The organism is Acinetobacter sp. WCHA55 (genome assembly GCF_002165305.2).
GTDB lineage: Bacteria > Pseudomonadota > Gammaproteobacteria > Pseudomonadales > Moraxellaceae > Acinetobacter.
Genome location: NZ_CP032285.1, coordinates 227,188 through 284,858 on the forward strand (window position 1 = coordinate 227,188; position 57,671 = coordinate 284,858).

General features: G+C 38.6%; 57 protein-coding genes and 1 pseudogene (2 of these 58 only partly in view). 40 read left to right on the top strand and 18 right to left on the bottom strand.

Features of this window, described 5'->3' with window-relative positions:
* Together CDG62_RS02105 and CDG62_RS02110 are read left to right on the top strand one after the other, a co-directional pair.
* On the top strand, nucleotides 1–1,145 hold the 3' portion of the coding sequence (locus CDG62_RS02105; protein WP_005006110.1) for a DEAD/DEAH box helicase. Its footprint begins 523 nt before the window's first position; only the last 1,145 of its 1,668 coding nucleotides appear in the window; the start codon falls outside the window, past its left edge; its stop codon occupies nucleotides 1,143–1,145.
* A gap of 213 nt (nucleotides 1,146–1,358) precedes the next feature.
* The gene (locus tag CDG62_RS02110) at nucleotides 1,359–1,619 is read left to right on the top strand and encodes a hypothetical protein (protein WP_010591040.1); all 261 of its coding nucleotides are present in this window, start codon (nucleotides 1,359–1,361) and stop codon (nucleotides 1,617–1,619) included.
* Here CDG62_RS02110 and CDG62_RS02115 read toward each other — a convergent pair.
* Nucleotides 1,614–2,453: a hypothetical protein gene (locus CDG62_RS02115; protein WP_228141107.1), complete on the bottom strand. Its 840-nt coding sequence runs from the start codon at nucleotides 2,451–2,453 to the stop codon at nucleotides 1,614–1,616. The two genes, CDG62_RS02110 and CDG62_RS02115, sit on opposite strands and share 6 nt — an antisense overlap.
* 201 nt (nucleotides 2,454–2,654) lie before the next feature.
* Between CDG62_RS02115 and CDG62_RS02120 the strand changes: the two genes are divergently transcribed.
* Both CDG62_RS02120 and CDG62_RS02125 read left to right on the top strand, forming a co-directional pair.
* Entirely contained in the window at nucleotides 2,655–3,305 is a 651-nt protein-coding gene (locus CDG62_RS02120) for a hypothetical protein (protein WP_005028512.1), read from the top strand.
* Nucleotides 3,281–4,072 (top strand): TraX family protein, encoded by a 792-nt coding sequence (locus tag CDG62_RS02125; protein WP_032056299.1) that lies wholly within the window; start codon nucleotides 3,281–3,283, stop codon nucleotides 4,070–4,072. Before CDG62_RS02120 ends, CDG62_RS02125 begins: the two co-directional genes overlap by 25 nt.
* A 68-nt stretch (nucleotides 4,073–4,140) precedes the next feature.
* On the opposite strand, the gene CDG62_RS02130 is transcribed toward CDG62_RS02125, so the two are convergent.
* From CDG62_RS02130 to CDG62_RS02145, 4 genes are all read right to left on the bottom strand, one after another.
* Nucleotides 4,141–4,887, bottom strand: coding sequence for a hypothetical protein (locus CDG62_RS02130; protein WP_005028508.1), 747 nt, complete (start codon nucleotides 4,885–4,887; stop codon nucleotides 4,141–4,143).
* Nucleotides 4,888–5,005: 118 nt separating this feature from the next.
* A complete protein-coding gene (locus CDG62_RS02135) occupies nucleotides 5,006–5,746 on the bottom strand; it encodes a hypothetical protein (protein WP_005006125.1) in 741 nt (246 codons plus the stop codon).
* A gap of 34 nt (nucleotides 5,747–5,780) precedes the next feature.
* Nucleotides 5,781–6,320 carry a hypothetical protein gene (locus tag CDG62_RS02140; protein ID WP_010591043.1) on the bottom strand — a complete coding sequence of 180 codons (540 nt, stop codon included), beginning with the start codon at nucleotides 6,318–6,320 and terminating at the stop codon, nucleotides 5,781–5,783.
* Nucleotides 6,321–6,400: 80 nt separating this feature from the next.
* Nucleotides 6,401–6,823 carry a hypothetical protein gene (locus tag CDG62_RS02145; RefSeq protein WP_005028504.1) on the bottom strand — a complete coding sequence of 141 codons (423 nt, stop codon included), beginning with the start codon at nucleotides 6,821–6,823 and terminating at the stop codon, nucleotides 6,401–6,403.
* Between the two features lie 59 nt (nucleotides 6,824–6,882).
* Here CDG62_RS02145 and CDG62_RS02150 point away from each other — a divergent pair, with 59 nt between their 5' ends.
* The 8 genes and pseudogenes from CDG62_RS02150 to CDG62_RS02190 form a co-directional block, all read left to right on the top strand.
* A complete protein-coding gene (locus CDG62_RS02150; RefSeq protein ID WP_005028502.1) occupies nucleotides 6,883–7,689 on the top strand; it encodes a hypothetical protein in 807 nt (268 codons plus the stop codon).
* Nucleotide 7,690: 1 nt separating this feature from the next.
* Nucleotides 7,691–8,554, top strand: coding sequence for a lytic transglycosylase domain-containing protein (locus CDG62_RS02155; protein ID WP_005028500.1), 864 nt, complete (start codon nucleotides 7,691–7,693; stop codon nucleotides 8,552–8,554).
* Between the two features lie 85 nt (nucleotides 8,555–8,639).
* Entirely contained in the window at nucleotides 8,640–9,146 is a 507-nt protein-coding gene (locus tag CDG62_RS02160; RefSeq protein WP_058952583.1) for a thermonuclease family protein, read from the top strand.
* A 5-nt stretch (nucleotides 9,147–9,151) separates the two neighbouring features.
* A complete protein-coding gene (locus tag CDG62_RS02165; RefSeq protein WP_005006143.1) occupies nucleotides 9,152–9,460 on the top strand; it encodes a hypothetical protein in 309 nt (102 codons plus the stop codon).
* A 692-nt stretch (nucleotides 9,461–10,152) separates the two neighbouring features.
* Nucleotides 10,153–10,596 carry a hypothetical protein gene (locus CDG62_RS19530; RefSeq protein WP_228141108.1) on the top strand — a complete coding sequence of 148 codons (444 nt, stop codon included), beginning with the start codon at nucleotides 10,153–10,155 and terminating at the stop codon, nucleotides 10,594–10,596.
* Nucleotides 10,597–10,716: 120 nt separating this feature from the next.
* On the top strand, nucleotides 10,717–11,340 hold the full coding sequence (locus CDG62_RS02180) for a hypothetical protein (protein ID WP_087528569.1): 624 nt from the start codon (nucleotides 10,717–10,719) through the stop codon (nucleotides 11,338–11,340).
* 53 nt (nucleotides 11,341–11,393) lie between these two features.
* Nucleotides 11,394–12,559 (top strand): IS3-like element ISAba21 family transposase gene (locus CDG62_RS02185; RefSeq protein ID WP_085940850.1). Its coding sequence is split into 2 segments (ribosomal slippage): nucleotides 11,394–11,652 and nucleotides 11,652–12,559, totalling 1,167 coding nucleotides; the frame shifts between segments, so codons are not numbered across the junction.
* A gap of 38 nt (nucleotides 12,560–12,597) precedes the next feature.
* Nucleotides 12,598–12,777 (top strand): annotated as a pseudogene (locus tag CDG62_RS02190) (ATP-binding protein); the annotation flags it as partial.
* A 523-nt stretch (nucleotides 12,778–13,300) separates the two neighbouring features.
* Here the strand turns inward: CDG62_RS02190 and CDG62_RS02200 are convergent.
* Both CDG62_RS02200 and CDG62_RS02205 read right to left on the bottom strand, forming a co-directional pair.
* Nucleotides 13,301–14,041 carry a hypothetical protein gene (locus CDG62_RS02200; RefSeq protein ID WP_087528568.1) on the bottom strand — a complete coding sequence of 247 codons (741 nt, stop codon included), beginning with the start codon at nucleotides 14,039–14,041 and terminating at the stop codon, nucleotides 13,301–13,303.
* A 2-nt stretch (nucleotides 14,042–14,043) separates the two neighbouring features.
* Nucleotides 14,044–14,979 (bottom strand): AraC family transcriptional regulator, encoded by a 936-nt coding sequence (locus CDG62_RS02205; RefSeq protein ID WP_087528567.1) that lies wholly within the window; start codon nucleotides 14,977–14,979, stop codon nucleotides 14,044–14,046.
* A 122-nt stretch (nucleotides 14,980–15,101) separates the two neighbouring features.
* Here CDG62_RS02205 and msrA point away from each other — a divergent pair, with 122 nt between their 5' ends.
* Nucleotides 15,102–15,590, top strand: a complete 489-nt coding sequence (msrA, locus tag CDG62_RS02210; RefSeq protein ID WP_087528566.1) for a peptide-methionine (S)-S-oxide reductase MsrA — start codon at nucleotides 15,102–15,104, stop codon at nucleotides 15,588–15,590.
* A gap of 39 nt (nucleotides 15,591–15,629) precedes the next feature.
* Here msrA and CDG62_RS02215 read toward each other — a convergent pair.
* Nucleotides 15,630–16,720 (bottom strand): IS4 family transposase gene (locus CDG62_RS02215; protein WP_103800267.1). Its coding sequence is split into 2 segments (ribosomal slippage): nucleotides 15,630–16,180 and nucleotides 16,180–16,720, totalling 1,092 coding nucleotides; the frame shifts between segments, so codons are not numbered across the junction.
* 86 nt (nucleotides 16,721–16,806) lie between these two features.
* Here CDG62_RS02215 and CDG62_RS02220 point away from each other — a divergent pair.
* Genes CDG62_RS02220 through CDG62_RS02245 form a run of 6 tightly spaced genes read left to right on the top strand, consistent with a single transcriptional unit; the run spans nucleotide 16,807 to nucleotide 20,084 of the window.
* Complete coding sequence (locus CDG62_RS02220; protein WP_009499586.1) at nucleotides 16,807–17,043, top strand: glutaredoxin; 237 nt, start codon at nucleotides 16,807–16,809, stop codon at nucleotides 17,041–17,043.
* A 31-nt stretch (nucleotides 17,044–17,074) separates the two neighbouring features.
* The gene (gene msrB, locus CDG62_RS02225; protein ID WP_000483554.1) at nucleotides 17,075–17,515 is read left to right on the top strand and encodes a peptide-methionine (R)-S-oxide reductase MsrB; all 441 of its coding nucleotides are present in this window, start codon (nucleotides 17,075–17,077) and stop codon (nucleotides 17,513–17,515) included.
* A gap of 21 nt (nucleotides 17,516–17,536) precedes the next feature.
* Nucleotides 17,537–17,782 carry a glutaredoxin family protein gene (locus CDG62_RS02230; RefSeq protein WP_025467194.1) on the top strand — a complete coding sequence of 82 codons (246 nt, stop codon included), beginning with the start codon at nucleotides 17,537–17,539 and terminating at the stop codon, nucleotides 17,780–17,782.
* 50 nt (nucleotides 17,783–17,832) lie between these two features.
* Nucleotides 17,833–18,141 (top strand): antibiotic biosynthesis monooxygenase family protein, encoded by a 309-nt coding sequence (locus tag CDG62_RS02235; RefSeq protein WP_002122973.1) that lies wholly within the window; start codon nucleotides 17,833–17,835, stop codon nucleotides 18,139–18,141.
* Nucleotides 18,138–19,412: an acetyl-CoA C-acetyltransferase gene (locus CDG62_RS02240; protein ID WP_000857678.1), complete on the top strand. Its 1,275-nt coding sequence runs from the start codon at nucleotides 18,138–18,140 to the stop codon at nucleotides 19,410–19,412. Before CDG62_RS02235 ends, CDG62_RS02240 begins: the two co-directional genes overlap by 4 nt.
* A gap of 9 nt (nucleotides 19,413–19,421) precedes the next feature.
* A complete protein-coding gene (locus CDG62_RS02245; protein WP_001281573.1) occupies nucleotides 19,422–20,084 on the top strand; it encodes a peptide-methionine (S)-S-oxide reductase MsrA in 663 nt (220 codons plus the stop codon).
* A gap of 219 nt (nucleotides 20,085–20,303) precedes the next feature.
* On the opposite strand, the gene CDG62_RS02250 is transcribed toward CDG62_RS02245, so the two are convergent.
* Complete coding sequence (locus CDG62_RS02250) at nucleotides 20,304–21,281, bottom strand: sensor domain-containing diguanylate cyclase (RefSeq protein WP_002119794.1); 978 nt, start codon at nucleotides 21,279–21,281, stop codon at nucleotides 20,304–20,306.
* Between the two features lie 371 nt (nucleotides 21,282–21,652).
* Here CDG62_RS02250 and CDG62_RS19810 point away from each other — a divergent pair, with 371 nt between their 5' ends.
* Nucleotides 21,653–21,829 (top strand): hypothetical protein, encoded by a 177-nt coding sequence (locus CDG62_RS19810; RefSeq protein WP_153310265.1) that lies wholly within the window; start codon nucleotides 21,653–21,655, stop codon nucleotides 21,827–21,829.
* A gap of 69 nt (nucleotides 21,830–21,898) precedes the next feature.
* Here CDG62_RS19810 and CDG62_RS02255 read toward each other — a convergent pair whose 3' ends face one another.
* Nucleotides 21,899–23,185 (bottom strand): GAF domain-containing protein, encoded by a 1,287-nt coding sequence (locus CDG62_RS02255; protein WP_000257537.1) that lies wholly within the window; start codon nucleotides 23,183–23,185, stop codon nucleotides 21,899–21,901.
* 868 nt (nucleotides 23,186–24,053) lie between these two features.
* Here CDG62_RS02255 and CDG62_RS19540 point away from each other — a divergent pair.
* The 13 genes from CDG62_RS19540 to CDG62_RS02320 all read left to right on the top strand — a co-directional run bounded on the left by CDG62_RS19540 (nucleotide 24,054) and on the right by CDG62_RS02320 (nucleotide 36,675).
* A complete protein-coding gene (locus CDG62_RS19540; RefSeq protein ID WP_223290059.1) occupies nucleotides 24,054–24,215 on the top strand; it encodes a peptide-methionine (S)-S-oxide reductase in 162 nt (53 codons plus the stop codon).
* A 58-nt stretch (nucleotides 24,216–24,273) separates the two neighbouring features.
* Nucleotides 24,274–24,828 carry a carboxymuconolactone decarboxylase family protein gene (locus CDG62_RS02265; protein ID WP_000088799.1) on the top strand — a complete coding sequence of 185 codons (555 nt, stop codon included), beginning with the start codon at nucleotides 24,274–24,276 and terminating at the stop codon, nucleotides 24,826–24,828.
* Between the two features lie 137 nt (nucleotides 24,829–24,965).
* On the top strand, nucleotides 24,966–25,481 hold the full coding sequence (locus tag CDG62_RS02270; RefSeq protein ID WP_004911234.1) for a YkgB family protein: 516 nt from the start codon (nucleotides 24,966–24,968) through the stop codon (nucleotides 25,479–25,481).
* A gap of 239 nt (nucleotides 25,482–25,720) precedes the next feature.
* Nucleotides 25,721–26,371, top strand: a complete 651-nt coding sequence (locus CDG62_RS19545; RefSeq protein ID WP_198114842.1) for an IS5 family transposase — start codon at nucleotides 25,721–25,723, stop codon at nucleotides 26,369–26,371.
* A 48-nt stretch (nucleotides 26,372–26,419) separates the two neighbouring features.
* A complete protein-coding gene (locus tag CDG62_RS02280) occupies nucleotides 26,420–26,632 on the top strand; it encodes a helix-turn-helix domain-containing protein (protein ID WP_057081898.1) in 213 nt (70 codons plus the stop codon).
* A 210-nt stretch (nucleotides 26,633–26,842) separates the two neighbouring features.
* Nucleotides 26,843–27,133, top strand: coding sequence for a hypothetical protein (locus tag CDG62_RS02285; protein ID WP_057081899.1), 291 nt, complete (start codon nucleotides 26,843–26,845; stop codon nucleotides 27,131–27,133).
* 45 nt (nucleotides 27,134–27,178) lie between these two features.
* Nucleotides 27,179–27,799 carry a restriction endonuclease subunit S gene (locus CDG62_RS02290; protein WP_057104322.1) on the top strand — a complete coding sequence of 207 codons (621 nt, stop codon included), beginning with the start codon at nucleotides 27,179–27,181 and terminating at the stop codon, nucleotides 27,797–27,799.
* The gene (locus CDG62_RS02295; RefSeq protein WP_058952589.1) at nucleotides 27,799–29,322 is read left to right on the top strand and encodes a type I restriction-modification system subunit M; all 1,524 of its coding nucleotides are present in this window, start codon (nucleotides 27,799–27,801) and stop codon (nucleotides 29,320–29,322) included. The genes CDG62_RS02290 and CDG62_RS02295 overlap by 1 nt, the downstream gene beginning before the upstream one ends.
* Entirely contained in the window at nucleotides 29,312–30,484 is a 1,173-nt protein-coding gene (locus CDG62_RS02300; protein WP_081316859.1) for a restriction endonuclease subunit S, read from the top strand. Before CDG62_RS02295 ends, CDG62_RS02300 begins: the two co-directional genes overlap by 11 nt.
* Nucleotides 30,484–31,419 (top strand): endonuclease NucS domain-containing protein, encoded by a 936-nt coding sequence (locus CDG62_RS02305; RefSeq protein ID WP_058952590.1) that lies wholly within the window; start codon nucleotides 30,484–30,486, stop codon nucleotides 31,417–31,419. The genes CDG62_RS02300 and CDG62_RS02305 overlap by 1 nt, the downstream gene beginning before the upstream one ends.
* A 221-nt stretch (nucleotides 31,420–31,640) precedes the next feature.
* Nucleotides 31,641–32,576 carry an Abi family protein gene (locus CDG62_RS02310; protein WP_081316860.1) on the top strand — a complete coding sequence of 312 codons (936 nt, stop codon included), beginning with the start codon at nucleotides 31,641–31,643 and terminating at the stop codon, nucleotides 32,574–32,576.
* A 69-nt stretch (nucleotides 32,577–32,645) separates the two neighbouring features.
* Nucleotides 32,646–35,927, top strand: a complete 3,282-nt coding sequence (locus CDG62_RS02315) for a type I restriction endonuclease subunit R (RefSeq protein WP_058952591.1) — start codon at nucleotides 32,646–32,648, stop codon at nucleotides 35,925–35,927.
* A 1-nt stretch (nucleotide 35,928) separates the two neighbouring features.
* The gene (locus tag CDG62_RS02320) at nucleotides 35,929–36,675 is read left to right on the top strand and encodes a M48 family metallopeptidase (RefSeq protein ID WP_057081905.1); all 747 of its coding nucleotides are present in this window, start codon (nucleotides 35,929–35,931) and stop codon (nucleotides 36,673–36,675) included.
* 237 nt (nucleotides 36,676–36,912) lie between these two features.
* On the opposite strand, the gene CDG62_RS02325 is transcribed toward CDG62_RS02320, so the two are convergent.
* Nucleotides 36,913–38,057 (bottom strand): IS3-like element ISAba14 family transposase gene (locus CDG62_RS02325; RefSeq protein WP_099046175.1). Its coding sequence is split into 2 segments (ribosomal slippage): nucleotides 36,913–37,793 and nucleotides 37,793–38,057, totalling 1,146 coding nucleotides; the frame shifts between segments, so codons are not numbered across the junction.
* Nucleotides 38,058–38,180: 123 nt separating this feature from the next.
* Entirely contained in the window at nucleotides 38,181–38,363 is a 183-nt protein-coding gene (locus CDG62_RS02330; protein WP_057081906.1) for a hypothetical protein, read from the bottom strand.
* 310 nt (nucleotides 38,364–38,673) lie between these two features.
* On the opposite strand from CDG62_RS02330, the gene CDG62_RS02335 reads away from it, so the two are divergent.
* The 3 genes from CDG62_RS02335 to CDG62_RS02345 all read left to right on the top strand — a co-directional run bounded on the left by CDG62_RS02335 (nucleotide 38,674) and on the right by CDG62_RS02345 (nucleotide 43,482).
* Nucleotides 38,674–38,907 carry a hypothetical protein gene (locus tag CDG62_RS02335; protein ID WP_057081907.1) on the top strand — a complete coding sequence of 78 codons (234 nt, stop codon included), beginning with the start codon at nucleotides 38,674–38,676 and terminating at the stop codon, nucleotides 38,905–38,907.
* A gap of 293 nt (nucleotides 38,908–39,200) precedes the next feature.
* On the top strand, nucleotides 39,201–40,646 hold the full coding sequence (locus tag CDG62_RS02340; RefSeq protein WP_087528766.1) for a site-specific DNA-methyltransferase: 1,446 nt from the start codon (nucleotides 39,201–39,203) through the stop codon (nucleotides 40,644–40,646).
* Complete coding sequence (locus CDG62_RS02345) at nucleotides 40,639–43,482, top strand: DEAD/DEAH box helicase family protein (RefSeq protein ID WP_058952593.1); 2,844 nt, start codon at nucleotides 40,639–40,641, stop codon at nucleotides 43,480–43,482. Before CDG62_RS02340 ends, CDG62_RS02345 begins: the two co-directional genes overlap by 8 nt.
* Before the next feature lie 59 nt (nucleotides 43,483–43,541).
* On the opposite strand, the gene CDG62_RS02350 is transcribed toward CDG62_RS02345, so the two are convergent.
* Nucleotides 43,542–46,385, bottom strand: a complete 2,844-nt coding sequence (locus CDG62_RS02350) for a hypothetical protein (protein ID WP_087528767.1) — start codon at nucleotides 46,383–46,385, stop codon at nucleotides 43,542–43,544.
* Nucleotides 46,386–46,680: 295 nt separating this feature from the next.
* Here CDG62_RS02350 and CDG62_RS02355 point away from each other — a divergent pair, with 295 nt between their 5' ends.
* Nucleotides 46,681–47,343 (top strand): head GIN domain-containing protein, encoded by a 663-nt coding sequence (locus tag CDG62_RS02355; protein ID WP_087528768.1) that lies wholly within the window; start codon nucleotides 46,681–46,683, stop codon nucleotides 47,341–47,343.
* A gap of 81 nt (nucleotides 47,344–47,424) precedes the next feature.
* Here CDG62_RS02355 and CDG62_RS02360 read toward each other — a convergent pair whose 3' ends face one another.
* The 4 genes from CDG62_RS02360 to CDG62_RS02380 form a co-directional block, all read right to left on the bottom strand.
* Entirely contained in the window at nucleotides 47,425–49,092 is a 1,668-nt protein-coding gene (locus tag CDG62_RS02360; protein WP_227504919.1) for a virulence-associated e family protein, read from the bottom strand.
* 28 nt (nucleotides 49,093–49,120) lie between these two features.
* Nucleotides 49,121–50,029, bottom strand: coding sequence for a hypothetical protein (locus CDG62_RS02365; RefSeq protein WP_087528769.1), 909 nt, complete (start codon nucleotides 50,027–50,029; stop codon nucleotides 49,121–49,123).
* 68 nt (nucleotides 50,030–50,097) lie between these two features.
* On the bottom strand, nucleotides 50,098–51,297 hold the full coding sequence (locus CDG62_RS02370; protein ID WP_005028487.1) for a hypothetical protein: 1,200 nt from the start codon (nucleotides 51,295–51,297) through the stop codon (nucleotides 50,098–50,100).
* 1,096 nt (nucleotides 51,298–52,393) lie between these two features.
* Complete coding sequence (locus CDG62_RS02380) at nucleotides 52,394–52,915, bottom strand: hypothetical protein (protein WP_005028478.1); 522 nt, start codon at nucleotides 52,913–52,915, stop codon at nucleotides 52,394–52,396.
* A gap of 355 nt (nucleotides 52,916–53,270) precedes the next feature.
* On the opposite strand from CDG62_RS02380, the gene CDG62_RS02385 reads away from it, so the two are divergent.
* The 3 genes from CDG62_RS02385 to CDG62_RS02395 all read left to right on the top strand — a co-directional run bounded on the left by CDG62_RS02385 (nucleotide 53,271) and on the right by CDG62_RS02395 (nucleotide 57,378).
* Nucleotides 53,271–55,934 (top strand): type IA DNA topoisomerase, encoded by a 2,664-nt coding sequence (locus tag CDG62_RS02385; RefSeq protein WP_087528770.1) that lies wholly within the window; start codon nucleotides 53,271–53,273, stop codon nucleotides 55,932–55,934.
* Nucleotides 55,935–55,950: 16 nt separating this feature from the next.
* Nucleotides 55,951–56,949, top strand: a complete 999-nt coding sequence (locus CDG62_RS02390) for a hypothetical protein (RefSeq protein ID WP_043041428.1) — start codon at nucleotides 55,951–55,953, stop codon at nucleotides 56,947–56,949.
* A gap of 195 nt (nucleotides 56,950–57,144) precedes the next feature.
* A complete protein-coding gene (locus CDG62_RS02395) occupies nucleotides 57,145–57,378 on the top strand; it encodes a hypothetical protein (RefSeq protein WP_005028471.1) in 234 nt (77 codons plus the stop codon).
* Between the two features lie 79 nt (nucleotides 57,379–57,457).
* Here the strand turns inward: CDG62_RS02395 and CDG62_RS02400 are convergent, their stop codons facing one another.
* A protein-coding gene (locus CDG62_RS02400; protein ID WP_024160893.1) for a zinc ribbon domain-containing protein crosses the window boundary here: on the bottom strand, nucleotides 57,458–57,671 show its 3' portion. The gene runs 1,595 nt beyond the window's last position; only the last 214 of its 1,809 coding nucleotides appear in the window; the start codon falls outside the window, past its right edge; its stop codon occupies nucleotides 57,458–57,460.

Consider the following 57,671-nt stretch of genomic DNA (forward strand, 5'->3'; position numbering starts at 1 on the left):
TAAAGAAAGCATCGCCTTATCCATTGCACAAAGAGGGTGAAGCAGCACCCGATGTCATTATCACCAGTTATTCAAAGTTGAACGGTTGGGCTGAATATCTTGCCGGAAAGATTAAGTACGTAGTGTTTGACGAGATCCAAGAGTTACGGACTGGCTATACATCGCAAAAGTATTCCGCTGCTAAACTCATTAGTGACCAAGCTGAATTACGCCTCGGTCTATCAGCTACACCGATTTATAACTACGGTGATGAATTCTACAACATCATTGAAATATTGCGTCCAGATAGCTTAGGTACCGCTACTGAATTCGCTCGTGAGTGGTGTTCACAAGAAAAACGTATTAATGATCCTAAAGCGTTTGGGATGTTTTTACGTGATGAAGGTCTAATGTTGCGCCGTACTCGAGCAGATGTAAATCGAGAGTTACCGCCAGTACAAATCATCCCTCAATATGTCGAAAGCGATCCTAAAGTACTGGATCAAATTAAGGGCAAGGCAATGGAACTGGCAAAAGTAATTTTAAGCTCTACTCAGGAATTCCAAGGGCAAAAGCTTCGTGCGACAGAAGAATTCAATATTATGATGCGCCAAGCAACAGGTATCGCCAAAGCGCCGTATGTCGCTGAGTTCGTGCGTATGCTTGTTGAGTCTGGTGAATCAGTCATGCTTTATGGTTGGCATCGAGATGTGTACAACATTTGGCTAGAACGCTTGGCTGAATTCAATCCTGTTATGTATACAGGCACGGAAGGACCTGCAGCTAAGGAACGTTCTAAACAAGCATTCTTGAATGATGAAAGCAAAGTCTTCATTAGTTCATTACGTTCATCTGCCGGGCTTGATGGCTTGCAGTACCACTCAAAATGCAAAACATTTGTGTTTGGTGAGTTGGATTGGTCGCCTGGTGTTCATGATCAATGTATTGGTCGCTTAGACCGTGACGGTCAAATCAAACAGATCTCGGCATATTACTTGTTGGCTGATTCGGGTTCAGATCCAATTATTTCTGATGTCTTAGGCATCAAAAAAGGCCAGTTGGAAGGAGTTAAAAACCCGAATGGCGAATTATTTGAACATTTAATTACGGACGGTGGCGGTATCAAGCGCTTAGCCGAACACATACTGAATAAGAAAGTTGCTTAAGAGAAACCTTATGACTGAACTTTACCTAGCTTGTTTTAGAGATAATGTCGGCTCAAATATTGGGTGGCCTGGTTTTAACGGAAAGGGCTATACAACGAATGTTGTCAAGCGCACGTATATACTTTAGAGCAAGCTCAGGTAGCATGGGATAACGCACGGTCCATAGATCAACCGATCGCCGTGCACCACGTTCGCAAACATATTGTATGAAAGGTGGACTATCAATATATTCCCTCGATCTCACAAATAGATGATCCTTATATCAAGTATGTGGCGCTTGAAAAGGATAATTTAGGTTTATTCTGCGATGGAAATGACGTCTTTTGGTTAGACTTTGCCACGGGCAAAACCAGTACAGATTTTTCTTCTGCTACAAAACTTCGGTATGGCCAGGCCCTTTCGTTAAAAGATCGCTATATTCTTCTTCCTTTTGATATAGCCGATGCACATAAACGACCATGGTGCTATTTATGAATATTGAAATGCTTTTGTGTATGTCCAACTTAAATTGACCAACAAATTAGGTTCTTTATCCAAAGCGAATAGATCTGAATAAACATTAAAGTTTTTACCCAAAAATGCATTGTGTAAGAAGTGAATAAGGTCTAGATCCACGTAGTTAACCGTAGACACAATCTTTAAGTATTCAGACAAAGCTTTAAACATCGGTGTTAGCTCTGCGATGGCACGGCTAAACCGCTGTTCTGATTTATGCTCTCTATATTTTTCAAAGCCATTTTTCAAAATCCTTTTGAGCTCTGCATCATCAAATGGAATATTTGAATAAAACTCACCAGTACTAAGATCTCCAAAATTAGACATAAAGTTATCAATCACGGGGAATTTACGTTCTAGAGATAAGCGCTGCGTTGATCTGATCAATTTAATGAATGAATAGAAAAACGGTAAGAAGCGTCTGTAGTAATCATAAATAACCTCTGCAAGCTTACGATCGCGAACATCAGCATTGATGGCTACACATTTAGGATATTGCGTAACAAAAATGGGTTTCTGCAGATAAATGGCAAGGTCCTTAAACACCTCAACACCATTTAGGCGATTAGATTTAAGAAATGACCAATCTACCAAGTCATAATCAACTGCACGAATCTCTCTTAGATTTAATTCATCAAACTTAAAGTTGAGTAGGCGTAGGTAATCTACAAAATTAGCCAAGTACCATGGCTGAGTTTTATTGATGTTGTATTCAGGATGACTATCAATGTCCAAGTGATTTAATAAATTGGTCCACGACTTGTCAATTCCAGCCAAATTAACTTTTTTGTCTATTCGATCAGGGGTAAGCATAGTAATCCCAATTGTATATACTAATTCGTAAGAAATTAGATACATTGTATCAATAATTCCTAGAATAAATATTCTTTTAAATTTTTTATCAATTCTAATTCGCCACACAACAAAAATGCTTATTTACTGAGCTAAAAACTTATATCTAATTAATTAAAACCCTATATAATTATTTTAATACTCTAATTCGAGTGAGTTGTTATGATTAGTGATCCAATCGAAATCGCAAAATTAAAACAAAGCATCTTAGATTTAAGAAACAATATTTTTCCTCCACAAAACCTTTTAACGGTTGATGGATTACCAATTTATTATGGTGAGAAAAAGTTTGTTGATGAATATCTTGCACAATGGATGGACTTTTATCAAAAAGCATTAGAACTTTCTAGTCCTTTTGGTGATCCTATTGATTTGTCCGAAATAAATGAAATTCATTTGCCTGTGCATTTTAATTTGCCCGTGTTTGCTCGTAATGTCACTCGCATGATTTTAAATAAAACACTGGCCAAGGAATCTATTACTTTTCGTTCAAGTGCAGATCTGTTTGAGAAGTGCGGATACTTCAATCGTGAATATACGGATTTAATTTATGAGTACTTTGATCGTGATGAAGATAACGTATTGGTCGGGCATCGACCGTATAACGATATTCGTGCGTACTTGTTTTATGCCGGCGATGAAGAGCGTCATCGCACGAGATTTTATAACTCTGGACTGGTGCTCGGTTATCCCGAAGGTTGGAATAGCATTGAGATCTTAGATAATCGTAACAACACCCGAAAACAGCGTAGTGATGCTTATACAAACCCTTTAGCGAAAAATAACACATGGTTCATCTACAAGAAGCTGTAATTAGCCAAAGCGCCGTGCGAGATCGCAATAGAGCCTTGGATCTATTGAAGTGGATTGCGATTGTGACCATGGTTATTGACCACGCATCAATATTATTTCCTCAATATAATCTGTTGTTGAGGACGATTGGCCGTTGTGCTTTTCCTATTTTTTGTATCATGCTTGCATTCAATTTGAACCAAGCTATTCCTAAAAAGAAAACCCATACATTAAAAAACTATTTTAAAAATTTGGCGTTGTTTTGTGTGCTATCAGAAGTACCGTATCAACTATTCAACCAAGAGCCATTTACAACACTGAACGTCATGCCTACGTTGCTTTTAGGATTTTTGCTTGTTGTATTGGGGGAATCTAAACATAAATATGCAACGCTGCAGTTTGTCTCTCTGTTAGTCGTGACCACATTGCTATCTAATTTTATTATGTATAGCGTGTGGGGCGTTTTATTAATTGTATTCCTGTATTTATTCTTTAAAACAACCAACGTTCGTTCTAAGAAATACTTTTTAATGATCAGCGTCTTGCTCACTTCATTGGCCAACATTTTCAACTGGTTGATTGGTGGCTACTATACGGATATGACTACATATTCTTTGGCATTCTCATTTGCTGTCAGTAGCGCCATTGCAACGTATATTGGTGCACAATTCCTACTGAAAGGACAGCACATGAATATACCTTTTGAAGTACCGCCAGTGGGCAAGTGGGCGTACTGGTTCTATCCAGTACATCTCGTCATCATTTGGATTCTTTTTAAATTTGCATAATAAATTTAGGCTCAAAAAAAGCACCAAAGTATTTATGACTAAGGTGCTTTTTTATTGCTTAATCAGCGTTATTCGCTAGATCCAGCATCTAAACCGAATGAGCTAATTTCTTGCTGTCTTTCTTGCTCAGCTGCTTGTTCTGGTAATGCTTGTGGAGTAGGTGCACCAGCTTGGTTATTTTGTTGATCATATTGATTCAGCAATTGCTTTAATGCTTCAGGATCTTGAGCAATTTGATTCGCAATTTCTAATGTTGGGTCCTGTTGTTTTTTACCAGCAACATAACCAAAAATAGCCAAACCAATGAAAGCAGCGAAGAAAGTGGCAAGTACGATCAGTACAAACTTACCAATAATGCTACCTTTGAAGCGTTCAAACCAAGTTTCATCTTCATAGTGGTAAGGTTGGTTAATGTTTTGGCAACCATCACTAAATGCATCCATCCACGCATTACGAACCAATTGTTTAATTTGTTCTGTTTGCGGTAAATGACCTTTTTTAACCACGTTTACTTTGATTTTTGGCTCTGCTAATACAAAACGTTTTTCTTCACCATTACCTAGTGTATTAACGAGCTCTACGGTACCAGAACAAGTGAAATAACGACCAACATCATTGTTTTCTAAAGTATCAAAACCACTGATTTGTATTGTTAACTCTTTAAGATCGGCATTCGGGATTTTTATATTTTTAGGTTGACGATTCAAATCTTCAGAATCCGTATCAACTGAGATTGTTAAAAGGTCATTGTTACTAAAAATTGAAACAAGAGGGTCGTGAGATAGAATGTCTTTTTGCTTCTTAATTAAACTCACAATGTATCACCAGTTAAAATAGAAATTAAAAGTATTATATTTTAAAAAAGGGTTTTAGTGATAGTTTATTTTATGTTTAACGTAAAAAAAGCCACTTTTAAGAAAGTGGCTTTTAGGTTTAAGGGAGATAGTTATTATTTATAAAATATTCCTTTTTAATTCTCTTAATCTCCATGCCTTTGTCTAAAAGCAATTTAAACTCATTAAAATCATCACGCATAAGCTTATGAACCTTTAATGATTTTTGACTCTTAGCTTTGATGGCACTGTTGTATTGTACTGCAGCAACCAGATCGTAATGCTTATTTAGATCCAAACCATAAAGTGATGTTAATTTTTCAGAAATATAATCAAATATAACGGTCAAACAGATGACCTTATTGTTAGTGTTAGTCAGTATCTCTTCTGGAAATTCATTATTTCCCGAAGCTGCACTGGCTAAACGTGCCCATTCTGTCATGGGTAGGGAACCATCTTCACCAATCACGTTGATTAAGTTGTTTAAAAAGATAAAGCGGTGATTAAAAAACTTCACTTTGCTTTTTTGCAAAATTCTAAATGTATAAACGTTTGCCCAATACACAACATAGTTTTTAATCTTTAGACCATTGATTGAGTCTTGCGTTAATAAATCTTCATTGGTGATGCCATGATATTGAGTTGCTTCTTCAGTGACTTGTTTTTTTGGCTTCCAGTAGCTCTCTTCAGCATTATAAAGATACTGAACCTGTTCTATTGATGATGTGCGGCACTTTTTAATACGCGTCAAAATAGACGACTTAATAATGTCAGGCACATCAACTGGATTCTTGACTTTGGCGGTAAATTCCAGTGTGAGAAAACATAATGGTGCTGGCATAGCTTGGCCTTTCTAATATCCCTTAATTTATAACTTAAAACGTTCTATTTTCTGAATTGATATTCGCGAAATAAGGAACTAATTGCTTTTCTCGGTCATGAATGTATGCAGTTGATGACATATCCAATACCGCACCTGGTACATAAGTTAGGTTTAGATTGATATTTTCACCGTTACCATCGATCAAGACGCCATTAAACCGCGCTTTGTCTGAATCTCCTTTTACAAATAGCTGTTGGCCAACATAACCGGACAAGCTATTGATATAGAGGTTTTTCATTTTTTCCGAAGATTGCAAAGCATTTATATAGAGAAGATCCATAATTTTTTCTTCTCCATTTTGATTTCTAATTTTTACTGTTTTTGGACCAACAACATCCACAATTGTAGCAATCCATAAGTCATGATGTTCAACTTCCCAACCATTGTAGCGACTTTCAATCCAATCGGGGCTTAAGAGTCTTGGCTTAAAGGGGTAGGAGTAGATTTTGAATATTAAGATCGAAACCACAATTATGATTGGCAAGCCAAAACATATTTTTATTTTATGTTTTTTAAAAGCACTGTTAAACATAACCGTATATACCAAAAAATTTAAAATCATTTTAACTTAAAATAATAAGTTTGTATTGGTTAAAACCATTGATATATCAATTATTCATCACTGTTATAGGTATAGCCATCATCACTACTGCGATCTTTACCTACTAATAATGCTTCAATACGCTTAGCTTCAGCTATTGTTCTGAGTGCATTTTCCTTTTTTTCTTGTCGTTCTGTATGTTTACGAATCGCTTCAAGAACCTCAGGAGATAAGGCGTTTTCAGGTTGTTGTTCTTGGGCTTCAGGCTCGGAAGCACTTGCTTCTTCAGCCTTTATAGGTTGGTCTTTTTTCTTAGGATCTACCAAGTCATAAAACACAAGTTCTTTTGATTCACTCGTTGCCGATTCGTCTAAAAACTTCTGTTCTTGACCTTTTAATGGATCTTGTTCATTTGGAGTATTAGAGTTATTACAGGCACTTAAAAGGGTGGAAATTAAAATAACCGTTGCGAAAATAAAAAGGGTTTTAGACACGTTGAAAATCCTTTAATATAATAACGTATTCTACATAATAAAAGTCCGTAGGTAAAAGTATGTCTTCAGATAAAAATAGTTCTGATAGTGCTACACAAAAGGTAAATATTACCAATGAGGTTTTAGATGAAGCTGCCATTAAACAGGCAATTGAAGCTAGTCAACCCCGTAAATCAGGTATTTTAAAGCGAGTCTTTTTTGATTTCGGGCGTAAAACCCACTGGAGTTCAGCTAGAAAAGGGTTTTTACCGCATTTATCTAATATTAGATCAATGCTGTCTCCAACATGCCCCGAATGCGGTAAATCGATTTTAATGCATGACAACAGGATTCCACGTTCTTATAAAGGCAACGTGAATTGGGTATGTGCACACCCTTTATGTGAATATGAAATTGTCGCACCTAACAATTTTAAACAACTGAAAAGACTCATTGCTAATACTCACTACCCAAGAGGGCAAGAACGTTTAGCTTCAATGAGTAATGATGAAATAGACAAGCTTGTTAAAAACCATCAGTTTTCGTCTTATTTGTATTTAGCATTATCTATGTTTACAGGCTTGTACGTAGTTTATATGTTCTTTAAAGCGCTATATCCAATGCTTGTTGTACCAGGTGTATTATTGGTGTTTTATCTATACATGGTTAGCATCAATTCAGCTTATCGTGCGTGGCAAGTCCGTACTGGTCTTTTATTTTTACCGAATGCGCCATTCTTGGCATGGTTCCGCTATGCGCCAAAAAAATATAGCTTATCGTGGTATGACGGCAAAAACCCATTGCCAGTTGAAACACTGAATAAGTTAGCTGACCGTAAACAGCACCTAATCGACAATTTCAACAACAACGATAAAGGTGCTGATTAATATGCTGTTAAAACCAACGCTATTTGCGACTCTATTAGGATCAAGCGTTGCTTATGCTCAATTGCCTCAAAGTTCTGAGGCTCTAGGTGCATATGCAAACCATGTCAATTCTAATGGATCAAGTACACCATATCGACCATTTCAGGTCATGACCAACACTCAGCAAGAAACGGCGCCAGCAAAGCCAAGAGGATTTACGAGTCGTTACTTGGGCGTGAAGTACACACCGCAAAAAACTGAAGAAACTCCGACTAGCACTGAGCGCACGGCAGTTGCACAAAATGGACCACAACCTAGTGGCCAGCAAGCACCAGCACCACAACAACAACCCGTTCGCCAGAATATCCGTCCTGTTTCTTATACCTATCCAACTACGCAATACAATCAATACAACCAAGCGAGTGTATCTTACGATCAAACCGTACCGGGTAGAGTCGCTACTTTGAGTTGTGTTATTCATGCTGCGCGGTCAGAAGGTGTTCCGCTGTATGTTTTATTGGGTATACATAGCAAAGAGCGTGGTACCAATGGACAAACAGCGCAAAACAAAAACCGTTCATTGGATATGGGGCAATTCCAAATCAATTCCATGCACTTTAAACGTGGCGGTATGTTTGAAAATTATAACAGCCATTATGTGCGTACTGATGGATGTCTGAATGCGCGACTTGCAGCCAAGATCTTGCGAAATCGATTAACCACAAAACCGTCAACCGATTTTTGGGTTAGAGCAGCTGCTTACCACTCATGGACGCCATCTTTTAATGCGATATATCGCAATGGCACGGCGAAACAACCTGGTTTAGTTGCGTATGCACTTCAATGGAAAAAATGGCTTGAGAGAAAGGGGATAAATCCTAACTAATCAGCTGAATATATTTTTTAAGAAAAAAATTGCAGTTACGTAATGCGATACAATTTACCTATTCTTTACCCACTAAGGATTCAAAATGAACCTTAATACAACTTTAAAAAGTTTAGCTTTAACCTTACCCATGTCTGTTGTTGCTACTGCAGCTCAAGCCGATTTTGTTGGCAAAGTTGTACGTATTTCTGACGGCGACACTATCACCGTTTTAAACAACAACAATGAGCAGATCCGTGTTCGCTTCAACCAGATTGATGCACCAGAAAAAAGTCAAGCTTTTGGTCAGAAATCGCGTCAGAACATCAGTTTCTTGCATGAAACGATTGTGTATGTGCAAGAAAATAGTAAGGACCGCTACGGTCGTACTCTTGGTACCATTTTTCAGATGCGTACAAACCAAGTGCCCAACTTAAACATCGTGAATAGTGTTAACTATAAGCAAGTTAAAGATGGCTATGCATGGGCTTATCGTGAATATCTCAAAGATAAAATTATTTTGAGTGCTGAAAGCAACGCACGTTCTCAACGCCTTGGTTTATGGGCTGATCCAAACCCTGTTTATCCAAGCCAGTACCGTCACAATAAGTAATATTGATGAACGGTGAATTAAATACCGCTAAAGCCGTAGCGGTATTAAATAAATATCTACTGCAACAACAATGTGGTAATCGTATGGAACTGCAGTTTTTCAGTGAAGAACTGCAAGCTCAGATTGAAGCTCTCAGCTTGGCTTCTGTACGAAATGAGTTGGTTACTCAGTTGGCAAATTTGGGAAAATGTCTTTGTGATGAAAAGTTGGTGAATTGTTCAGCCAACGCAAATTACTCAGAAGTGGCAATAGATTTCCTTGAAATGCACTTAGAGTCGCTGGAAGGGCGACAGTTCAAAGAAGGTTTTATATGACATCTATTGTCATATCCACGGAATCCAATTAATCACCAGATCAGAACGAACCACTAAGCAATTAGTGGTTTTTTTCCTAAGGGAACTAGATCAATTGTAGATTTTTAAAAGGTAATGTTATGCCGAACAAAGATGATGAACATGCAACTAAATAAAGCTTTCTACCTTTACCTTACTTTTGTAGCGATTCTTTGGGCTATTATCTGGTGGTGTTTACTGATTAATATGCACCAGTACTTTAGTGCGGTTTTTTATGTTTTAACGGGGTACTATTTTATTAATAAAATTTTGATGAAAATTAGTCCTTATTCATCAAAAATACTTTTTACAGTTTTATGGCCAATTGCTTATCCAGTTTTATTCTTAATACTCTTGTTCAAGAGGTGGGATAAAATCTAAATTTGAAATGACACACCTATAACAACACCCTAGAAGGTGAAGTAATCCGAAAGTTAATTGGTTCAGTGGATCAAGTTTTAGCTAAGTAGTTTAACCTTGGCAACAAAAAAGTCCCATTTGCAACATTGGGGCTTTTTCATATCTATTTTTTATAGGTTATGAATCAACTAGCTAAAAAAAGAACAGCCTTATGTTGCTTTCATGCTTATTAGTAATACACTTATTTGTGAAAATTTTGGCATTACACAACAAATAGTTTCACATTTTTGGCAAAGCATAGAGTAGGGAAAGACATGGCGGAAAATTCACTCAAAAAAGGTCAGTACACACGCTTTAGTAATAAAATTGGACTCTACAGTGCGAATCAAGAAAACGTAGGTTTTATTAAAAATAACAGTAATGTAGTGATTAATTTCCCATTTAAAGATGCTGTGCTGGTTGGGGGCATGTCTCGCGAAGATGTTAAAACAACAGAAAAGTTTTTACATCAAGAAGTCGATTCAAAAGATATTGATACATTATTTGAGCCAAAAGTACTTACCAATCCTGAATATTACAGCGCAACCAATGAGACAGAATTTGAATTTTTTGACGAAAATGGTGAGCTAAAAGAGAACTTGCTAATTAAGGGGAATAACCTATTGGCACTGTACTCTTTAAGAGAGAAATTAGCTAATAAAGTCAAACTTTTATACCTGGACCCACCATACTTAAATGCACCAAAGACTTTTATGTAAATAATTTTATATAAATAATTGATATTAAAATATAATAATTTAACATGTAAGTAAATATAATAATTGAATTTAACAGGTAATGATGTACCATCAAATAATGTAATGTTTTGAGTCTACATAATGAAACTCATTAGAACAAAATTTGAGTCAGGCGAACGTTATTCACTTTTGATAGATGACAATGGAGTTCCGAATTGGTATCCGACTCTTTTTGCTACAAGTAAGCTCAGAAATTCTGCGAAGGCCTCAAATACAATAGAAGCCTATCTCAATGCCGTTAAGTTGTTATTAGAATGGTGTCATACTAATAACATTTTATTGGAAGAAACTTTCTTAAAGAAACAGTTTTTGACTACAGAACAGATAGAAGGCCTTTGTATTTATCTTAGAGATAAAAAAGATAAGAAAACTGATGAAAAATTAAGAAAACCTATAATTCAAAGAAAAGAGTTTAATAGAGCAAAAATACGAACCAATGAATCTGTATCAAATGCTACGACCTATATAAGAATATCGTATATTGCTAATTATCTAGATTGGTTTGCAAAGCAAATTATCAGTGAGAGAAATCAAATAATAGATCGTGAAATTTCACACAACATATCATGTATGGTTAAAAGTTTAAAAGCTAGGAGACCATCAAGACCTGTTTCATCGAGGAGTACAAAAAAAGGGTTAGCAGAAAATCAAAGAAGTATTTTGTTAGATCTTTTGAATTCCAATAGCTCAAATGATGTGTGCTGAGAAAACAGGAGGTTTTAACTTGGTAAACTATAGACACTCATCAGGAGTTTACCATGAGCAAGAAACAGAAGACTTACACCGCAGAATTTAAAGTTGAAGCAATAAAATTGATTGAAGCCAATCAAGGCAATGTATCGGAAACAGCCAGACAACTTGGCATTTCAATGCAAACTCTTTCAAATTGGAATAATAAAGCAAAGACTGGCACCTTAGCAGGCACTAAACAATATTCACCTGATCTAAATGCCTTACTCGAAGAAAATAAAAAGCTCAAACAACAGCTCAAAACAGCTGAAATGGAACGTGAATTTCTAAAAAAGGCAGCAGCGTACTTTGCGAAAGAAAGTCAGTAAGGTACGCCTATATGAAACAGCAAAGACATTTATTCCCGATTAGCTTTATGGCTAGATTACTTCACGTTTCAGTGTCACGATTTTATGATTGGCTAAAACGAGGCATGAATAAAAGATTGGTTCAGCGAAATCAACAGACAATTTTGGTCAAAATAGCTCATGAGGAAACTAAACAAAGCTATGGCTATATTCGATTAACTAAGCATTTACAAGCGCAAGGTATCAAAATCAGTACGTATGCTGTACGTCAAATAAAAAAGCTCAACCAGCTGTATTGTAAGCGTCATAAGCGTTTCAAAAGAACTACGAAGAGTGATCATAATCGAGCGATCTACGCAAATTTACTAGAGCAACAGTTTTCAATGACTAAGCCCAATCTTGCATGGTCAAGCGATATTACATACATTTGGACTGCTGAAGGTTGGTTATACTTGGCAGCAGTAAAAGACCTGTACACGAAACAAGTGGTTGGCTATAGCTTAAATGAGCGTATGACCGCACAACTTGTTTGCAATGCACTGACTATGGCGATTCGTAATCAAAAACCAACGAAAGGCTTAATTGTTCATTCGGACAGAGGCAGCCAATATTGCAGCCATGAATATCGAAAGATACTGGAAAAATGTGATTTTCAAGGTTCAATGAGCAAACGTGGGGACTGTTACGATAATGCACCGATTGAAAGTTTCTGGGGCATACTCAAGAATGAATTAGTGCATCATTGCAACTATAAAACCAGAGATGAAGCTAAAGCAGATATTACAAAATACATTGTGTTATTTTATAATCAGCGAAGAATTCAAAAGAGTTTGGATTTTAAAACGCCAAATCAAATAGCAGAGAACTTTTATCGGTTAGCTGCCTAGCATATCCCAAGTGAAAGTCTCCTGCTAATTCAGCACATATCATCACAGCCAATCACCCGTTTAGTGCATGGGATCAGATCTTCCCAGACAGCATGATGACGGTAGCGGCCATAGATCGGCTGATCCACCACGCGACAATTATAGAATTAGAAGGAGAAAGCTATCGAAAACAACATCAGTTAAAACAAGCTGGAAGTAGGAAAAATGAGAAAACCTAACCGGCCATCATAATTGACGCGAACCGGCCAAGATAGTTGACGCCGAACAATGATTGACGATCTAACGCTCCAGAACCAAATCAGGGATCTGGCTTTAGCGAGTCGGAGCGAACCGACCGATGGTTGGCGTACCGAAGAGCTTGACCCTAAGTTGTGGAACGGTTGGCGTAAAATGATTCAGGGGGACCGGCTAGAAATCGCTGAATACGATCTGACGGCTAAGGTTAGCCAAGGGGACTCTCCTAGTGACAAGCCCGGAGTGGTTGAAGGTCTAAAACAAAGAATAAGGGCTTACAACTTTAGTAAACAAAGGACGTCATCAATAGCAGTGATATAAAAAGTTATCTTTGCCGCCCCGATAAGGCTTTACGGGGCGACTAAGTCTCACCCAACCGACAATTCCGATAGTTTCAGAATAAGCTTTGAGTTTTCTAAGATTGGAATTACTACACCACAGCACGTACTCGAGATACTACAAATAGCTTTTTGGTAGGACCGATACCGAATAAATATCCATAATACATCAGGAGAAACTTTTTTTAATTTTCTGTAACCGGTCATAAATCAGTGGCGGATAATTTGCATGATATTCACCACACTCTGGGCAATGCTCTTGTTTTAGGTACGCTTGATTGTCGAGATCTTGATAAGGAAAAACGCTGAAGAGAAGTTCGTGCTGCATAAGCGTTTTATAAAAACTCTTATGATAAGGTGCAATCTCGCTGTCTTTGATTTTGTCGAAATATAGGTCAACGCTGTTCAAAATGCTCATAATTTCTTTAACCCCGTCGAACCTTAAAATGTCGTCATCTTTGTGAATATCAACATCTAAGCTCTCTAGATCCTCAATGAAACATTTAATCGCACGTCGAGAATACAGAAGGATCATTTGCGTCTTGCCATCAACGGTCTTTTCTTGATCGTAACTAAAATTTTTGATGTTTCTTTCGACGAACATATAAAGTTCGTGAAGTTGATCTAACTCGTGCCTTAGTTGCTCCTTCGTGTTTTCTTTTTCGATTTGCTGATGAAGGATTCTATTCGCATCAATCTGGGCTTTCAGCGCTAAAAACAGAACTACTGAACCTAGTATCTGTACGAATGGGTTCGAAATACCTCCAAAAGCATCTCCTATTTCGCCATAACCTTTCAAATATTGCAGCGGAAGAAGAGGTGCAAACAAAGGGATAAGCAGGCAAGCCGCACCACCAATGACTATGACCCAGAAAGCTATTTTGGTAACAGGAGAGTTATAGATATTCATTTTTACACCTTTTCAGAATTTTCTTTTCTGTACGCGCTAGGAGTTTTGCCAATTTTTTTCTTAAACAACTTTTGAAAGTGTTCATGTGCCGGATACCCAATGGCTTCACTCACTTCAGGAACAGATTTACCGGTTTCTTTAAGCAGCTGCTTCGCTTTTTCAAGCCGACAATAGGTTAAATAATCAAGAGGTGTCATGCCAGACAGTTTCTTAAACTTAACGCTGTAGTTCGTACGCGACATTCCAGCAATCTCAGCGAGATCGTCAAGACCCCATTTTTTATCGAGACTATGATGGATAGCTTCCAAGGATTTGCTGAGTTGCGGATCTTCGATCAATTTGAAAAATCCTACATTTTTGTTGGATTTGTACATGTGAATTCTTAACGCTTGCACGAAGATAATTTCGGTCAGCTTCCTGACTAGCGTGTTGCTTCCAGGAAGCCCTGATTTTGCTTCCTGCTCTATAATACTTAAAAGCATGGTAAGCCAAGGCGAGTGGGAGTTCTCAGTACTCTTGATATGCACGACGTTTGGCAGCGAATTTAAGAATGGATGATCGGGTCCGCCATCAAAACAAAAATGTCCGCAAACGACGTTTGCTTTGAGCTTGCTCTGATCACCATATTCCAGAACTTGAGTTTCAGTGAGGTTGGCCTTGGATCTAAATTCGACCGCGGGCTCGGCCTTGATTTTTGGTGCACTGGTCATGGTGTGCTCCATCCCTTTGAATAAAATCAAAATATCGCCTTGCTCCGCCAAAGCCTTAAGTTTAAGTTTTGGCACCTCGTACCAAAACTCGCCATGGGTCACGATGTGAAATCTCGCTAGATTCTCTTCCTGCGGGAGACTGATGCCCCAGTCTCCTGCAAATGATGTTCTATACCAGTAGCTACTAGTAAGCTCTACCTTATCTAAAATCTCACTGAGAACATCCATACTTAGCTCCTACGCAAACTGTCTAATAAGTCACATTATACGAACTACTGGGCATGTTATATCTATTATACATGCTGTAAAGTCAGTTTAATCAGTAAATAGATAAAAACCAAGGAGGCTTTATGAAACTAAATTATGTGATCGTTGCCGGAGGGTGTTTTTGGGGTCTCGAAGACCTCCTTAGGAGTCTGGACGGTGTGACGTCAACGAAGGTGGGCTACTCTGGCGGAGATTTTGATGATCCTACCTACGCCGATATTATAACAGGGAAAACGGGGCACGCCGAAGCGGTTCGCGTGGAATACGACCAAGACGAAATATCTCTCGAAGAGATTCTACATTACTTTTTCAAAATCCATGATCCGACTACGAAGAATCGCCAAGGAAATGATGTTGGCACTTCGTATCGCTCGGCAGCGTTCTATCGTGACGATGCACAGAAAGCGATTATCGAAAACGTGATTGATGAGGTCAATGAGATCGGTCGCTTCGAGAATCCCGTGGTCACGACGGTAGCCTTGGAAAAAGAGTTTTATGACGCTGAGGAGTATCACCAAAACTATTTGAAGAAGAATCCCCACGGGTACACGTGCCATTTTGAGAGAGATTAAACCATGAATCAAACGAAAGAGCTCTGTACACGACAAATTTCACAGAACCCTTATCCTATCAGGCTTCTGCCTTCTTAAAATTGCCAAAATTTCCTTAAACTCTTCTTTTTTCCCAAAACCAATTAAACGCTGAATCGCCATTTGAACATAGTCTAAACCATAGCGAAATAAACTCATTGAGAGTCGTCCATGCTTCTTTATTTTTATCACTTTTTTTTGATCATGTTGCCATTCACCTGTTAAATAGCACCAACAGAAACCGATAGCTAGCACTGCTATCAATTTCTTGACTCGTCTAGGGTCTGTTAAACGAGTATTTTCAAGATTAAACCCGCGTCCTTTGAGACAACTGAATAAGGTTTCAATTTCCCAGCGTAATGCATAATCCTGAATAGAATTGGCATTAAACTGAGGAGAAACGACGAGTAAAAGTTCTCCATTTTCTAACTGTAGTGCACTTATATATAGTTTCACTCGACCAACCAAAATCCGTCGTTTACGACATTCAATTTGACCAACTTGAAGATGGCGAAATAAATCACTGATTTTATGATTCTTTCCTAAATGATTGGTGACAATAAAGTTTTTTTAACACGAATGCAGAAGTTGATGTCTTGTTCAATTAACCATGTAAACCACTGCTCACCGATAAACTCTCTGTCTGCGAACACATTCACAATACGGTCTTTACCAAAAATGGAGATAAAGCGTTGAATCAAAGCAATACGCTCTTTTGTATCTGAATTTCCACGTTTATTAAGTAATGTCCAAACGATAGGTATCGCTATTCCACGATAAACGATCGCGAGCATCAGGATATTAATATTTCGTTTTCCCCATTTCCAATTGGTTCTATCTAAAGTCAGTTGCACTTTGTCGAATGAAAATATATTGAAAATCAACTGAGAAATTTGACGATAATCGAAATACTGACCTGCAAAGAAGCGCTGCATACGTCGATAAAATGATTGTGGTAAGCACTTGATGGGCAAGGCTTTAGATGCAGAAGAAAGATTACATGTTTGCTTTAAAATAATCACAAGCATGATGAGCGCAAAGCACTTTAAATGTGACTTGTTCCATTTTAGATATTTGTTTAAGATAAGATATAACTCATTGAGATGTGTCATAGTATTCGTCGTTAGAAAACAATTATTGTGACATTATTTCAATGAGTTATCTATTTTTGTCGTGTACAGAGACGAAAGAGGAAAAAATGAAAGAACTTAAGAACGTTGTCATCTACACAAAAGACCATTGTCCGTTTAGTAAACGCGTGAAGGAGTACTTAACTTCTGAAAAAGTTGATTTTAAACAAATTCGCGTGGATGACGATCCCAAGACTTATGATGAGTTGAAGAAAAAAACCAACCTTCAAACTGTTCCGCAAGTTTTTGTGGATGGAAAATTCATTGGTAGCGCGACTGACTTCTTCGCGTGGATTGATAGCTAAAGAACAAACCCAAAAATAAAGGAGCAAATTTATGTTCAACTGGGAAAGCATTAACAACTATCTCGATAACGGCACTCCCGCTCCTCCTAGAAAAGTAGAAAAGAGCGAGGAAGAGTGGAAAAAAATTCTGACACCCGCTCAATTTAATGTCATGCGGAAGAAAGGCACCGAGCGCCCTCACACTGGGGAACTCTGTTCATTTTATGAGGCAGGACGGTATGCCTGCGCGGGCTGCGACACTGAACTGTTTGATTCGAACGTTAAGTTTGATTCGGGAACAGGTTGGCCGAGTTTTTCTGAGCCCGTCGCCGACAACGTAATTCAATATGAACTGGACACGACTTACGGACGAAGAATCGAAGTGCTATGCAATGTGTGCGAAGCCCACTTAGGGCACGTTTTTCCAGATGGTCCTGAGCCCTCTGGGGCTCGATTCTGCATCAACTCGGAGTCGTTGAAGTTTGTAGAGTAATTTTAGAAAATGGAGGGGGTCGTGGGGATTAAGCTGTTCGGTCATAAGGACTGCCACAAAACCAAGATTTACCAGTCGTACTTGAAAGAAAAAGGAATCGAGTTTGATTTTTTAGATGTTCACGAAGACGACGCGGCAGCTGATGAACTGCGATCCCTTTATACTACTGGAAAGTTAAATTTCCCGACAATACTGGTTGGGACAAAGAAGCTGAGAAACCCCAAGTTCAAGGATCTCGACAAGTGGTTGGAAGCTTCGATGAAATAACGAGATCTTTTTTTTGAGGATTGTAATTAGCTTAGTAAGGATACAGATCAATGATTATAGCAGTTTTCCGCAGTCGTGTTGCCAAGGAGCACGGTGGGGAGTTTGAAAGAAGATACGCCGAGATGTCCGCGCTTGTCGAAGCCATTCCTGGTTACGGAAGCCATGAGCGGTTTTCTTCTCCTAACGGTGAAGATGTTCTAATTGTCGAGTTCCTTACCAGAGAAGCTTTCGATGCTTGGGATAAGCATCCCGAACACAAAAAAGCCAAGATGCTTGGCAAAGACTACATTTTTGAATCGTACGACGTGAAGGTCGGAGAAGTTTTTGAACGGCACACAAAGCCGGAGGTGAAATTATGAAAACGAGAAACGTTTATATCGTAGGTGGAGCTCGGATTCCATTTATGAAATCTATGACCGCATATCGAGACGTCTCAAGTGAAGAACTAATGACGGCGAGCCTAAAGAGTTTAGTTGATAGATATAACTTGGAAGGAAAAACTGTGGGCGATGTAGCCTTAGGAGCTGTCATGCACAGCTCGGCTAACTGGAATTTGGCTCGTGAAGTCGTTCAATCCTCCGGTTTGCATCCAAACACTCCGGCATATAACGTGCAACGTGCTTGCGGAACGAGCTTGGAAAATACGATTCAGATTGCTCACAAAATTTCTAGCCACCAAATTGAAAGTGGCATTGCGGGCGGTGTTGATAGCAACAGCGATTTGCCCATTATGGTTAGTCGAACTTTCGCAAGAAAATTGATTGCGTTGAATTCTGCCAGAACGCTTGGTGAGAAAGTAAAAATCATTTTAGGAATTAAACCTAGCGATCTAAAGCCAGTGTTGCCCGCAGTGGTTGAGCCACGCACCGGAAAATCAATGGGTGAGCATTGCGAACTCATGGTTAAAGAGTGGAATATTTCTCGCCAAGAGCAAGATGAGTTAGCGCTGGCAAGTCACAGAAATGCAGCTCAAGCATATAAAGATGGGTTTTATGATGATCTCGTCTTTCCATTCCAAGGAAATAAGACCGATGGAATTTTGCGTGCTGATACAACTTTGGAAAAATTGTCGAAGTTAAAACCTGTTTTTGATAAATCAGAAAAAGGGACTTTGACGGCGGGAAATTCAAGCTCGCTCACAGATGGCTCATCCACCGTTCTTTTGGCTTCCGAAGAAGAGGCTAAAAAGAATAATTGGCCGCTGTTGGCCAAGATTGTGGATTCTCATACTTCTGCCGTGGATTACGTCGCTGGCGAAGGTTTGCTCATGGCTCCAACTGTGGCGGTCAGTGAATTATTGAAGCGAAACGGCTTAAAGCTTCAGGATTTTGATTTTTACGAAATTCACGAGGCGTTCGCTGGACAAGTGCTCTGCACGATGAAGGCGTGGGAGTCTGCTGAATACTGCAAAACACGTTTGGGACGATCAGAGCCTCTCGGAAAAATTGACCGCTCGAAGCTAAATGTCCGTGGAAGTAGCATTGCCCTTGGGCATCCGTTTGCGGCTACTGGCGCTAAGATCGTCGGAGTTTTAGCAAAGATACTGCACTCAGCTGGTCCTGGAAAACGTGGCCTTATCGTCGTTTGCACGGCGGGAGGAATGGGAGTGGCTACAATTCTTGAAAGTTAGGAGAAAAATATGTCGGATCTAAAAATGAATAAAGAAGACGGTGTTGAAAGCTATGAATTTGCAACCCCTGAAGCAATCGAAGAAGCATTGAAAATCGGGAAGCTTAGTCAAACGGTTTTCGGCATGGGTTGCTTTTGGGGACCGGATTCTAATTTTGGAGGGACGCAGGGAGTAGTGCAAACACGTGTTGGCTACGCTGGAGCATCAACTCTGGATCCGAGTTACCGCAACATCAACGGACACGCCGAAGTCGTCAGAGTGATCTACGATAAAGACCAAATCAGCTACAGGGAACTTCTTGGAAGTTTTGAATCATGGTCTGTTCATGGTAGAAAGCAGGGCCAGTATCGCCAGATACTTTTTGTTTTTGATCTGGAGCAAAAACAAGTAGCTGAAGAACTGATTCAAGCGATTGGAAAGGAGAAATCTCCCGAGGTGATTGAGGCCGGAGAACAAAATGGTTATTTTTGGCCCGCCGAAGATTACCATCAAAAGCATCGTCTTCGCAGAAACAAACAGCTTGTAAGTCTTGCAGAAGTAGATTTCGGTCCTCGCTGGGATGAACATCTGTATTTTACTAAATTAAATAGTACCGATAGAAAAGGCTTCAGTCTCTCAAGCTGGCTAAAAAAGTTGTCTCCGGAAATGCAGAAAGCTTACCGAATCGGTTAATCTGAAATTGCAGCTGGCTAAAGAACTCTATTTTCTATATGTAAAGAATGTGACGATCTCCTTCACATGGAGTCCAAGAGAGCATAAAAAATCTGTGTAAGTCGCATTACCCATGTATTTGAAAGGAATAAATAATGCCAATATCAGACCAGCTTATCGACCGAAGCAAGACCTCAGTTTTTATGAGGTCTTGAGATCAGCGCAGCATGAACAGATCTCTTACAGTGTGGCGAACACACTGGTTTGATTGCGGCCTTGGGTTTTAGCTTTGTATAACATCTGATCGGCGACTTCGAGCAACTGCTTTTTGTCGTCAAATAAATCAGCGCTGGCCAAACCTATGCTGACCGTTAATTGTCGTAATAACCACTCATGGTTAGCCACTACCAGCCTTAACTTTTCCAGTGTTTTATTTGCGGACGCTGTGTCTGTGCCTGGCAGGATCAGCACAAACTCTTCACCACCATAACGGGCGAAAAAGTCATAGTTCCTGCTATGGCGCTGAAACAGAGCCGCGACTTGACTCAGTGCCTCATCTCCTGCGGCATGACCATAGCTGTCGTTAAAACTCTTAAAGTGATCAATATCAATCAATGCCAGTACAAAAGATTGTCCTGTTCTTTGCCAGCGAGCAAATTCAGCTTCAAACTTGAGGTCAAAAGCTCTTCTGTTGTTCACCCCTGTCAGCGCATCCGTCATGCTGGTATTATGTAATTGTTCGCCGACTTTTTTCAGCTCCAGTATGGCGATCACTTGTCTGGACAGAGCCTGCAAAGAGCTTATCTGCCGCTGGTTCAGCTGCTTAGGAACATGATCATAGACACAAATAGTACCAATCACTGCACCTTCGGGATCAATCAGCGGCGAGCCAGCATAAAATCGGTAGCCAGGTCCTGAAATCACCATAGCATTGGTACTGAATCTGTGATCTAAAGTAGCGTCAGGGACCACCATTACCGCATCAGGTGTTTCCATTGCATACACGCAAAAGGACTCTTTAATTAATACAGAGGTACGCGAAATACCAACTTTTGCAATTAGATTCAGCTTTGTGTCATCGGTTCGCGTCACCATAGCCACTGGTGCATCACAGATATAACACGCCAGTTCAGTGATATCCCGCAGGTTCTGATCTGCTTCAGCAGGTGCTTTTAGTGTGGTTTCTGCACTAGCTGTTTGAGCTAAACTAAAGGTCATGTACTTCTCCGTTTTTCTACTGCATTTTTCAAAGATCCTGCATAGAAAAATGAATTAAATCGTTGATTTAACTCTAGCATAGATCTGTCAGACTTGAAGTTATCTCTGTAGCAATGGTATTGTTTTGTACAATATTCGCCTGCTTGATTTGAGTTTTAGCTGTATTTATAAACTTTTGGCTTTTCCGGTCGCAGGCTCTATAATTTGCTCGTTTAAATCCAACTCTTCGTCTAACGTCATCTATTTAGTGTGCATGCGGCCTCCGGAGCATTTTCCGTGGCTTATTTTACCGAAGCATCGGGATTGCTAAATAGAGCTGAACGCTGTAATGCGCTTTCGAACTGAGCTTTCCGTAACTTCGGCATTAGTTCATGTACCTTGCTTACTGGATGTTGGTTGACGCGCAGCAGCACGTCCGTCAGATAATCGTAAACGTTAATAGCAGTGTTGACCTTGCTTTGAATGACGCCAACATGCTTAGCACCAAGCTCCGTTCAGCAGAATCACAGCCAGTTTTTCAGTTATCCCAAGTGTCACTCTCAGATTAAAGGCCGCCATACCGGATGTAGTGCCAACAAGAAAACTAAAACACAACTTCGCTGATCATCGCTGAGTGTTTATAAATCGTCTCCCATCACCGGTATCGATAAGCAGATAAGCCTGGTTATGCCATTAGCAGTTCTTGAAGCATTCCTGCTTTCAATGTCGTCAACGTGATCACGATTTGAGTTGAGATAACGACTCTGTTGCTGAAGACTCTCAGTTAATTGCCACTCACCAGATTCAAGAACAGCACCCGCTAACTCGGCACATACTGTTGCAAAACCATAAAGCGCTTGATTATCGCGGGTAAAACGCAGCGGCATCGTCTGGCCTTTTACAAGAAGGGACCATTCCAAAACTCTGTACTTACCTTTTAATCGGTTACTGACAAAAATAGTTATACTTGTACCGCTGGCGCCAACAACTAAAAAGCTCGTGATAGCTAGTCCTATCAGAGACCATAACTCTGGTTTCCCACTTAGTAACAGTGGATTAGGCAAATGACTCCTCAAAACGAGATCAGCACCAAGGGTCAGCGCTGTTTTATACACTGCTTGTTCTAATAATGGAGTTGCATTGACCAGTGACGCAACAGCATCACAACTATAAGGTTCTAGAACTGCCGTAGCTCTCAACCATTCTGTTTCATGGGCAATCGCCAACAAATTTGACCAAATTCGAACCAGTGCCGCTATATGAATGGAGTTTTCATCAGTCAGGACGGTTTGATTAAGCTGCTTATCCAGTTCCTGATGCCAGTATTGGTATTGGCTTGTCAAAAGTACAAACAACTCAGATTGAAGCAACTTATTATTAGTTACCGGTCTTATCCTATTTGACATCTCATTGAATAGTTGTATAAATTTTTTGTCTGCTTGTTGCTCACGCTTTAGCAGATCTTGCTGTTGTTGAAGCATCTGTAAATCGTATTCAATGGCCTGCTTAAAAAGTGTGAGTAAGGAACAGTGTTGTGATGCCCGATCTGGGCTTGAAAAGTCCAACATACACAAAGTACCGAAAGTTTTTCCGCTAGGCCAAAGCAATGGCAGGCCATAGTAATAACTAAAGCCTGCTGCAAATGTTGGGTTATTGTTTTCATATCGGGTACCGATTGCATTTTCAACTAGTAATGGCTGGTTACTGGAAATGACTTGGGAACAATAAGTGTTAAGTGCCAATGGAACAGGTTCACCGCAATAAAAAGTTGGTACTGACACACTGCCAACAGCCTGACAAATTTCGTTTTTATCTAATCGATTAATCAGCACACAAGGCACTTCCGCGACTTGAGCCATCGAGTTTACAATGCCTTGCCAGCGCTCTAGGAGCAGAGCGGTTTCTATGCTCAAATCTACTGCCATTTGTTCCCTCAGTATTTAAATAGTCCCCTTTTGCATCATTCGATCTTGTTTATCTCAGAGTATCAAACAGGAAACAAAGTGATTGATGTCAATCAGGGAATTAGCAGCATTGATGCATTAAGCGGCGCACATACACTCTAAGTAAAGTGCTTAAGTCTGATTATGGCAAGAAATTGTTACTTTGTCAGGGATAGTCAACACTTTATTAGCGAGAGACTTGCTTGGCTGACATTTAAGACAAATCGCGAGATTCCAAATCTGCCACCAACAGTCGGAACTGAGTAACTTACTTGAGCTTTAAAAAGTAAAGCATTGAAATATTTATGGTATTTATACATCCTACCTAGCTCACAGCAGAGTTTAGCATCGTGCATTAATATGACCTTACACTAAAAATACGTACTAGTTGACGTCTATCAAACTCGTTTACGAGATAGTGTAGTGGTCGACAAATTTTGGCCACATCGTTATTGCCTAATAACCGATGCTCTCTTTAAATGCGAAATGAGTAGTGCACGCATTTTTAGCCTTTTGGCAAAACGTTGATGTCTCGAAATTTTCAAGCGCTGTGCCTTGTTTATTTTCAGAAACGTCTGCTTTCAGTGAGTTCCTGATGCTCGGGCGCTCTAAATTATGGGTATAGACAATCTGATTTGCCCTATATTTGCAGTTTTTCGTGAACCCTTAATTTCACAACTCTTTTAATCTGATATCCAAAGTCTGCATCCATACATAGCCCCTACGTAAACTGTCTAATAAGTCACATTATACGAACTATTGAGCATGTTATATCTATTTTACATGCTGTAAATTCAGTTCCATTAGTAAATAGATAAAAACCAAGGAGGCTTTATGAAAAATAAATAATGTGATCGTTGCCGGAGGGTGTTTTTGGAGTCTCGAAGACCTCCTTAGAAATCAGGACGGCGTGACGTCAACGAAGGTGTGTAGTGGCACTGAAATGGCGACTGCGCAAGACGTGAAGATGAGCTGTCTGATAGCAACGGATTATCAAGCAGAACCTTCTTAAATACAATTTATTCCACGCCAATACAGCGTGCTGTCTTTCAAATCACTAGGAGAAATTTATGTCACGTTTGAACACCCCTACCACAATCGACGCCGCGCCTACTGCTACCCATACCTCACTCAAGGCTGTGGAAAAACAACTGGGCCGCGTTCCTAACATGTTCCGCGTCGTTGCCAACAGCCCTGCTGCGCTGACTGGCTACCTGCAATTGAGCGCAGCATCAGCACAGGGCGGCTTGGGTACAGCGACTCTTGAGCGTATTGCCCTAGCCGTCGCTGAGATCAACGGCTGCGATTATTGCCTTGCTGCCCATTCCTTCCTAGGCCGTAAGGTGGCCAAGCTTGATGATGCTGAACTCACTGCCAACCGCAGCGGTGCATCAAATGACCCTAAGGCCGACGCAGCCGTGCGTTTTGCTGCCGCCGTAGTCCGCCAGCGCGGGCAAGTCAGCAATGACCAGGTCCAAGCGGTGCTGAACGCTGGCTACAGTGATGCACATGTAGTGGATATTCTGTTGGCTGTTGCCCTGAACACTTTCACTAACTACGTTAACGAAGTGACACAGACCGAGGTCGACTTCCCGGCCGTTCAACCACTAGGCATTGATGTCTAATCCATTGGTGCTCAACTACAGCAATTACCTAAGTTAGGTTCGACTCGAGTAAACATATAGTTTTTCTCAAGAGTCATATCATTTTAGTGGGCTACATAGAGTGAGTCCACATGGCTAAAAATAATTGGAGATATAAGATGACTATTCCCGAAATTGAAAATGGTGTCCAGACTACCAATACCCTTAGTAATAATCTCGGTGCAAAAATCACTAAGTTTGGTATAGGTGGCATCTACGTTGCCATGACGATAATATATTTGTGGTTTGGTGGCATGAAATTCACTAGCTACGAAGCAAACGGTATACATGGTTTTGTTAGTAATAGCCCTCTGCTTTCGTGGATGTATAGCTTCCTCAGCATTCAAGGATTCTCAAATTTTCTGGGTGTGCTTGAAATTTCAGTTGGCCTGTTAATCGCTGCACGAGTTTTCTCCCCTAAGCTCGCAATCTTGGGCGGTGTACTTTCAACCGGACTCTTTTTTACGACATTGTCGTTCATGCTGACTACACCCGGTGTTTTTGAGGCATCTCTTGGGTTTCCTGCGATCTCTGTGGTTCCTGGCCAGTTTTTGCTAAAAGATTTAGGCTTGTTTGTCGTGTCTATATTTATCGTAGGTACATCACTTACAGCACTGGAGCACAAAAACAAATAAGCCTCACCCGAAACAACTATAAGTTAGATGGCTCCTAAACACATTAGAGAGCCTTTATTTTTATCTTTTAAGTGCTTCAAGTACGTGCCTTACTAGAGGCTGTTGATCTTTGAGTGAAAAATGAACGGCATAGCAACAAGGTATAATGGTTTCGCCAAAAATCAAAAATACCACCGAGAACGGACGTTGCTATGCCAAGGACAATGCTAACAGATAACGCCTAGGAAGCCCTAAAGCAAATACTTAAAGAGACAGGGCGTGTTTACAATAAATATGAACACCGAAATACACTGGAAGGCATACTTTATCGTATGCGCACAGGCATTCAGTGGCGAGATTTGCCTGAAAGATTCGGTCGTTGGAACTCTGTATTTAAGCGCTTTAACCTTTGGTCAAAGAAAGGTGTGTTACAAAAATGGTTTCAAAGCATATCGTCCGATAATGATCCAGAATGGTTGTTTATTGATGGAAGTATTGTCAAAGCGCATCAAGACAGTAGCGGAGCCGCAAGCAGTTCAGATGAAGCGATAGGAAAAAGTCGGGGTGGGAGTTCTACAAAAATTCATCTCGCTGTAGATAGCGGTGGGCTTCCCGTTTATTTTGAAATATCGGGTGGTCAGATAAATGACATTGGTTATGTGAAAAAAACCGATGCAGAAACCCAGGTACTGTTTGAATTTATCGCGCATCGATATGAAAGCGGTAGCCTGATCATCACAGCCAATCACCCGTTTAGTGCATGGGATCAGATCTTCCCAGACAGCATGATGACGGTAGCGGCCATAGATCGGCTGATCCACCACGCGACAATTATAGAATTAGAAGGAGAAAGCTATCGAAAACAACATCAGTTAAAACAAGCTGGAAGTAGGAAAAATGAGAAAACCTAACCGGCCATCATAATTGACGCGAACCGGCCAAGATAGTTGACGCCGAACATGTCAGAATTATCTATAAAAATTGGGAAATTAATCCGTAATAAAAGAATAGAGTTAAACATGACTCAAGAGTTCTTGGCCCTACAGTGCTCTATAGATAGGAGCTACATGGGAAGAATTGAGCGTGGGGAAGTAAATCTAACTGTCGAAAAACTATATGAGATTGCAAAAATATTGAAGATTCATCCTCAACACTTATTACCGAACTTTTAGAAAATTAATTATTTAACAAAAGGTTATAAATTAAATAAAAAACGTAGATAATCTACTGTAATTTTAATTGACATAGTACTATCAGCAACATAATATGCTATTTAGCTGGTTTGAATAGATGTTCTACTGCAAAAAATAAGGATGACAGGTGGCCGCCTGTCATCGAGTTCAAAACCATTAACACGACTAAATATTAGGAGTTCAGAACAAATGAAAGTATATCAGATCAATTATGACCTGCGTAAACAACGTAACTATGATGAGCTTTATGAAAAAATTAGGTCTCTAGGCAATTGGTGTCATCCACTGGAGTCATGTTGGTTAATTGTCTCTGAAAAAACACCATCACAAATTGCAGAGGAATTATTCAAAGTCATGGATGGTAATGATGGCTTATTAGTGACTCGCTTACAAAATGAGGCAGCTTGGTACAACCTTGATTCAAAGGGAATGAAAGATGTTACTACTTGGCTTAAAGAAAACTTAGGCAAAGCTTCTTAAATATGTGAGCCAAGGATGGCTCAATCCCTTTCTGAGTAAATATTTATGGCAAAGTTAAAGAGATTCTTAAAACTGAGCGACCTTACAGAGATTCGTACAGGCTTTACATTTCGAGAAAAGATCGAGGAAGTTGAGTCTGGCAATGCCCACGTATTGCAGATCAAAGACATTCGTAACATAGCAACGGATACATGTAGTTATACGCTTTTTGCAGATGCTTTACCGCAAATTGATTGGCAAGGTAAAGATAACGCAATCGTGTCGCCTGAGTCTGTGTTGCTGCCCTGTCGTGGAGAGTATCTCAAGGCACATTATTTTGTAGGCAATCAAGATCAATCAAAAGCATTACCCTTAATTGTGAGTAGCCAGTTTTTGATAATAATGCCAAATCAAAATGTAGTGCCTGAATACTTATGCTGGTACTTAAACCAACCTCATGTGCAATACGAGTTACGGAAAGAAAGTCAGGGCTCTAAGATGCCAATGCTTAGCGTATCTACAGTCAACCAGTTTGAAGTTGAAATCCCTAGCTTGGATATTCAGCAACGCATAATCGAATTAAACCGTATTTGGGAGCAAGAGCAGATCTTGACCCAACAATTACTTAAAAATCGTGAACAAATGATGATGGGCATGTTTAAACAACTGCTCCAAGGAAACAAATAATGGTTACTCAAATCAATCAAGATACCGTCAATAAAGCCCTTTGGTCGGCATGTGATGTATTCCGTGGCACGGTGAGTGCAGATACCTACAAAGACTATATTTTGACGATGTTATTCTTAAAGTACATCTCTGATGTATGGCAAGATCACTACGATAATTATAAAAATGAACATGGCGATGAACCTGAGCTCATCGAAGAATTAATGAAAAGCGAGCGTTTTGTCCTGCCTCGTGAATCAAATTTCTATACCTTGCATGAGCGTCGCTTTGAGCCCGGCAATGGTGAACGTATTGATATAGCTTTACATGCGCTTGAAGAAGCCAATGGGACAAAGCTCAAAGATGTAGGCAAAAGTGTCTTCCAAGAAATCTCGTTTAATACTGATAAATTGGGTGAAGAAAAGCAAAAAAATACCATTCTGAAAGATCTTTTAGAAGTTTTTGCTGTACCCGAATTGGATCTGAAACCAAGCCGTGTTGGTTCACTTGATGTGATTGGTAACGGTTATGAGTTTTTGATTAAAAACTTCGCTGCGAGTGGTGGTCAAAAGGCAGGTGAATTTTATACGCCACCTGAAGTGTCTGACTTAATCGCAGAGTTACTTGATCCGCAGAAAGGCGACAGTATTTGTGACCCTGCATGTGGCTCTGGCTCACTGTTAATGAAGTGTGGTCGTAAAGTTGTAGCAAATCACAAGAGCAAAGAATACGCACTCTACGGGCAAGAAGCCATTGGTTCAACTTGGTCATTGGCGAAGATGAACATGTTCTTGCATGGCGAAGATAACCACAGAATTGAGTGGGGCGATACCATTACTAATCCAAAACTATTGGATAAGAATGGCGACTTAATGCTGTTTGATATCGTAACAGCAAACCCGCCTTTCTCATTGAATAATTGGGGGTATGAATATGCTGAAAACGATAAGTTTGACCGTTTCCGTCGTGGTTTACCGCCAAAGACCAAAGGTGATTATGCCTTTATCTCACACATGATCGAAACGATAAAACCTGTTACGGGTCGTATGGGTGTTGTGGTTCCACATGGTGTGTTATTCCGTGGCTCATCTGAAGGTAAGATTCGTGAGAAGTTAATTAACGAAAACTTATTAGATGCGGTAATTGGTTTACCTGAAAAACTATTCTTTGGTACGGGTATTCCTGCTGCGATTTTAATTTTCAAAAAGCAAAAGTCTGATGATTCGGTTTTGTTTATTGATGCAAGCCGTGAGTTTAAGTCAGGTAAAAACCAAAACAACTTATCTGAAGAGAATATTGCCAAGATTATTGCAACCTATCGTACTCGTGAAAGTATAGATAAATATGCGTATTTGGCGACTTTGCAGGAAATCAAAGACAATGATTACAACCTCAATATTCCTCGTTATGTGGATACCTTTGAAGAAGAAGCTGAGATTGATTTGGTTGCTGTGCGTGCTGAGCGTGAGCAGTTAAAAACTCAACTTGCTGAGCTTGAAGTGCAAATGGCGAAGTATTTAGAGGAGTTGGGTTATGGTGCCTAATGGTTGGAAACAAGTTGATCTAGGTTCTTTATTTGATTTTAAAAATGGATTAAATACCGAGAAAGAACATTATGGAAGGGGGTATAAATTTGTAAATGTAATGGACGTTTTTGGTAACAATATTCTTACTGAAAACAAAATCATAGGTCGGGTACAAGTCTCAGATAAAGAACTTATAGCGTATAAATTGCATTATGGAGATGTTCTTTTTAATAGAACGTCAGAGACATTTGATGAAATAGCAATGGCTGCTGTTTATTTAGATGATGCCGTTGCTACTTTTGGTGGGTTTGTCATTCGAGGTCGTCCAAAATCAAATGACATATATCCTGAATATTCATCATTTTTGTTTCAAGCTGAGATGTATAGAACACAAGCTATTAAACTTGGTCAGGGAGCGGTTCGTGCCAACATTGGTCAAAAAGATTTAGCAAAAGTTAATGTTTTACTGCCATCGATAACGGAACAAAAGGAAATCACTCAAATTCTTTCTACTTGGGATCAAACGATTTCGGCTACTGAAAAACTGCTTAAAAATAGCCAACAGCAGAAAAAAGCATTAATGCAACAATTGCTGACGGGTAAGAAGCGTTTGCGTGATGAGAAGGGTGTTGAGTTCAGTGATGAATGGCAACGTATTGAATTAGGCTTACTTCTTGACTATCAACAGCCAACACCTTATTTGGTGGAGTCCACTGCTTATAGTGATAGTTATAAAACTCCTGTTTTAACAGCGGGTAAAACATTCATTTTGGGTTATACCAATGAGATTTCAGGGATTTATCAAGATCAATTGCCTGTAATTATTTTTGATGATTTTACAACCGATAGTAAGTATGTGAACTTTCCATTTAAAGCAAAATCAAGTGCTATGAAAATCTTGACTGCTAAAAAAGGGGTTTCAATTAAATTTGTATTCGAAGCAATGCAAATGTTGAAATTCAATATTGGAGGACATCAACGACATTGGATTTCAATTTTTTCAAATTTGGTAATTTCTCTACCAAATCTGAAGGAACAACAAAAAATTGCTGAGGTTCTTTCTCTGGCAGATCAAGAGATTGAGACCTTACAGAAAAAACTTGATTGCTTAAAGCAAGAGAAGAAAGCACTGATGCAACAACTTTTGACAGGTAAAAAACGTGTCAAGGTGGCTGCTTAATGATGCAAATCAACCCTAGCTATTACCGCATTATGGCGGGTGCGAAGTCTGTATTTGCTCAAGAGTTTCTAGAAGGCGGCTTTATTGCCGCCAACTGGAACATTGACCAAGACTTAACACATGCATTGCCTGATGATTGGCGTGAGTTTAATCATCGTTTTATTCCTGTTTATCTTAATGCTTTACCTGACAAAACGAAGATTTCGGCAGGCTTAGCATGTGGCATGTTGCATACCCTTTCTAAGGGAATTAAACAGGGCGACATTATCCTTACACCTCGTGGAGATGGTCATTACTTAGTGGGTAAAGTCATTTCAGACTATTACTACGTGCCTTCTGGTGAGTTAAGCCATCGCAGAAAAGTTGAATGGTTTGAACAGACTTTACCTAGAGAACTGATGTCTCAGGAGTTAAAAAACTCATCAGCGGCAGGTACAGTTTGCAATCTAACCAAGTATGCAGCAGAGCTTAAAACGCTTATTGATGGTAAAGAAACAGTTGAGCATCTCGAGCCTGATGAAGTGCTCGAAGACCCAACAGCTTTTGCTTTAGAAAAGCATTTAGAGCATTTCTTGGTAGAGAATTGGTCTAAAACTGAGTTGGGTGCAACATACGACATTTATACCGAAGATGGTCAATTGGTCGGCCAACAGTATCCATCGGATACAGGTCCTATCGACATCTTGGCTATCAGTAAGGATAAAAAGACGTTGCTTGTTGTTGAACTTAAACGTGGTCGTGCAAGTGATCGTGTTGTGGGGCAAATTCAACGCTATATGGGCTATGTCAAAGATGAGTTGGCTGAGGCAGATCAGCAGGTAAAAGGGGTCATCATTGCACTTGAAGATGACTTAAGAATTCGTCGTGCTTTGAGTGTGGCTCAGAATATTGAGTTTTATCGTTATCAGCTGAGTTTTAAGCTGCTTAAGCACTAGATTTGCTTAAAATTAAAGGGGGATTTTTTGAAAAAGTATTTGAAATTTAATATGTTGGTGCTATTTTTTGATTTTCTTTATAAAGAAAATGTAACACCACAAATACGTATATTCTTATTGAATTTACAAAAGCATCTTGCAATTTCGGCTATGGGTAAGCATAATATGTTTAACAACACCCACAGCGCCTCTGATTTAAGCGTACCAGTGTGGGTTTTTTTATGACTAAAACTTTTTCAAAAGACCCAAAAACATACCCAGAATTATTACAAAAGTTAGAATCTGATGGTCTAAAGATTACAGATCAGACAGCTGCACTACGCCACCTTAAACAGATCAGCTATTACCGATTAAAAGGCTATGGACTGGCTTTTCGACAATATGATGAAACTGGCAAAAGGTTAAGTACATATCAGCCTAATGTTGAGTTAGTTACTTTAATTCATATGAGTATGATTGATGCTGAATTACGTAGTCTGATTTTAGCGGCAATAGACCGTATTGAAGTCGAAGTAAGAAATGTTATTAATCATGAATTATCGATTAAGTATAATAGCTCTCATTGGTTCTTAGATGAAAATTTGTTCCAAAGCTCTGATCAATTTAAACATCAAGATTTTTTGGGCAAGATTAAGCAATTTACTGCTAAAAAAGCAGATGCTGGTAGTGAAAAAGAAAAGCTCAGAGAAACTTTCATACATCATTATTATCAGGCTTATGTCACACCAGAATACCCGCCATGTTGGATGATTGCTGAGGTTTTACCTTTAGGCTCATGGTCTAAGTTATATGAGCATTTGGTGCAGAGTAAAGATCGTAAACAGGTTTCAAAACAGTTTGACTTGTCACCAGAGTTATTGGAGTCATGGTTACATGCGTTGACCTACTTACGCAATGTCTGTGCGCATCAAGGGCGTTTATTTAACAGAACATTTGCCTTTCCGCCTAAACAGGGTAAAAAAGCTCCTCTAAAGACCCAGCATCAACTCTATAATTATATCTGTATTTTATTCCTGTTCTTAAAGGAGTTTAATCATGAATATGATTGGTTAGAGCGCATTGAAGCAGTATTAAAGAAATGTCCAAATGAATTATTGAAATTTTATGGTTTTGATGAAAATTGGTTAGAGAAAGATGAAGACTATTGGATGAACTAAACCAAAATTTAGGAATCTCATAAAGTTATTTAAACAAAGTACAAGATAAAGTCATTTTAGGGTGAATGCGTGAATATTTATAATCCAAGGTTTCAAGAAGAATATAGTGGAAAGATTCCTGCTCTAACCTTGTTGACTAACTTAGGATGGTCATTCTTATCCCCATCACAGGCACTCGTTGCCCGTGATGGAAAACAAGACCAAGTGGTATTACGCCAAATCCTGCGTAAAGAACTTTCGAAACGTACTTTTCCATTTGCGGGTCAAGAATATCCACTATCGCCAAAATCAGTTGATAACTTAATTGCTGAAATATGTAGTCCTGCTTTGAATGAAGGGCTACTGACCGCCAACGAAAAAATGTATGACCATTTGTTCTACGGCATTCCTGTCACCGAATTTGTAAACGGGAAAAAAGTTAGCCCTACGATTCCATTGATTGATTGGCATAACATTCATAACAACGACTTTTCATACACTGAAGAATTTGCTGTCACACGCTCAGGTGGTGTAGATACACGTAGACCCGATATCATTTGCTTTGTAAATGGTATTCCTTTAGGAGTAATTGAAGCAAAACGCCCTGATAGTCAGGCTAAGAAAGGTCCAACGATTAATGAAGGCATTTCTCAGACGCTTCGTAATCAGCGACCTGATGAAATTCCACATCTGTTTGCATATAGCCAACTGATACTCTCTATAAATGGACATGAAGGGCGTTACGGCACATGTAATACTCCTGCTAAGTTTTGGGCAGCGTGGCGAGAAGAAGATATTTCTGATGCAGAGATGTATGCGCTTAAAAATAAGAAATTAACTGCTTCACAAAAACAGAGCCTATTTTCTTATCGTCCAGTCGATGACTTAAATTGGTATGAAAACCTAATTGCAGGTGGAGACTTAGCTGTTACAGGTCAAGATCAACTGCTTATTAGTCTATTAAAGCCTGAACGACTACTCGAAATGGTTCGCCTATATACGCTTTTCGATAAGAAAGCAGGAAAAATTGTTGCCCGTTATCAGCAAATCTTTGGTATCAAACGCCTCATTGAGCGTATTAGTACTAAGAATAGCAAGGGTGGTCGTGAAGGTGGTGTGATTTGGCATACAACGGGCTCAGGTAAGTCTTTTACTATGGTCTTTCTCAGTAAAGCCTTGATCTTGCATGAAGATTTAAAACAATGCCGTATCTTGGTTGTCACTGACCGTGTCGATTTAGAAGATCAACTAAGTAAAACCTTTGTATCAGGTGGTGAACTGGCAGGAAAAAGAGACAAGCAAAATGCCATGGCGACTTCAGGCAAACGCTTGGCTGAACAAATTGGCAAGGGTACAGAGCGAATCATGTTCTCTTTGATTCAGAAGTTTAACTCTGCAACCAAACTTCCTGAATGTGTCAATACAAGCTCAGACTTCATTGTCTTGATTGATGAAGGGCATCGAAGCCAAGGTGGTGAAAACCATGTGCGTATGAAACTCGCACTTCCAAATGCGGCATTCGTGGCATTTACAGGTACGCCATTACTTAAAAATGAAAAGACTGTAAATAAGTTTGGTCCTATTGTGCATGCGTATACGATGCAAAGAGCGGTGGAAGATAAAACTGTAACACCTTTGCTGTATGAGGAACGTATCCCTGATTTAGACGTAAACGAGCGAGCAATTGATACATGGTTTGAGCGTATTACAGAAGGGCTAACAGATCAGCAAAAAGCAGATTTAAAGCGTAAATTTGCGAGAAAAGGTCAGCTTTATACTGCTGATGACCGTATTCGCCTGATTGCATTAGATATTGCCAATCATTTTGTTAAAAATATTGATGATGGTTTAAAAGGTCAGCTTGCTTGTGACAGTAAAGCCTCAGCGATTAAATATAAAAAATATTTGGATGAAGCTGGTCTATTTGAATCGGCAGTGGTCATGAGTCCACCCGATAGTCGTGAAGGTAATACTGATGTTGATGAATCAACTACCCCTGAAGTGACTCAATGGTGGAAAGAGAATGTCGGTACTCAAGATGAACAATCCTATACAAAACAAGTCATCGAACGCTTTGAAAAAGATGAATCCCTTAAGTTATTGATTGTAGTAGATAAGCTATTAACAGGTTTTGATGAACCTAAAAATGCTGTTCTTTATATTGATAAAAATTTAAAACAGCACAATTTAATTCAAGCAATTGCGCGTGTAAACAGACTTCACCCATTGAAAAAGTTTGGTTTATTAATTGATTATCGCGGTATTTTAAAAGAATTGGATGCCACAATTCTTGATTACCAAGATCTCGCTGCTCGTACCCAAGGTGGTTATGATATTAACGATCTTACAGGCTTATATACTCAAATGAGTTCTGAATACAAACGATTACCTCGTTTGTATAAAGCACTTTGGGCAATTTTTGCTGATGTTAAAAATAAAAATGATCCAGAGCAGTTACGCCAAGTTTTAGTTCCTCGTATTGAAGAACGTAAGGGTGAGTTAGTCGATATTCACTTAAAAGTTCGTGATGATTTTTATGAAGCACTTACAGAGTTTGCAAGTTGTTTAAAAGTTGCGTTGCAGTCAGCAACCTTCTTTGAAGATAAAAGCTTTTCTGATGCAGATCGTCAGCACTACAAAGAAACAGTCAAACTATTTACAAGCTTGCGTCAAATTGTGAAACGAGATGCTGGGGAGACTGTTGACTACGATCAGTATGCAGAGCAAGTCAAAAAACTGATTGATAAGCATGTTGTGGGCATTGAAGTTAAGGACCCTGATGGGGTTTATGAAGTTGGCAAGATGGGTAAAATAGCTCAGCCTGAAGATTGGAGTGAAGAGAAAACACGTAATGAAACGGATATCATTAAAACTCGTGTAACTAAGATGATTGAGCAACAATTGCGTGATGATCCTTATGCTCAGGAGGCTTTCTCTAAGCTGTTACGTCAAGTCATTGAAGAAGCAGAGAAAGAGTTTGATCACCCATTGAAGCAACACATGTTGTTTAGAGAGTTTGAAGAACAAGTTGAAGCTCGTCGTTTAGATGAAATTCCCGATGTGTTCAGTGGTAATAAGCATGCTCAAGCTTATTACGGGGTCTTTAAGAAGCTATTACCTGAAGCATTCTCGATAACAAATCAACAGAATCAAGATAAGTGGATTGAACTCGCTTTCGAGGTTGATCGTTCTGTGATGAGCTCTGTGGCTGAAAACTCCATCAATCCGCAAAATATTGAAGCGGATATCCGTAAAAAATTATTACCTCAGATGTTCCGTGAATGTAAATCCATTGGGAGTGGTATGGATCAAGCAAAAAAAATTGTAGAAATGATCGTACAAATTACTCGGGTTGGTTTAAATGGGCTCTAGGATGAATACGCTGCCAGAGAGAAAGTTAAGCATTGTTTATGGTGATGAAATTATTGATTTTGAGGTGCTTGAAAGTCCTAGTCGTACTCAAAAGATACTGATTAAAGTCTATGCTGATTGTCGGGTGGTTGTATCAACACCGTTAAATACAGATGATCAAACAATTATTGAAGCGGTAAAGCAGCGTAGTCGTTGGATCTATAAACAATTACGAGAGTTCCGTGAACAAAGTAGATTTATCACGCCTCGCAAATATAAAAGTGGTGAAAGCCACTTTTATTTAGGTAAACAATATCAATTGAAAGTGATTCATGATGATACCAAGCCAAAAGGTGTAAAACTTCTAAGAGGAAGATTGGAAGTAAACACCTTGGATATGGGTCTTGAAAGTATTAAATCTTATTTAAATGAATGGTATAGAATCCGAGCAAAAGTCATATTCGAAGCACGTTTGCAACATATTCTAGAACAAGCTTTATGGGTTGAAAATTACCCTGATATTCGTTTGATGACCATGCGAACACAGTGGGGAAACTGCTCCCCATCAGGTTTACTTACGCTCAATCCTCATCTAGTTAAAGCGCCTACAATCTGCATTGATTATGTGATTCTGCATGAACTTTGTCATTTGGTTGAACATAATCATAGTGAGCGTTTCTACCAACTATTGAATCAAGTTATGCCTGATTGGGAGGTAGTGAAAGAGAGATTAGATAACATGGCTGTGAAGTTTTTTGATATTTTATAACAAGTTTGTTTCAGCGGTGGAAATTCGGTAAGGGGGAACTCTTCCATATAATTTATAAACTGATTAAGGTATGTGGCATAAGTGAGCTTAAATTTAAAATATTGTAATTACAAAACAGCAACTTATACATAAAATATCAATGAATGGCTTTTCAGGAAGTTTGTGCAATGTAAGCCAGAGGTGGTTCCACTTGTTTGAACAACTAAAAGCGTATTTATAAGTGATATTCCGCTCTAGTTAAGCCACCTTGTTTTGTTGGGGTAGCTGATCATAGTAAAACTCATTTGGTGTCATTTTGTCTAGACTCGAATGAGGTCGTTTCAGATTATAAAACTCAAAATATGCACTCAATTGCTTTTTCGCATCTGTGACACTGCTATAAGCTTTGAGATACACCTCTTCATATTTAACGCTCCGCCATAATCGTTCAACCATCACATTATCTACCCATCGACCTTTACCATCCATACTGATTTGAATGCCATTTGATTTCAATACATCAATAAATGCATCACTGGTGAACTGACTGCCTTGGTCTGTATTCAATATTTCAGGTGATCCATATTTTTCAATCGCTTCATTTAAAGCCGAAATACAAAAATCCACCTCCATACTAATCGATACCCTATGCGCAAGTACCTTGCGGCTATGCCAATCAATCACAGCACATAAATAAACAAAGCCTTTTGCCATAGGGATATACGTTATATCAGTAGACCACACTTGATTACTGCGCTGAATAGCCAATCCTTTGAGCAGATATGGATATTTACGGTGAGCTTGATTAGCCTGGCTTAAATTTGGTTTGCAATATAACGCCTGAATACCCATTTTCTTCATTAAAGTACGTGTATGACGTCGTCCTATATGATGCCCTTGACGATTCAACAAATCACGCATCATACGACTGCCTGCAAAAGGATATTGCATATGTAATTCATCAATACATCGCATCAGCTTCAGATCTGATGAGCTAACAGGTTTTGGGCGATAATAATAACAACCACGAGAGACTTTCAGTAACTTAGCTTGTTTAGATACTGAAATCTGAAGTGAGTGATCGATTAACTTTTGTGGTTGAAGCGGCCCAGTTTCTTCAACACACCTTCTAAAAAATCAATTTCTAATGCCTGCTCACCGATTTTTGCATGTAACTTTTTAAGATCAATGGGAGGTTCTGATGGAGCTTTTGATTGATCGAAAGCTTGTGAGGAAGCTGAGATCAATTGATTTTTCCAGTCAATAATTTGGTTTTGATGAACATCAAACTCAGAACTCAATTCAGCAAGTGTTTTTTCTGCTTTGATCGCAGCAAGTGCTACCTTAGCCTTAAAGTCGTTTGAATGATTTCTTCTTGGTCTACGTGCCATAAAATACTCCATATATTGATGTTTATAACATCATTTGAGGAGCAGAGTATCACTTATAGGAGTTGTTCAAATTTCCGGATCCATCTCTGCCTATCGTAAGCTATAAAAAGGGAAATTTAATATCTCCCTTATAGATTACAAATATGAAAGCTGTATTTGAGATGCAAAAAAAAGCTTTTGCTCTAATTCCTCATTCCACAGTCCTTCATCTTCCATACCTTGTTTTATATTTTTGAATATATCATCAGATAAGGTAACAGTAGATGATATAGCTGAATATTGAGCTTGAGGTAAGCATTCATTCAATAAACCTTTCATAGTATTGATCAGTTTATTTCGCCAAATAGTTGTTCGTTTTGATTTATATTGCTCAAATTGATCTTCGGCAACGGAAAGAAGTTCTTGTATTTTTTCACCAATATCAAAACGAACTTGTACCCACGAATTTCACTTGCTAATGGTGAATTTTTTACAAACTCATACAGGGCGTGTTATGTAATTATTTGAAGTTAATTGCTAGTCATGGTTTATTGCCGGCATATATAATGAAATATTAATTAATTGCTTATGTTATCGTAGGGTTGGGTTGATATGCCTATTTTATGAGCGAATTAAAAGAAGGACGGCAATGATCGATGAAGACTATTTCAAATACAGAGAAGCCAATTTATTAGCTCAATGGGATAAAAAACTTGCCACGGTACTAAAAATTCAAGAACTTGAGGCAGAACTCAAAGAATTTAGCTATATCCAAACATGTCGCAAAGATAAAAATACAGCAAGCTATGCACGTTTAGAACGTAGTATAGAAGGGTTTAGAAACCGCATAGCCCGCTTAAAAAAACAACTTTATACGACCTAATCATCATTTTTAACAAAGCAGTGTTAGTACACTAAAATGATTGAATAGCTTAGGTCAATCACTGAACTTTAGTCAGATGTTTAGATGTTCTCACCTCGAATCACTTGCTAGTATCTCGAGAGAAAATTCTATTTGTATTTATTACTGTTTTTAGAAAACTATCAGTGTAAATTTACGGTCAAAATAGCCATAGATCTTTTATTAATTTAACGTAATATTCTGTTTATGTAATTTTAATATTTATATTTATTTATAAAACAATAAATTATTTAATTTTTATTAAATATAGGTATATATATCCATACAATACTGAGAACGATGGATTCAAATATAACGACACATTTACACATTCTTCTTGGTTATTATTTATTAAAAATCGCTTGGAAGTCGTAAAGGATTTGCTCAAAGAAGATGGCCTGGTTTTCATTCAATGTGATGACAATGAACAAGCATATCTAAAAGTTTTAGCAGATGAAGTCTTTGGTCGTGAAAACTACTTAAACCAAGTTTCAGTAAAAATGAAACAAACGTCTGGTGCTTCTGGTGGTGGCGAAGACAAGCGCCTGAAGAAAAATATCGAATATATTTTGATTTACACCAAAAATATGAATAGTGAGAATGGTTTTAAAAAGTTCAACGATTTCTATGACGAAGTAGAATTGTTTGAATATCTAGAAACCATGAAGCAGCTTAAAAAGAGCTGGAAGTATACGCGTATCTTAAAAAGCGTTGGTACCAAAGAGCACATTAAGACATTAACAGATGGTTCAGGTGAGCCGATTGAGGTTTATACGCATAAAGGTGTGGTTCTAGAGCCGATCAAAAAGGTGATGGAAGAAGAAAACCTGACTGAAGCTGAATGCTATCTGAAGTACTTTGATAAGATTATGCGCGACACGAATGCTCAAAGCTCAATTAGAACACGCGTGATGGAAGGTGTAACCGGGGATCATGAGCTATTAAGCATTGAATATGTGCCTAGATCTGGAAAAAACAAAAATAAGGTAACGACTGTCTATTACAAGGGTGCCAAGTGCGATCAAATTGCTTGGTTGAGTGATATTGCGGTCAAAAGAGGGAAATATATCTTCAAGCTTGAAAAAGCTGGCACCTTTTGGGATGGCTTTCCGCTGAACAATTTAACAAAAGAGGGTGGTGTATTGTTCCCGAATGGGAAAAAACCAGAACTACTTTTACAGCGTATTATTGAGATCGCCACGGATGAAGGAGATCTTGTGCTCGACTTTTTCTCAGGTTCGGGTACTACGGCTGCTGTGGCGCATAAATTGGGTCGCAAATGGATTGCGATTGAGCAGATGGACTATATTGATGAAATCACCAAAACACGCTTAAAACGCGTAATAAACGGTGAGGACGGCGGTATCTCTAAACTTGTAAATTGGAATGGTGGCGGTTCATTTGTTTATTTTGAACTGAAGCGCTATAACCAGGCCTATCAAGATGGAATCTTGGCTGCAACAAGTAAAGGTGAGCTGGACAGTATTTATAATGAAATGGCTCAGAATGCCTTTTTAAAGTTTTGGTTTGATAAAAAAGACTTTGAGCGTGAGGAATCATTTAGGGCTTTATCACTAGACGATCGTAAAGTGCTTTTATTGCAAGTTTTGGATGAAAACCAGCTATATCTAAACCATGCAGATATGTTGGATTCAAAATTCAAAGTCACTCAGGAAGAGATTGCGCTCACTGATAAGTTTTATGGTGCACCTAATGTCTAGATTAAGCCCAACATTGGTAAAAGATACCTTAAAAGACTTCCTATATTATCGTATTGAAAACGACAGTGAATACATTGAGTGGGCTAAAAACTTTACTATCCCTCGCTATATCACTGATAACTTGTCGCGTACTTTAAGGGGGTATCAAGAAGAGGCTGTAAAGCATTTTATCTGGATCTATGATCAAGATCCGACTAAAGCCAAACACTTACTTTTCAATATGTCAACTGGTGCCGGTAAAACGCTCACCATGGCTGCTGTTATTCTCTTTTTATATGAGAAAGGCTACCGTAATTTCATATTTATGGTCCATCAATTGCAGATTATTGAACAGGCCTATATGAACTTTATTGATCCGCAATTTGAAAAGTATCTTTTCAATAAGAACGGCGTGAAAATCAATGGACGTTCTATTCCTGTTAAAGAAATCAAACTCTTTCCAGATTCACAAGGCAACGCTATTAACTTTATGTTTTTAAGTACGGCGTTCCTCTACAACAAACTTGTGAATGAGGTAGAAAATGGTTTGTCTGCAGAAGATTTCTTGAATAATAAAATTGTTCTGATTGCAGATGAAGCGCATCGACTTAACGTGAATACACGTAAGAAGATAAAAGAAGATGATGAAGCGATTACCAATTGGGAAACTTCGGTCAATACTGCAATCAAGGCACGGCCAGATAATCTTTTGCTGGAGTTTACTGCTACTGTTGACTTGGGCAATAGTGCCATCCATAGGAAGTATCAGGACAAATTAGTCTATAAATACGATTTCTTGAGATTCAATAAGGAAGGTTACAGTAAAGCGGTTTGCTTCCTTTACAACACTGAAACTCAGATCGCCGATCAAAAACGCTTATTGGTGATTAATGCCGTTGTATTGAGTGAATACAGACGTTTATTCGCTGAGCGTGATATGCAAGTCACGATCAACCCAATTATATTGGTGAAATCAACCAACATTAAACAAAGCAAGCTAGACCGTGAATTTTTCCATAAGGTGATTAATTCACTTAAGCCACAAGATTTAGATTATCTGAAAAAGCTAAGTGAAACCAATCAGACTAATTTGCAAGACGCTGAAGATAGCTTTCGTTTCTTGCGTCAAATGTTTGCTTGGATTGCCTCTCCGAAGTCTGGTCTATCCACGATCAGCGATAGAGATGGTTTAAAATCATTTATTTCTGAAATTAAAATTCGTTTTTCTTCAGATAACACGTTTGTTTACAACTCAACGGATAAAACCAATTCAACTTTGTTGCCGATTTTAGATGATCCTAAAAACTATAATCGGGTGATATTTTCAGTTGATGCACTCACAGAAGGTTGGGATGTTTTAAGTCTCTATGACATCATTCACTTTGATATTTCTGCAGCGAAAAAAGTATCGCTGCAAGATATTCAGTTGATTGGCCGTGGTGCTCGTTTATGCCCATATAAACTGCATAAATCATATCGTTTGAATAATGATAACCTTGACTTGTTTGATAAAGAACATGGCTATGAGTTTGACCAGTACAAACGTAAGTTTGACAATGCGATTGATGAATACGGGCGTGTACTTGAAACGTTCATGTACCACTTTGTTAAGACTGGCACGTTTTACGACAACTTAAAGTTAGAGCTTCTAGGTGAAGGGATTATTAATAAATCCACTGAAAAGCACACAATCACGCTTAAATCTGACTTTATGAACAGTGAGACATATAAGAAAGGTTTTGTCTTAGTCAATCAGCAAGAATTTAGAAATAAAACGACTGATTCTGAGATTGATACGACTTTTAAGCGTGAAATCAAAGCCAGTGCATACCAATTGCATGCTGGTAGCTTGACCGACAAGCAACAGAATCAGATCCAAGCTGAAGTTAACCATAAAACCATCGATCTGACTGAAGAATACTTTAGCCGACCGGTCTTGAAAAAGGCGCTCGTTGCGACTGAAGGGAACTTTTTTAGATTTAACTATCTAAGAGAGCATATCGTTGGGTTAGATAGTATGGATGAATTAATCGATAACTACCTACCGCTTTATCAGATCCGCTATTCATATACTGAAGATAAGGATATTCACGATCTGACCATTGATGAAAAATATCAGCTACTTTTGGGCATAATTTTACCTGAGGTACGTAAGGCTATTGATCGTCATATGCCACGTATCACGGGTAGTAAAACCTTTAAACCTAAATCGCTGTCTACTGTTTTTCAGCAAGAGAAAAACATTTACTTGGTTGCTTTCCCTGTTGAAAATCCTGATACGGGTGAAATCACTGTCAATGCTCCAGACGAACGTGCGATCGCACAATCGTTGCACCCAAATGAACAACTGAAGTTTAATGTTGAGGGTGCCGATTGGTATGCTTATAGTGAAAACTACGGTACGAGTGAAGAGAAGCTATTCGTAAAATTCATTTCGACTCAAATTGATGCCCTTAAACGTCAATATAAAGATGCTGAAATTTACTTAATACGTAATGAGCTAGACTACTGGTTATTTAGTCCTATTGATGGCCGTAGATTCAGTCCAGACTATATGTTGATCGTGAATGATACGGTGAACCAAGAGATGTACTATCAATGTTTGATTGAGCCTAAAGGCGGTCATTTGTTGGTGAATGACGAGTGGAAGGAAGAAGTACTGATCAGCTTGAGTGACGAGAGTTCTGTAATTTTTGATCCAGATGAAGAGGATGACGAAGGTTATAAGAGCTTCTTAAAAGAGGTGGAGAGTATGGGCTATAAAGAGATTAAGTGTTTAGGCTTCAAGTTCTTTAATAGCGATCCTCGTGGTGAAACTGATTTTGCATTGGATTTTAGGGCAACATTGCCACACTAATCTTGAAAACATTGACTCAAAAAGAAGCCCCGATATTCGGGGCTTTTTCATATCTGCTTTTACATATCGAACGACTGTCCACGTTCGTTAGTTTTGTTTAAATTCTGCGGTTCTATACCATACAGCTTTAGACCATCACCTAGAACGAGATCATCTACACGCTTTTCAAAACGAGTAAAGAAATCGTTCAGTCTTTGGAAGACTGGTGGTTCATCTAACAGTTTGGCCATGTTGTTTAATGTTTTACTTAGACTGTTCACAAGATTGAACTTTTGTTGACGGTCCAAAGACAAGCTGTTCGATGTATCTAAAAGGGTGGTGAGGCTTTCTTGAACCTTTAGATAGTTTTGATCATTGGTCACATTACTGACAATCAAATGCACTACTTTGTTTTTGATCTTCAATGTATCCAGATTCAATTGATCAAATGCAATGGTCCTATCAGTAAGATTTTCTCTAAATGTTTTGAGATTCTGCCACTCTGGATGTGCAGCCTCTAAATCAGATAAAACTTTCATGATTGACGCACGGTATTCGCTATCAGACGCACTAATCACAAAAAGTTCAGGATACGACCGCTTCTTAGAAACTTCTTCCTGAGCTTTATTGAGCTTATCTTCAGCGACAGCAATTGAACCCTCAACATCGGCAGTACTAATACCAGCTTCATGAATTAACTTTCTAGCTTTATACATTTCTGCTGAATGAAGCCAAAAAGCGGTAAAGATAGCTGACTTAGCGTAGCTTTGATGATCGATACCTTGCTGAAGATTTTGTTCGGGAATGGTCGAACGATCCACACTCTGCAATTTAACTGTATCTTTGTTGATGTCCTTGGATACATCAATATGTACTTTGGTATTTTGCATGCTATCCATACTTGGGTTTGTGCTACTGGTTGGTTCTTTGGCACCCATTTTCTCGAATTCAATATCACCGGCTTTAATCTTTTGATGGCCATCTGCAGTAGCGACAACTTTCAAAACATCATTTTGAACTTTGGTGACATCAATTTCAGAAAGGATCTCCATATAAGACTTAATGCCCTCAAGAGTCATGACGGGCGAAGATACGGGTGCCGTAGCGGTTGGAGTTGATTTATCATCAAATGCTTTATCAAATGACGGCGGTTGGTACTTTGGTTTTGCATAGGATTTCGTGCTACCTGTACCAGCTGGTCCATCATAGTTAGCTTTTGATAGATCTTGTTTACGCTTTTCAATATTTGCGTTGTAATTTTCAATATTTGCTTGGTTTTTAGCTCGTATGTTCTGCAATTCCAGATATTTTTCATCTGATTGTGCAATCACAATGCCGTAATTCGGTTGGTATTCTTTATTAGGGAACTTGGCTGCATAAGCTTCGCGTTGACGGTTGTAGCGGTTAATTGCATACGCAACTTCAGGGATCTTGTTGTCTATACGTTTGACGGCGTTATTTAGTTCTTTTGCCAACTCTGTAGCTAAACGTTCAACACCTAAATATTGACGAGCATCATCCCAATCAGAAACAGATAATTTATTTTGGAAAACTGGGGGTAGGGTGATACGTGTTTTTTCATGTTTGCTCACATCACCTAACACACCACTTAATGAAAAGTTGTGACAAGCTTCTTGTAAGCCAGGATTCAAACCAGACTCAAGCGTTTGGCCAGCATCGTTATCATAACCAACAAATATATTGGCTTTAGGATTGATGCTGCGGATAAGCTCAGCAACACTTGAGATATTGGATTTACTGTATGACGCTAAAACTTGTGTGTTTTCTGCAGTAAAACCCTCACCCAATAAACCAAGCTCTAATCCGGCATCCAACGCCTTACGTGCGCTGATCGCTGTTGCCCAACCCTCCTTGATCAAATAGTTCTTTGCATTCGGGTTAAAGACTTCATAGCCAACATCAGGATTTTTGCTAACAGGCAAGAATGCATCTTTCGTTTTGGCTTTATCAAAAAAGTACTTGCCCTTATGCAGTACTTCTTCAAGCTTGTTGGTTTCCTTGTTGCGCTTTTTTTGGCGATGGTGGGTGATACGCTGTAAATTGACGACTTTGTTATTAGTGTCAATTAACGGTGCAAGAATGACAGCTCTGCTTTTACGTAAATCAAAGCCTTTTTTCTTTTCGCCCTCAATCTCAGGTTCAAAGTTGATGAAATGCTTTTGATACGCTAATACATTCTCTACTGTTTCAACGAGAAGCTGTTGATTGGTAGCTGATTCAGGAAGTTCACGCTTTACTGCTTCAATGGCTTCATCACGGGTAAAGTTATCTTTACGCATGATTTTAGCGCCGTATGGCTCTAGGTTCTTTTCAACCATATACGGCATTTGTCGAATGTCGCGTTTAAAGGTCTGAATGCTTCCAGTTTTATTATTAAAAAATGAATCGTCAATAACTTTACCAGCACGTTGCCACTCAATACGGATAGCGATTTGTGCAGCTAAGAGCTCTTTTTCTTGTTGAAGTAGATGCTTCTTTTGAGCTTCTTCAAACTCACGTACACGGCGATCAACATCTTCTTTACTTGGTGGTTTGTAGTTAGGGTTTGAATCTCGTTGAGGCTTGATTACGTTCTTATAGTGGTCAGCAAAAGCAATTGAGATTTCAATGTCAGTTACACCAAAGCGGTGTCCTTTGAGCACTGGCCAGTATTCACCAGTATCACGGTTCATGTTTGGATAGATCCAATACATCCCTCGTGGTTTGACATTATTGCTACTTGATTTACTAGGGTTATCTGATTCGGTGAGGCAAGGCACTTTTTCATCAAATACGGTCACGAATTGATATTTACCAGATGACTTGAATACGAATCCGTAGTTTCGCTCCAGTTCTTCTTGGAAAAACTGAAACATCGTATTTAAATCACAATTATGTCGGGCGTTCGGTACTTTCTCAGCCATAACAATTCCAATTTCTAATATATATTCAGGTGCAATGTGCTACCCAGGTTGCATAGGACTATTAATCATATGCTTAAGAAAATTTATACTTTTAGTATATACCGATTCTAAAAACATTTCTGTTTAATCTTTAATATAAGCTATGTCTAATAAAGGTTTAAAGAAAAATTAAAAGTTTTAATTTATTATTTTAATAAAAAGGTCTAAGCCCTCAATGTTATAATTTACAGACATAAATAGGTTATGAATGACCACTTATTTAGGGTTAAATTACTTTTATTAATTTGAGGTTTATATGTCAAAACAGTTTTTTTCGGGTTCTGTTGTAATCAATGGCAACGCCAATGTATACAGTTCAGCTTCAAACAAACAAATCGTTGGAAGTGGAAAACGAGTGACTAAGCAAGTACCTGTAAGCCCATTTAACGAAATCTGTATGAATGGTCCAATGAGTCTGAAGTTTTTTGCTTCAAGTGATTCTAAAATGGAAATTACTGCAGACGATAATATTGTGGATCTTATTAGTGCTACTTTTCAGGGTGGTGTATTGGTTTTAGCTATTCAGGACAATGTGAGTTTTAGTACTCGTTCACCGTTAGAAGTATCGATCACTTACCCAACTTTAAAAGCTATTGATTTAAAAAGTTCAGGCAATATCCAGATCTTAAATCTAAATGAAGATAAATTTACCGCAAGTATTAGTGGATCTGGAAATATGGATTTAGACGGTACCATTGAACACTGTGTCTTATCTTTGAAAGGATCAGGCAATTTTGATGCGTTACCACTGAAAAGCACCAATTTAGAAGTGGCGCTATCTGGTTCAGGCAATATCTTTTGTACAGCTATCAATTCAGCTCAAGTACAGCTTTCAGGCTCAGGCAACGTTAAAGTTTATGGAAACCCAATCCATAAGACACAAAACCGAACTGGCTCAGGACAAATTAGTTTTAAATAGGTCGATAAACCTAGTTCAATGAAAGTTTAGAGAAAAATAAACCCCAAAAGTTTGCTACCTTTGGGGGGCTATGTTTGACATTCAAATTATCGAAATAAAAATATTATTAATGAAGTTTTCGGACCATTCAGGATCGTTCGATTTACTCAAAATATCTTTGAGCCAAACCTTTAATGTTTCAATTGGATAATCTGCATTTTTGTATAAGTTAATCACTGTGATAATCTGTTGATTCAGTGCTGTTGTTGAATCATTACGTGCGATCATTTCTACAAGTTTTGTGTAGGCCTGAAGGAGTTCTGGTTCTTCAGCTCCAGTGACTTTACGGGGTTGCTTGCTAATCTGGCCAAGAATCTCAATAAATTGTTCTTTGACCAGCTCAATCGGGTGGATCTGACTAAATCCCTGTTGAGTCAGTAAGGCATATGCGCGTAAAACCAAGCTAAACCAATTCTTTTTGGTCATGCTATCAGGATAGAGGCCTATATCATCCAACTGTTGTTTGATGCCAAAGAATAGGGCACTGATAGAGTAGTTCGGGTTAACCGTGCTTTGAATTGCAGTCGTCCACACGGCATTTTGCATTTTATGACGTATAACATCACGCGTGTAATCAACGCCGTATAAACATTTAAAATCGTTCCAGTCACTTAGATCTAGCTGTTCTTCAGTAAATTCAGGTCCAATCATGGCTGCGTTTACAGCTCGGCATGCTTCTGTTGCGTAATAGATACCGGGATTGCGCTTTATTTTGCTTTCTAATGCTGTTTTATGGTCATTATCATTGAAGATATAGAAGCGTGAAAACGGGAATTCGGCACGGAAATCACGTACTACATTCATGATGTTGCCAGCCACGTACACGACAATGACTGGAATAGAGTATTGAATTGATTCTGCAATTGCTTCACCAGTGGCGTAGCCCTCACAAAAGATTATCCGATCTTGGTTCCATGCATCCAATGGATCTTTAAATAAGATTTTGAAAGCGCCGTTTGCAAGTACACCACGTAATGTAAACTTATCTTCACCACGCTTGTTTTTATGTTCAGCGATGGTCTGAAGGAAAATGATTTGATTTTTGAGGTTTTGCCCCTCAACTAAAAGCTTGTTCTGACGTAGCGACTGTTGATCTAGATCTGGTTGCAGATCAATAATACGGTTCAGAATAATGGTGCTGTTCTTGTGTTGAGGGTAGTACTGGCTGACATAATCAATCAGCTCATTTTTAGTGAAGTTGCTTGGATTGTACAATCTAGCATGACTGAAGCTAATCTGCTTTTTCACATTGTAGTTGTGTGGACGGTTTGGTAAGGGTAGGCTTCTGGCCCATTCAAAACCCATATAGATTTGAGCCAATATCTCTTGGTCTTTTTTGTTCTTCTCAGCACTTTTGCATGAGCTTAAGAAGCGTTTAAGATCTTCTTCTTGCTGTTCCTTGGTATATACGGTATCACCAGGTTGCAGATCCATTTCTTGAATGTATTCATACAAGCTGTAAGTGAAGTTTGCACCGCCAGCATGAAACCAACCATAAGACATACGTGCGTTATCTAGATCTACAAGATACCAGGCCGTTTTTTTCTTATTTTTTGTGGCGTCATTGTGGTGATTGGTTCTGAGGTAAATACGTTTAGAGCTTCGTTCAAGCTGAAAGTCACTCTCACGATCAAATACAATGCCCTCATTTTCAAGATGCGATCTAAATATTTTAGATAGCGTACCAATATCGATACCATACTTGATCATGAGGGGGTTCATAAATAAAGAAACTCACTTATAAATATTTTATAACCAGAGGTTGAGCGACTACATATTTTGATGGGTTGTTGGTTTGCAACGTGATTTCATGAGCGTAATGCCATGCCTTAGTGATACGGTTTAGGATGACACTTTCAAGGTCGTCTTCTAAGAATTCGTAAAGATTAAATCGCACGTTGTTTAAGATCAGTTTTTTATAACCTTTCACAAGGGTATTTAAAAAATTCTGGGATTGGTCCATAAAGGCGTTAACGTCAGCATCATAACTTATTGTGTTATTCACGACTGCATTATAAAAGTACTGCTCAGAATCAATTTTAATAATATGCATCTGCTCTAAGAATGACTCTAAATAAGCTGGATGCATATTTTTACTTAAAAACTTACAGATCCGCTTATTCTTGTTGTCGTTAAAATAGATGTATTTAGAGGTTAGCTCAGCATTAATCACTGTGACATATTCGCCGTCCACACGAAACTTCACGGTATTATTGTTGGTGAACTGCAGCATTAATTCTGTGAAGATATAGCTATCTAACGTTTTTTCATGCTTAAACGTCTGCTTGTCCAAGAAATTACTGTTGTACTGAAGATCTGCAACATTGGCATAGCTTTGAACGAATTGAGCGATGTCATTGTGCATGTTTTGGGTGTCGAGATCCGATACTTCAGTTGAAACCGATTGAAAGGCACTATTTTTATAAAGATGCCCTAATAATTCTGTTTGATTGTGGTTTTTAGGTTTAACTTTCAATCCAACTGTAAAATCGTCTTGCTCATAATTCCCTTTAATTAGATTGCTTAAATAACTTTCAGCTTCTTGAAAAGATACGTTTCCAAGGTTGTCTAAAAATGATTTTAAGGAAGTGCCATCTAATCGTACTGCAACATGAGATATAAATGATGGATCGAACTCGAAACGCATAATACTTCATTGATTGAAATGGGTATTAAAAGTATATAACAGGTTTAAGGAAAAAAGAATGAAAACCTTTAAGTATTATTACCATAAAAGTAATTTTGAATTGATTTAATAAGTTTAGTTTCGGTTTCTTGAGTATATAAACTACCTGAAATTAGTTTTAAGCCAGTATCAGTTTTAAGCCAATGTAGTGTATTAAAATGGTCATTAGCGATATGGCTACTCTTGTGCATGCGCGACACAAAACCAGTGTTCAGACCAGTATCAAACAGGCGTGGACAACTTGGTGCGTGGACATGATAGAGGACTTCACGGCGTTGATTGCTAGAGGGTGATTTACCTACGCCACGGCGTACTGGCATACCTTTGTGCTTTCTATAACTATTGAGAAATGAATCAATCGTATCGTTATACGTGGGTTGCATCAGGTAGCCACGGTGATTGTAGATGTCAGTTTTAGGATGAATAGAAAAATTAAATAAGCTAAGCATTTTACCAAGTAAGATTAATAGCTCAGGACTACCTTTAAGGTTGGTACCAATCAAACTATCTTTAATGGTTTTAATAGTATCCGTGCGATACTCTAAAACCACATAGTCTCCCCAATTAGAGGTTAAGCTTAAAGGATCTTCATCAGATATGTTGGCTTCAGTATCTTCATAGCAAAACACGATGATCAGTACTTTAACGTTGTTTCCGTTAAACAAAACTTCGTTTTGATGCGCGAAAAAACCATATAAAGGTTTGTCGTTGTGTCCTAGACCTGGTGTATGAATAAAGTTGGTCCACTGAAAGTAGTAATTCAGCAAATGACCATCGACATAGCGACCGTTTTCATCATTCAATAGGGTGCGATATACATCATTTTCAAGCTTTAGCACGGGTTGGCTGTACCGCCAAGCGCTCAACGCTGCAGTCGTAAATGCAAAGTCATAAAAGTTAAACTCAGGGTTCATATTTTTATAGAACAATGCATAAGGCTGTAACACACTTTCCCATACCTGTAATGGGATAAAGATGTTGGAACCCCACTTAGGAATCTCCGCAAAATAACCAGTGCCATAGGTATGATTTACGTTATCCCAAAACAGGCGTTCTAGCTGTTTATAGTCTGGAATGTCTTCGCTTTTAACCAATGATGCTGTACATAATGCTAACTTTTTCTCCAGTGCCAATAATTGACTGACAGGAGGGTATAAGCGACCAGCTTTTTGCGTAAAAACTTCCGCATTCAACTTTGATATAACATCAGCAAAGATTGAATCTTTCACTATACTGGTCTTCCATAAAAGGTGTGTGAGGGTGGCTAATTAGTATAAGGCATTCTAACAAGTTGTATGTATTCTATAAGGCGTAAAACTCTAAAAAGTTGATAATATATATCAGTTTTTAAAGCATTCACATTTCATACATAATTCTAACCTTGCTCAAATATAACATCATATTGTTTGCGATTTCTAAACAACAGTTTAACTAATCTGCAATATATCAGGGTAGAGCTGAGTATAGGGCTTAATCATTACTTTTGTTCAGCATGAGATAATAGTTTGTGGAATTTCCGTGAATATGATTAAAAAAGCTTTAAAACTTATTAGAGATCGGTTATATTACGAATCAAGGGATATTACCCTATTTAATAAACTATTAGACTGAGATTGTTCTAATAGTTTTTTTTTGCCCTTTTTTTGACATTTCCTGTTTTTTCTTCTATAGCTTCTGCTATATTTCTCCATATTTTACTCTATTTTTCGTTATTTTGATTAATTTTTAATCAATGTTAAAAGCTTAAATAATCAGCAACTTAGCCATTTATACCCACTACTATCCACAAAAACCTGTGCATAAAAAAACCAAATATTAAATCCCAAAATGGAATTTCTTCAATTTTAAGCTATAATTATGCTCATAGTTTTAATCATTGTAGTGGACTTAGTTATGAGCCATGTAGACCAAATAGAAACGATTAAAATTACTAACCGCGAAATCGGAATATTGCCTAACAATGTGCCAGTAGTAGATCAGTTTTTGAATAACTACCGCACACATAAAGCATCAACGACTCATTCAGTGGCTAGTAATTCACCTTTAATGAACATTACCAATTCAATGCATGTGCATCGAGTAGAAGATTCCCCCTATACTCAACCTATTCGTAAACTTCATTAGAAATAAAAAAAGCAGCGATTTCGCTGCTTTTTTATTGCCTATTGCATTTCTTTAGTGCTGATCCATATAGCTTTGAGTGAGCTTCTTACGCTCGTAATTCTCTTTGAGCTGTATGCCAATACCAATAATTATTATAGGTAAAATGGCTAGGGCAAAAAGAATGCAGATCGAATCAAAAATTGGCCTGGGCATATGAGCGCATTATTGCGGATTCGCATTGGTTAATTCCTCCAGTGTTGGTGGTTTTGTGGCGACTGGTTCATTTGCTGGTGCTTCAGGTGACACTTCTGGTACTTCAGGTGATACTTCTGGTGTTGAATTTGGTTCTTGTTGTGGATCTAACTTGTCTTCATAAGACTCTTGTGGAAGGCTATTGCTTGCAACAAAGTTATCTAGAATATCCTGAGCCTTATATGCCTTATTGCATTCGTCATTTGAGGCGTACATTTCTTTTTGTACGCTATCGTCTAAATACTTTTCTCGGCCATCACTAACATCATCGCTGTAATAACCAGCTTTCTTAGCAGAATCTATATAAATGGAATAACAAATATTTAAAACATTACTACGCTCGTAATCATGTTTGTAATACCAGTCAATACTACGTTCCTTTGCATCAGTTTTCGTATCTTCAAGGTATTGATCTAAGCGTTTCTCTTGTGGCGTAGACGAACACCCGATGATTAACAATGAGGTGCTTAAAACTATAAGTTTTTTAATCATGGTTTTAGCTTAAAACAAACGATACCTTTATAGTACAACATTAATTCGTTAAATAATATTTTTGGAATTTTAATTTGTGACAGTTAAACAGTGCATTTTCAAACAATTAAGCCGTTTTTTCCCATAATTTTAGATAAATATTGTTGTCTTTTTTCGCGTAGATTATTGAAAACAGGAAGTAATTTAACCACTTGAAATGTTCATCCAACTAAAGATTAAGAAATAAGCCCTTAAAAGTGTTTGTTTATCAACCCTTAAACCTATTTAAACATTTTAAAATTGTATATACTTAAACCATTACTAGATTAACTTCAGTAATTATTACTAAAGAAAGTTAAAAATTGGATGAATTTTAATGAGTAGTTTGTTCATAGTAGAGTCACCCGGAAAGGTCGAAAAAATTCAACATATCTTGGATGACCTGTATCCGCACGAATTCGTTGTACGCGCTTCAGTTGGCCATGTATGTGATTTACCTAATCATGAGATCGGTTTTTCATATCCAGCCTTTGTTCCTAAATACGAAATATCTCAAAATAAAACACGCGTTGTTCAAGAATTAAGACAGGCTGCTAAAAATGCAGATACGGTTTTCCTCGCAACTGACTTGGACCGTGAAGGTGAAGCCATTGCATATCACTTAAAACGTATCCTGAACTTATCTGACGATCAGTATATTCGCGTCAAATATAACGCTATTGATAAAAGTACGATCGCTAATGCACTTCAAAATGGTGAAGAGCTGGATCAAGGTATGGTGGCATCTCAAGAAACACGCCGTTTCCTTGACCGTATGATTGGTTTTTACTTGTATGAGCCAATTTCAAATATTTTAAAAGGCAAATTTCCTGTTGGCCGTGTTCAATCTGCCGTACTCGTTGTGCTTGGTGATTTAGAAGATCTACTGAAAAACTTCAAATCACATGAACATTACAATCTTGAAGTAACTCTAAAACAAGGTTGGGCTGCGAAATGGGATTTTTCTAAGTGGCTTAATCCTGAAATGAAGGATGTGCACAATAACCAGTGGTTAGATAAAGCTTCAATTACCCGTCTACAAAACGTAATTGATAAAAAAGACTTAACCATTACCAGTGTTGAAACTAAGCCATCTTTCCGTAGTGCTCCAGCGCCGTTTATTACTGTTGATCTGCAAGCTGCAGCTGCAGCGCGTCTTGGTTTGGATCTAAAACAAACTATGGAAGCAGCGCAAAAGTTATATGAAGGTGGTTATATCACTTACCATCGTACTGATGCTGCTGTAATTTCGCCTGAGGGGATGCAAGCTCTAGAAGCTTTTGGTGAGAGAGAGGGCATTGCGATTATCGGCAATAAAGCCAAATCTCGCGATGGTGCTCAAGAAGCACATGAATGTATTCGTCCTAGTGACTTCTTTACCTTTGAAGCTGGTGAGGACCAAGTTCAAAAGGATCTATATCGTCTAATCTGGTTGCGTACTGTTGCATCGCAAATGGCTCCAGCTGAATACGAAGTTAAATCCGTTATAGGTGTCTATAAAGATGTCACTCTCAATGTAGATGGTGAAAGCATTACTAAAGATGCTGAATTCAAAGCTTCTAGCCGTATCTTAAAAGAAGATGGCTGGTTGGGCTTATTAAAGACCTACAGTATTGATGAAAATGCACTTGAATACGTGGACGGTGAAGAAGATTCAGAAAAAGAACCTGAACATACGCTACCTATAGATATTGAAGTCGGTCAAATCCACAATGTTATTGCTGGTAAAGTTATCGCGACCAAAACCAAACCACGTTCACGCTACACCGTACCATCATTGGTCAAATTACTTGAGAAAAAAGGAATTGGTCGTCCTAGTACTTACCAATCAATCTTTGAACGGTTAATCAAGCACGGCTATATCAAGCTTGTTAAAAAGAAAATTGAAGTTACACCGCATGGATTGAAGTTGATTCAAAACATTAGAGGTAAGTTTAGTTTTGCAGATCCGCTTTACACCAAAGAAATTGAAGAAACACTGGATCTAATCGCTACTGGTGATGCCGATTACAAACAAGAACTCCAAAAGTTCCATTTAGGGATTGAAAGTGAATTAGGACAGTTCTCAAAACATTGGCTTGATTCATTCCCTGTCTACAAATGTAATAACTGTGATGACGGACGCATGTTGCCGAAAATCGGTACCAATCGCGACAAAACAACATCGGTCTACTGGTCATGTAATTCATGCAAAAGTTCAGCGCCAAACAGAAATGTTGATGGTAAAGATGAACCGGGTAAGCCAACTGTACGTGAGCCAACTGCTCATTTATGTTTATGTGGCAAATCACTGACTCAGGTTACAACTGATAAATCTGTATTTTTTGAGTGCTCTCAACGTGCGTTCGTAGATGGCACCTGTAAAGAAACATACCGTTCTACAAATGACGAAAGCGGTAACTTGGTTCCTGATTTTGACGAATATCGCCGTAACCATACATACAAATGTCAGCTTGAAGGGTGTGGCGGTTGGTTGCGTGAGTTAAAAGGTATTTCAACTTCTTCAGGTAAGCCGTATCACTTCTTTTCTTGTGAAAAATCCAATCCAAACCTGAAAGGCAAAAAATGTAAGTCGGGTCCATTAGAGGTGTTCCCTGATGGTAGTCCTAACTACGAGCCAAGATTCCAAGTGACCAAAACAGAGTATCCATGTATCTGTAAAAAGCCTCTTGTACATACCAAGTACCGCAAAGAACCTGGTGTTTACGAAGAGCGATACAGTTGTGAAGCTGCATCATGTAAACGTTATTTCGACATATTGCCAGATGGATCACCAGATACCCAACTTACAAAATCTCGCACTGGCAACGAAGCCAAGTGTTTTGAGTGTGGCCAGACCATGATTCAGTCTGCATTTAATTTACGTGGTGAACGTAAGTATAAATGGGATTGCTTTAGCTGTGGTGCAAGTGGATACGACAACAACGGTGAGCCAGTTCAACGTGGCAAAAAGAAAGCCAAGTCTAAATCGACCTCTAGAAAAGCTAAATCAAGTAAATAATTGAATAGGTGAATAAATGAGTAATCACGAACCAGATGATATGGACAACATCGGGAAGGAAGCTGAAGAAGCGATCAAAATCCAACCCGATGATGAACATGTAAGTGAGCCTGAACAGCCAGCCAAGACAGCAAAGAAGGGCAAAAAAGTAAACATTGATGAAAACTTTTTTGCTAAGCATAAAAAGCTAATCTTGATTGGCGGTGGTGTTCTTTTCTTTTTGTTATTTGCTGTGGTTATTTTTGGCAATCAAAACATCGAAGTTGAACGTCCACAACAAAGCGATGTTGAACTTGAAGCTCGACTGCAGAGTGAAGTTGCAAGACGAGTAAAAGAAGAAAGTATGAAATTGGCTGCTCAGCGCAATAAAATTATCGACCGTATTAGTCGTAACTTTGACTGTAACGCACCACAAGTATTCTGTCATGCACAAGATACGTCAGAACCGTATTCAACTGTCGTTTCTAGTTTGCAGAACTTCCAATTTCAGCCAGATACGCCGTATGAAGTTTACATTGAAGTCTACCCCTTGAAAGTGGATGCCCAAAACCCACAAACAAGTCAGCGTAAAGGAAGTGTTTGTAGCCCGAACAACGTGCACCTTTTCTTATGCCAAAAAATCGTAATGAAAAATCCTGCGCTTATGGCCAATCAGATCCGCGAACTATATGCGCTACTAACGCCGTCTATGACTTATCGCTTGCAGATCAGCAGTCGTCCAATTACGCCAAGTGACATCGATCTGACATTGATTACTACCGAACTGGACAAAATGAATGCCGATTCTGCAACTGCTAGTGAACCTGAATTGGAGTGTGTACCGCCAGATCCTAAAAAAGATCCTGTTGCGTACAACTTATACGAAACAGGGGGCATGTCTTGTCAAGACATCATGAAGGACTTAGCTGCACGTAAGACAACTGCTCCAGCTGGTCAACCTGGTCAAGCTCAACAAAGTGGTGGTGAACAACCACAACATCCTGATGCATTTGGTACGCCAGTAGCAACACATTAAACATACTAATAAGAAACGGATTGATTTTGGTTAATCCGCTATTAATTGGCTTTTGGTTGAGAATACTAATTTAAGCATCTGTTTATCAAATAGATCTTAAAAAAATGAAACAATAAAATGCAGATTTATTCTGCATTTTTTAATTTTCACATTACAATAGTTTAAATTCGCAACTTTTAAGCAACCGGGTACGCTATGAACAACCCAACCAAAATTCAAGATCTGCAAGTGGCAGATTTGCCGTCCACGTTTAAGCTGAAGAAAAAACATAAAGAAGAAGTTTTTCTGAAGTACAAAGAGTTGAATGAGGCACTATTCAAAGTAGGGTACATTCCAGTGACGTTCTCAGACTTTGTGCATGCACTTATAGAAACTGGCGTAAAGGGATTTTCTGTCGAAGAATATGTCAATGCTCAATTAAACTCTTAATTTTAGAAGTCTAATTATTTTTTTGATGTCAAAAAAAAGTGGACCACATTCGTAATCCACTCCTTTATTTTTTTAACGATTAACTTTCTTTTTTGGTACCACACTGAGGGCAAAACAGCATATTGTCCTGAAGTGGTTCACCACATTTCACACAAAACATATTCTTTTTCGGTTTGATGATCACGGGTACTTGATCTGATAGATCCTGACCGTGTGTTTCAGGGTTATTCATCAATCCAAGATGTGTACCATGTGTTCTTGGTGAGCTTTTATTGATTGCGCTATTCATCTGG

Coding starts and splice junctions, on each gene's coding strand:
- CDG62_RS02115 (WP_228141107.1), bottom strand. CDS start 2,453: ATGCTTACCCCTGATCGAATAGACAAAAAAGTTAATTTGGCTGGAATT.
- CDG62_RS02120 (WP_005028512.1), top strand. CDS start 2,655: ATGATTAGTGATCCAATCGAAATCGCAAAATTAAAACAAAGCATCTTA.
- CDG62_RS02125 (WP_032056299.1), top strand. CDS start 3,281: ATGGTTCATCTACAAGAAGCTGTAATTAGCCAAAGCGCCGTGCGAGAT.
- CDG62_RS02135 (WP_005006125.1), bottom strand. CDS start 5,746: ATGCCAGCACCATTATGTTTTCTCACACTGGAATTTACCGCCAAAGTC.
- CDG62_RS02140 (WP_010591043.1), bottom strand. CDS start 6,320: ATGTTTAACAGTGCTTTTAAAAAACATAAAATAAAAATATGTTTTGGC.
- CDG62_RS02150 (WP_005028502.1), top strand. CDS start 6,883: ATGTCTTCAGATAAAAATAGTTCTGATAGTGCTACACAAAAGGTAAAT.
- CDG62_RS02155 (WP_005028500.1), top strand. CDS start 7,691: ATGCTGTTAAAACCAACGCTATTTGCGACTCTATTAGGATCAAGCGTT.
- CDG62_RS02160 (WP_058952583.1), top strand. CDS start 8,640: ATGAACCTTAATACAACTTTAAAAAGTTTAGCTTTAACCTTACCCATG.
- CDG62_RS02165 (WP_005006143.1), top strand. CDS start 9,152: ATGAACGGTGAATTAAATACCGCTAAAGCCGTAGCGGTATTAAATAAA.
- CDG62_RS19530 (WP_228141108.1), top strand. CDS start 10,153: ATGGCGGAAAATTCACTCAAAAAAGGTCAGTACACACGCTTTAGTAAT.
- CDG62_RS02180 (WP_087528569.1), top strand. CDS start 10,717: ATGAAACTCATTAGAACAAAATTTGAGTCAGGCGAACGTTATTCACTT.
- CDG62_RS02200 (WP_087528568.1), bottom strand. CDS start 14,041: ATGAATATCTATAACTCTCCTGTTACCAAAATAGCTTTCTGGGTCATA.
- CDG62_RS02205 (WP_087528567.1), bottom strand. CDS start 14,979: ATGGATGTTCTCAGTGAGATTTTAGATAAGGTAGAGCTTACTAGTAGC.
- msrA (WP_087528566.1), top strand. CDS start 15,102: ATGAAACTAAATTATGTGATCGTTGCCGGAGGGTGTTTTTGGGGTCTC.
- CDG62_RS02220 (WP_009499586.1), top strand. CDS start 16,807: ATGAAAGAACTTAAGAACGTTGTCATCTACACAAAAGACCATTGTCCG.
- msrB (WP_000483554.1), top strand. CDS start 17,075: ATGTTCAACTGGGAAAGCATTAACAACTATCTCGATAACGGCACTCCC.
- CDG62_RS02235 (WP_002122973.1), top strand. CDS start 17,833: ATGATTATAGCAGTTTTCCGCAGTCGTGTTGCCAAGGAGCACGGTGGG.
- CDG62_RS02240 (WP_000857678.1), top strand. CDS start 18,138: ATGAAAACGAGAAACGTTTATATCGTAGGTGGAGCTCGGATTCCATTT.
- CDG62_RS02245 (WP_001281573.1), top strand. CDS start 19,422: ATGTCGGATCTAAAAATGAATAAAGAAGACGGTGTTGAAAGCTATGAA.
- CDG62_RS02250 (WP_002119794.1), bottom strand. CDS start 21,281: ATGACCTTTAGTTTAGCTCAAACAGCTAGTGCAGAAACCACACTAAAA.
- CDG62_RS19810 (WP_153310265.1), top strand. CDS start 21,653: ATGTACCTTGCTTACTGGATGTTGGTTGACGCGCAGCAGCACGTCCGT.
- CDG62_RS02255 (WP_000257537.1), bottom strand. CDS start 23,185: ATGGCAGTAGATTTGAGCATAGAAACCGCTCTGCTCCTAGAGCGCTGG.
- CDG62_RS02265 (WP_000088799.1), top strand. CDS start 24,274: ATGTCACGTTTGAACACCCCTACCACAATCGACGCCGCGCCTACTGCT.
- CDG62_RS02270 (WP_004911234.1), top strand. CDS start 24,966: ATGACTATTCCCGAAATTGAAAATGGTGTCCAGACTACCAATACCCTT.
- CDG62_RS02280 (WP_057081898.1), top strand. CDS start 26,420: ATGTCAGAATTATCTATAAAAATTGGGAAATTAATCCGTAATAAAAGA.
- CDG62_RS02285 (WP_057081899.1), top strand. CDS start 26,843: ATGAAAGTATATCAGATCAATTATGACCTGCGTAAACAACGTAACTAT.
- CDG62_RS02290 (WP_057104322.1), top strand. CDS start 27,179: ATGGCAAAGTTAAAGAGATTCTTAAAACTGAGCGACCTTACAGAGATT.
- CDG62_RS02295 (WP_058952589.1), top strand. CDS start 27,799: ATGGTTACTCAAATCAATCAAGATACCGTCAATAAAGCCCTTTGGTCG.
- CDG62_RS02300 (WP_081316859.1), top strand. CDS start 29,312: ATGGTGCCTAATGGTTGGAAACAAGTTGATCTAGGTTCTTTATTTGAT.
- CDG62_RS02305 (WP_058952590.1), top strand. CDS start 30,484: ATGATGCAAATCAACCCTAGCTATTACCGCATTATGGCGGGTGCGAAG.
- CDG62_RS02310 (WP_081316860.1), top strand. CDS start 31,641: ATGACTAAAACTTTTTCAAAAGACCCAAAAACATACCCAGAATTATTA.
- CDG62_RS02320 (WP_057081905.1), top strand. CDS start 35,929: ATGAATACGCTGCCAGAGAGAAAGTTAAGCATTGTTTATGGTGATGAA.
- CDG62_RS02330 (WP_057081906.1), bottom strand. CDS start 38,363: ATGAAAGGTTTATTGAATGAATGCTTACCTCAAGCTCAATATTCAGCT.
- CDG62_RS02335 (WP_057081907.1), top strand. CDS start 38,674: ATGATCGATGAAGACTATTTCAAATACAGAGAAGCCAATTTATTAGCT.
- CDG62_RS02345 (WP_058952593.1), top strand. CDS start 40,639: ATGTCTAGATTAAGCCCAACATTGGTAAAAGATACCTTAAAAGACTTC.
- CDG62_RS02350 (WP_087528767.1), bottom strand. CDS start 46,385: ATGGCTGAGAAAGTACCGAACGCCCGACATAATTGTGATTTAAATACG.
- CDG62_RS02355 (WP_087528768.1), top strand. CDS start 46,681: ATGTCAAAACAGTTTTTTTCGGGTTCTGTTGTAATCAATGGCAACGCC.
- CDG62_RS02360 (WP_227504919.1), bottom strand. CDS start 49,092: ATGATCAAGTATGGTATCGATATTGGTACGCTATCTAAAATATTTAGA.
- CDG62_RS02365 (WP_087528769.1), bottom strand. CDS start 50,029: ATGCGTTTCGAGTTCGATCCATCATTTATATCTCATGTTGCAGTACGA.
- CDG62_RS02380 (WP_005028478.1), bottom strand. CDS start 52,915: ATGATTAAAAAACTTATAGTTTTAAGCACCTCATTGTTAATCATCGGG.
- CDG62_RS02385 (WP_087528770.1), top strand. CDS start 53,271: ATGAGTAGTTTGTTCATAGTAGAGTCACCCGGAAAGGTCGAAAAAATT.
- CDG62_RS02390 (WP_043041428.1), top strand. CDS start 55,951: ATGAGTAATCACGAACCAGATGATATGGACAACATCGGGAAGGAAGCT.
- CDG62_RS02395 (WP_005028471.1), top strand. CDS start 57,145: ATGAACAACCCAACCAAAATTCAAGATCTGCAAGTGGCAGATTTGCCG.